Source organism: Clostridium sp. BL-8, from assembly GCF_002006495.1.
Taxonomy (GTDB): Bacteria; Bacillota; Clostridia; order Clostridiales; family Clostridiaceae; genus Clostridium.
The window spans coordinates 1-57,671 of sequence record NZ_LZZL01000031.1 but is presented as its reverse complement, the minus strand read 5'-3'; the positions used below and the strand labels follow the sequence as shown (position 1 = coordinate 57,671).

The following is a 57,671-nucleotide window of genomic DNA, read 5'->3' as shown; positions in this document are numbered from 1 at the left end:
ATATATGGCACCAGAGCAAAAAAATAATATAGCTGAGATTTGGATTGATTCACCTAATATAATGTCTCTAGAAATTATATCACCTTCAGGAGAAAATACAGGAAGAATAAGGCCAGAAATTAAAGGCATAAGTACTTATTCCTTTGTTTTTGAAAATACACCAATAGTAATCAATTCATACTTTCCAGAAGAGCTTACAGGAGAACAATCATATACGATCAGATTCAGTAATATAAAGGAAGGGATTTGGAAATTTAGATTGACAGGGGAGTTGATTTTAGATGGAAGATATAATGCTTGGATACCTGGTGTAGGATTAAGTATTGGGGGAACAGGATTTATCCCTTCAGATCCGTATGGAACAATTGTAAATCCGAGTACATCAACCTATTCAATTACAGCTGCAGCATATAATCAAAATAACAATAATATTTTAGAGTATTCTGGAATGGCATTTTTAGAGGAATATGTTGATAGAATAGATGTTGCTACAGGAGGAGTAAATGCATTAACTACAGCTCCTAATAACACAACGGCTATCGTTAATGGAACAAGTGTGTCAGCAGCTATATTGGCAGGAACATGCGCGATGCTATTTCAATGGGGAATTGTTGAAGGAAATGATCCTAACATATATTCACAAACTATAAAAACATATATACAAAGAGGTGCAATTCAAAGAGGCGGTGACACATATCCAAATCCTCAATGGGGATATGGAATATTAAGCATAGTAAAGGTATTCCAAAATATGATATAAATATTCATGAAGTTATTCATAATGTAAGGAAAATTATAAATGATATAAAACAAATAATTTAAAATCTTAAAATATGTATTACTAAGTTAAATACATTATTTAAGATTTTAAGTTATTTTTTATTTATCATATTGTTTAACGAAGCATTTATAAAAGCTTTAAATAGTTTAAGCATATTTTCATCATTGTAGACAGTCATAATTTCTGGATGAAATTGCACGCCAACGACAAATTCCTTATCTATGCTTTCGATAGCTTCAATTACATTATCTTTAGAATAAGCAGTAACCTTGAAGCCAGGAGCTAAATCTTTAATTGCCTGATGATGAAAAGTATTGCTGATAATAGAGCTTCCTAAAATATCATGTAGAATTGAATTTTCAAGGATGTCTAAAGTATGAGTTACGGCACCATTTTTTGTTTGCTGCTGATGTTTAATATAGCATCCATCCATATCTGATAAATCTTGATATAAAGTTCCTCCAAAAGCTACATTCAAAATTTGATGTCCTCGGCATATAGCAAGAATTGGTTTATTAAGTTCATAAGCAATTTTTGCTATTAAAAGGTCGAAGTTATCTTTTTCAGGAAATATAAATCCAAGTTTTGGAGAAGGTTCTTCATTATAAAGTAATGGATTTACATCTATTCCGCCAGAAAGTACGACGCCATCGAGAGTTTCAATTTGTTGTCTAATAGATTCTTCATTAGAAAGAATTGGAAGTATAATGGGAATTCCTCCGCCTCTAATTACTGATTCGACATAATCATTACTGATGGATTCCATAACAGAATGAGAATAAAGAGTATCTTGTTTTATAAGTCGACTAGAGTTTATACCTATGATAGGTTTTTTCATAATTTATGCCACCTCCAATGAAAATGTATATAAATTATACTATATAGACAGGAATAAATAAAGAAAGTGCTATTTGAGGTTTTATATTATTTCACAAAAAAAAGAATGCAGTTTTGTAAATTTTCAATATGGAATTTAAAGGATTTCATATAGTAAAATGGACTTATAGCAAATGTTATAGAAATAGAATTGAAATTATATAAATGAAAGGGAGAACGTAGATATGGCAGATCTATCATTAAGACATATTTATAAGATTTATGAAGGAGATGTAGCTGCAGTTAAAGATTTCAATCTGGAAATTGAAGACAAAGAGTTTATAGTATTTGTTGGACCATCAGGTTGTGGTAAATCAACAACTTTACGTATGATTGCGGGACTTGAAGAAATATCAAAGGGTGAATTATATATAGGTGGAAAACTTGTTAACGATGTAGAGCCTAAGGAAAGAGATATAGCAATGGTATTCCAGAACTATGCTTTATATCCACATATGACAGTATATGATAATATGGCTTTTGCATTAAAATTAAGAAGAGCTCCAAAAGATGAAATCGATAAAAAAGTAAGATTAGCAGCCAAGAGATTAGATATTGAACATTTATTAGATAGAAAGCCAAAGGCTTTATCTGGGGGGCAAAGACAAAGAGTTGCATTAGGACGCGCTATTGTCAGAGAACCAAAGGTATTCTTAATGGATGAGCCATTATCAAACCTTGATGCAAAATTAAGAGTTCAAATGAGAACTGAAATATCAAAGCTTTATCAAAGCTTAGGTACAACCTTCATATATGTTACACATGATCAGGTTGAAGCGTTAACAATGGGAACTAGAATCGTTGTAATGAGAGATGGTGTTATTCAACAAGTTGACACTCCACTTAATATTTATAACACTCCAGTTAATTTATTTGTTGCAGGATTTATTGGAAGTCCTCAGATGAACTTAGTTAATGGTACTGTAGCTGAAAAGGAAGGAAAGGTATATTGTAATTTTGAAGAAAATAGTATATTATTTCCGGAAGAAAAAGGAAATGTATTAAAAGAAAAGAATTATATAAATAAGGAAGTTGTATTTGGTATTAGACCAGAGCACTTAGATGATAATAGTAAATTAATTGAAATGAATCCTAGTGCAACAATTGCTGGAGATGTAGAGGTTGTTGAAAGAATGGGTGCTGAAAGTTATATTTATTTTAAATCAGGAAAGAACAATATGACAGCAAGAGTTGATGGAAGTACTAAATCAGAACCTAAGGATAAAATTAAATTATATGTGGAACATGAAAATATTCATGTATTTGATAAAGAAACAGAATTGAGAATATGTTAGTTTATGTAGCAGCTAAGCTTAAATAAGCTATGAGGATGCAGCTTTTAACTCCCATCTAAAAAGATGGGAGTATTATAATAATTGAACATGGGATAAATAATAATTGGAGTGAGAGGATTATGGAGGAATTAGTAAAGTATTTAGAAGGAATATATGAAAATTGTGAAATACCTTTTGAGATTTATGAAGACGGAAAAATTATATTTAAGGCAAATTCAAGCAACATCAAAGAAGAACATTTTCACAATATATTTTTTATTGGAACAAAGAAATTTGAAATAAAAATTGAAAAAGAATATAAAGAATCTTTGAAAATATTGGAGTTTTGTATTAAGGATAAATACAAAAGCAACTGTGATAAAAAGGAAAAGCTTACAATTAAGTTATTGCAAAATTTAAATGTATCAAAAGAAAAAATAAAGGAAACCATGCCTAAAATAAAAGAGGAGACATTTTTAATAACTATTGACTTGAGGGAAAAACTAGCGGAAGTCTTAGAAATTTTGAAAAAAATTTATAACGATACTGATATCATAGTAATTAATTATGAAGATACAATAAATCTAATTGGAGTATTTGAGGATATAAATGAACATGTATCAAGCATAAGTGAAACGGTTTATGTTTCTCTTTATGAGAAATGTTACATAAGTTATTGCCATATTGAAGAGTATGAATTTTTAAGCAGATTGTATAACGAAAATGTTTATAAAATAAGACTGGCAAAAAAATATAAGTTATCTTCAAGGATATTTGAACAGAATAGCCTTCTGTTTGAGAAAATAATGGACAATTTAAAAGAGGAAACTAAAGCAAAGATATTACAAGAATTTGATGATGGATTTTCAAAGCTAGATGAAGATATGATAAAAACAGTGGAGATTTTCTTTAAGCTCAACCTAAACTTAAGTGAAGCGGCAAAAAGTTTATATGTCCATAGAAATACATTGATCTATAGATTAGATAAAATTGAAAAATATACAGGGTATGATATAAGAAAATTTAATGATGCTTCATTGTTTAAAATAGCATTTTTTATTTGGAAACAAAAAAGTAAACTATAATCTTGAATAAAAGTGACTTTAAATGAATTAGATAACCTAAAATTAATAATATAACTGTAAATGGTAACGATATCGTAATTGATCTATGTTTAAAGTGGTGTGGGAGAAATATATGAATATAAAGGATATAGCAGAATTGGCGCAGGTAGGAGTTAGTACGGTTTCACGAGTAATAAATAATCATCCTGATGTTAAGGAAAGTACAAGAAAAAAAATTTTAAAGATCATAAAAGATAGCAATTATATTCCGAATAATAGTGCAAGAATATTAAAACAAAATAATACAAAGAATATAGGTATTTTAGTAAAAGGCGTATTTAATCCATTTTTTGCTCAAATGACTAATATTATAGGAAAAATTATAAATGAAAATGGGTATACAGCTATAGTGCATCAAAATGATTATAATTTAGATCAAGATGTGGATATTTTAATAGCTTTTATAAAGGAAAAAAGATTACAAGGTATAATATGTTTAGGTGGGAATTTTATTGAGATTACTGATGAGAGTTTTAAAGAAGTAAATGTACCTATAGTGTTAACATCTGTAAATACTATTTCAAAGCAAGGAAAGTCATATTATTCATCAATAGGAATAGATAATATTAAAGGTGCTTATGATGCAACAAGATATTTAATAAATAAAGGACATAAAAAAATAGCATTAGTTTTAGGGGATGCCAATGATACAGGAATAAGTTTAAGAAGATTAGAAGGATATGAAAGAGCTTTGAAGAAGGAAAGGCTAGAGATAGAAAAAGATCTAATTATAATAGGTGGATATTCAAGTAAAAAAGCATATGTGGAAACAATGAAATTATTAGAGAAAAGAAAGGACATTACAGCAATTTTTGCATTATCGGATATTATGGCAATTGGTGTAGCCAAAGCAATAATTGACAGTGGCTTTAGGATTCCAGAAGATATTTCATTAGTTGGTTTTGATGGAATGGATGAAAGCAAGTATTACAATCCAAGTATAACAACAGTAAAGCAGCCTCAAAAATTGATGGCAGCAATGAGCATAAAATTATTATTTTCATTGATTAATGGACAAGAAGAGAATAAACATATATTATTGGATACTAAGTTAATAGAGAGAAATTCATGTGCCAGTCTATGATATATGTAATTATATAAAGGCCTTAGGAAATAAAATCGGCAAAAGAATTATGCAATAATAAAATAAATAGAAAACGCATAAATAAGAGTTTTAATAACTGTGAACTGCTAGTTTTAAATTGTAAACTATTTAAGCTGGTTTTATTTTTTATTTAGTGTTAATATATATATTGCTAAAAGATAGAGAAAAGAACTTGGTTAATATTTCTCATGAGAATCCGATATTTAGCATTTTATTATGAGAATAGTAACTAAAGGAGGATACAAAATATCATGGCAAAGGTTATTATTGCGGAAAAGCCATCTGTTGCTAAAAATATTGCTGATGCATATAAAATAAAGACCAGAAAAGATGGTTATTTTGAGGGCAATGGGTATTACATAACATGGGCATTTGGACATCTCTTGCAGTTATATGATGCAAAAGATTATGATGAAAACATGAAAGGCTGGAGATTTGAAAAGTTTCCATTCATTCCTGAACATTTTCTGTATAAAGTAAAATGCGACGGCGTCGATAGATCAACAGAGGATAAGGGTGCTAAAAAGCAACTTGGCATAATAAAGAGCCTTATTGATAAGGATGATGTTGAAAGTATTATTTCGGCTACGGACTACGATCGAGAAGGTCAGGTTATAGCTGATGAATTATTTGGTTATTTTGAGGTCAAGAAGCCAATATATAGATTGCTTTTAAATGAGTGGACACCGGATGAAGTTAAAGGTGGTATGGAAGCTTTAAAAGATAATAAAGAAATGCAGTCACTGCAAGATGCTGGAATAGGAAGACAATGGAGTGATTGGATTATAGGAATTAACTTAACTTCAGTAAGCACACTGAAGTATAAGTTTGAAGAAAATAAAACTATTAATATAGGAAGAGTGCTTCTTCCTACTTTAAAGATAATTTATGATAGAGATAAGGAAATAGAGAATTTTACTGCTACAACTTATTATAAATTAATATCTAACTTCAAAACTTTAACTAATGAAGAATTTGAGGGACTTTATTATGAAAATGATTCTGAAAAGTTTGATAAGAAAGAAGATTTAGATAAATTTTTACCTTTACTTAAGGGAGCAACTGCTAAGATTATTGATAAACAGACAGAGCTTAAAAAGGAATATCCGCCATATTTATTTAATTTATCAAATCTTCAAGGTCATATTACCAGCAAATACAAAGGATGGACTTCAGATAAAGTTCTTAAGGTTGCTCAATCACTTTATGAAAAGAAACTTACTACTTATCCAAGAACAGCCAGTGTTGTTTTGGAAGAAAGTTTAAAGGATAGGGCTAAAAAGGTTTTAGATACCTTAAAGGCAGGACTGCCTTATGAGAAAGATATTAAATTTTCTACATCTAAAAGAATTTTTGATAGTTCAAAAGTTGAAAGCCATAGTGCTATAACACCTACATATATTAAGCCTTCAGGACTGTCAGCAGATGAAAAAGTAGTATACGAGGCTATTAAAAACAGATTCATAATGCAGTTCATGCCTGTAGCGGAATTTGAGGAAACAAAGGTAACGTTAAAGGCTAATGTTACAGAAGTACCAGGAATTTTTATATCAAAGGGAAAAGTAAAGCTTGTGGAAGGATGGAAAGTAGTAGAAAAGATAGAAAGTAAGGATGTAATACTTCCAAAGGTTGAAATTAATGAAAATGTAGATATTGTTGATTCAAAAGTTAATTCAGTAACGAAGAAACCACCTAAGTACCATACTGAAAAAACATTGCTTAGAGTGATGGAGACCTGTGGAAAAGGTCTTGAAGACAAAGAAGAAGATTCAGAAGAAATGATGCAGGCTATTTTAAGCGGCTTTAGTATAGGTACGCCAGCAACACGAGCTGAAACAATAAAAAAGTTAAAGGATATAGGATACTTAAAAACTAAAGGAAAGAATCTTATGTGCACTGATCTTGGAAGGAATCTAGTTGAAACTTTTCCTGTAAAGGAATTGTTTGATTTGGAGTATACAGGAAGATTAGAAAAAACTCTTTCAGATATTGAAAGAGGTAAATTTGCTAAAAGTGATTTTATGCAGTTAATTATAGATTTTACAATCCAGTCTGTAGAGTTAATTAAGAAAGATGATGGAGCACTATCAAGATTTAAAGTGGAAATACCAAAGGACACTGAAAGTATAGGTCCATGTCCGGTATGTGGCAATCCAGTAATTGAAGGTGAAAAAGGCTTTGGGTGTAGTAACTGGAAGAATGGCTGTAAATTCACCATCTGGAAGGATGATAAATATATAAAATCTTTTGGGAAGAATGTATCTAAAGAAATGGTTGAACTTCTACTTAAGAATGGAAAAGTTGGATTTAGAAATTTAAAGAGCAAGAAAGGTAATACTTTTTCAGCTTATTTTAAATATATAAAAAATGAGGAAACTGGATATTTTAATTGGAATATGGAATTTATAGATAATAAATAATTAGGGCTTGCTTTGCAAGTCCTAATTATTTATTATATTAATATTATATAAGGATAAGCGATTAGTGTAATATTTTAAAGGTTCGTTAATAGAGAAATTAACTGTCAACCATAATTCCACCGTTTATATGAAGAACTTGACCCGAAACAAAAGATGAATCATCAGATGCTAAATAAACATATCCAGGAGCTAATTCAAAAGGCTGGCCGGCTCTTTTCATAGGAGTATCAGAACCAAATATAGCAACTCGCTCGGCAGAATAACTTGATACTATAAGTGGAGTCCAAATTGGACCTGGTGCTATTGCATTAACTCTGATTCCCTTAGGTACTAATGAATTAGAAAGAGAACGAGTGAATGTCACAATTGCACCCTTTGTTGATGCATAATCGATTAAATCTCTAGGGCCTTGGTAGGCTGTAACCGATGCAGTATTAACTATTGTACTGCCTCTTTTCATATATGGAAGTGCGGCTTGAGTAAGATGAAACATAGGAAATATATTAATTGAATATGTTGCTTTTAATTGAGAGGGAGATATGCATTCTATGCTCTCTTGAGGAAACTGAACACCAGCATTATTTATTAAAATATCTAGCTTCCCAAATTTGTCTATTGTGCATTCTACTAACTTTTCACAAAAACATTCATGAGAAATATCTCCAGGCATAAGTAAGCATGTGCCGCCATATTTTTCAACATACTTTTTAGTCTTAAGTGCATCCTGATGCTCATATAAATATGAAATTGCAACATCTGCACCTTCTTTAGCAAAAGCAATTGCAACTGCCCTTCCAATTCCACTGTCACCGCCTGTAATTAATGCTACTTTATTCTCTAATTTACCACTTCCTTTATAATCGGGATTATCGAATATTGGAAGAGGGTTCATTAATTCTTCGATACCAGGCTGGAAATTTTGATGTTGAGGTGGAAAGCGTCTGGGAAGAGCATCAAAATTAATTTTCATTCTATAATCTGAATCCATTAGTTTCTCCTAATATATTTTTATATCATTATAATTTATGAGTTCATTAAGTTATTAGTGAGGAAATTTTATAAATGAGAAGCTGATAGTGTATAAATTTCGTGTATATTTGAAAAAAGAAGAGATACTAAATATGAGGTGATGTATACGTGGAAAGTGTATGGAATTCTGAAATTGATTTTAGAAAAAGAGAAGCTTTAGATAAAAATATTAAATGTGAAGTTTTAATCATAGGAGCTGGTATGGCTGGAATGCTGACAGCTTATATGCTTAATAAAAGTGGGAAAGAGGTAGTTGTTATTGATGCTAGACGCATTGCTAGTGGAGTTACAAAAAATACAACCGCTAAAATAACGTGTCAGCATGATTTAATTTATGATAAATTGATTAAAGAATTCGGTGAAGAAGGTGCAAGACAATATGCTAAGGCTAATATTTTGGCGATAGAGAGATACAAAGAAATAATTGATAAGGAAAATATTGATTGTGATTTTGAGCGTAAGGATGCTTATTTGTACTCTTTAGATAATATAAAGAGCCTTGAAGATGAATATAATGCAGCGAAAAAGCTGGAAATTGATGCTGAAATAGTTGATAAAGTCGAGCTGCCATTTGAAATCAAAGGAGCATTGAAATTTAAGAATCAAGCTCAGTTTAATCCCCTTAAGTTTTTGAAATCAATCTCAGAAAAGTTAACTATTTATGAAAATACGACGGCACTTGATATTACAGAGAAAAATACTGTAGTGACAAAGGAAGGAGTAGAAATTACAGCGGAGGAAATAGTAGTAGCAACACATTATCCATTTCTAAATACTCCAGGGTATTATTTTATGAGAATGCATCAAGAAAGATCTTATGTATTAGCTCTAGAAAATGCTCAAGTTTTAAATGGTATATATAAAGGTATTGATAAAAATGACTATTCATTTAGAAATTATAAAAATTTATTATTATTTGGTGGCGCGGTACATAGAGTTGGCGAAAATGAGAAAGGTGGGGCTTATGAGGAATTAAGAAAAGCTGCAAAACAGTTTTATCCTGATTCAATAGAAAGGTTTCATTGGTCAGCACAAGACTGTATGACTTTAGATGATATACCTTATATAGGACATTATTCATCAAAAACACCAAATATTTATGTTGAAACAGGTTTTAAAAAATGGGGAATGACAAATTCAATGGTAGCTGCGATGATAATAAGTGATATGATTCTTGAGAAGGAAAATGACTTTTCGGAAATATTTTCACCAAAAAGATTTGATATGTCAGCTTCAATGAAAAATGCTGCTAATGATATAATTATAACTGCAAAAAACTTTATTGCACAAAGGATAGATATTCCGGAAGAAAATACAAGTAGTATTCAGAATGGTCAGGGAGGTATAATAGAATATAAGGGACAAAAGGCTGGAGTATATAAGGATAATTACGGAAAGATATTTGCTATATCAACAAAATGTGCGCATTTAGGTTGTGAACTTCATTGGAATGCTGATGAATTAACATGGGAGTGTCCATGTCATGGTTCAAGATATGATTACAAAGGAAATTGGATAGAAGGTCCTACTAATAAATCTTTACCTAATATATAATTTCAAGAAATTATATATAAAATAATAGATTATTATGATATAATAAACTAACACATTGATGGGCAAAGCTGTCTCAAAATTGATTAAATTTTGAGGTGGCTTTTTTATATAAAATAAAATAATTTATATTAGAAAAATTACGAGAAGAGAAAGAAGGTTTGCAGCATGAAGAAATACAGAGAAAAGAATAAAGAGGAAAATGTGCCAGATGTTTTTGCGGAAACATATAGTGTAGAACTTTATATGAAGGAAGAGCCTGTAATTTTGGAAAATAACTTATTAGAAAACATTAAGAAATATTGTGGGAATGTTGAAATTTCATCTAGGCAGGAGAATAATATTATATTCGCATTTATGGATCATGTACTAGAATATAAAAATATGAGTGCCCCAGTTTCAATAGTTATTAGTAAGATTTATGATAAACCAGATATTTTAAAGTTAAATAAATCTTTGGGGCAATCAGGAGATTTAAAAAATAAAGAGGAAATTGAGAAGTGTTCATATAGAATTATAGTAACAGATATAATGGCTATAGGATTAGAATACAATAAGAGAATAGAGCTTTTTCAAAAGGCGCTTTATGCTATAGTTGAACTTATTCCGTGTGAAGGAATTCACTTTCAACTTGCAGAGCAGGTAATAAGCAGGGATGAATACTTAGAGAATAATCCTTTTAGTGAAGATTATGACCTTCTATTTGGTATATTAAATGTAAGGTTATTTAATATTGAAGGAGGAGAAGATGAATACTTAATGGATACCTTAGGACTTTCGGCGGTAGGATTATGTGATTTACAATGTCATTTCAAGAATTTAGATCCTAATAAAGTGCTCGATATTTTATATTCTTATGGATATTATATTTTTGATAATAGTGAAGCAGCTGATAATTTAAAAGAAGTAGATGGAATTTATGAAGAGGAAAAGTGGAAATGTGAACATGAAGTTTCATTGGCAGAACCTAAACGTGTTGTCATGGATATTAATCCAGGAAGAGAATTTGCGGGGGGGAATAGAGCTTAACTATAGGAGCATCAGGAAATACTAAGTTATTTAAGACAATAAGATAAAAAATAAACAAAAATCTCTTGTTTTTGATGTGTAAAAGCAAGAGATTTTTGTTATTATCACTTATATCTTTTACTTGTGAAAAAATATATTCATATTTTATCATAAAATAAAATAATTTTACATTTTATATTGACACCTAAATTTTAAGATAGTAAACTTATAAAAGTATAATACATGATTAAATAAAATATTCGGGAAACAATGGCGTTTTCATTTCTAGATAAAGATATATCTGACGATAGATATACCTTTTTGAAGTGAGATCGCCTTTTTATTTTTATGAAACTATAATAAAGCAATATATTAGCAATAAACTCAAAATGTAATTAATAGTGGAAAGCTTAAAAATTATTCAAGGGGGAATAAAAAATATGGAATTGTTAAATGGCGCGGATATGGGATTTGTATTTATTTGTGCAGCACTAGTAATGCTTATGGTACCAGGTTTAGCTTTATTCTATGGTGGTATGGTAAGGAGCAAGAATGTACTTAGTATTACAATACAAAGTTACGTAGCGTTAGTTATTATATCTATTCAGTGGATTTTAGTTGGTTATACTTTGGCCTTTGGTCCAGATGTTAAAGGTATAATTGGGGGATTAGATTGGGGATTTTTGAATAATATAGGAATCACACCAAATGCAGATTATGCAGCTACAATACCTCATTTAGAATTTGTGATATTTCAATTAATGTTTGCAGCAATCACAGCCGCTGTTATTTCAGGTTCCGTTGCTGAACGTATGACTTTTCCGGCTTTTTTGGTATTAATAATCTTATGGAGTACATTAGTTTATGATCCTATTGCTCACTGGGTATGGGGAACTAATGGATGGTTAAAAAATTTAGGTGTTCTAGATTTTGCAGGAGGGCATCCAGTTGAAATAAATTCTGGAGTTTCTGGTCTTATTGCAGCGCTAGTTATTGGAAAAAGAAAGAAGCCAAGTCCAGGACCTCATCACATACCTATGGCAATACTTGGGGGCGGACTTTTGTGGTTTGGATGGTTTGGTTTTAATGCAGGAAGTGCTCTTTCCATGAACTATGTTGCCATTAACGCCTTCTTTACTACCAATACTTCTGCAGCAGCTGGAGCTATTGGATGGACAGTGTCCGAATGGATTCTTTATAAAAAGCCCACTGCACTTGGAATGGTTAGTGGAGCAGTTGCTGGACTAGTTGCTATAACTCAGGGAGCAGGTTTTGTAAGTCCTATATCAGCTATATTTATTGGACTAATTGGGGGAGCGTTGAGTTTTTTTGCTATAGCTGTTCTTAAGAAGAAATTAGGATACGATGATGCACTAGATGCTTTTGGATGCCATGGTGTAGGGGGAATATGGGGATCTATAGCTACTGGGATATTTGCCTCTAAAGCAATTAACCCAGCAGGTGCTGATGGATTAATATATGGTAATTTCACGCTTATAAAAGCTCATTTAATATCAATTTGTGCTACTGCATTATATGCAGCAGTTGCAACATTTGTAATACTTAAGGTTATTGGTTTTGTAATGAAGTTAAGAGCAACTTCAAGTGAGGAGTCAGAGGGATTGGATATTTCTCTGCATGGAGAAGAAGGTTACTCAGGTTTAAATATGTAGAGATTAATTATTATAAAAAACAAGAACTAAGTTCTCATCCTAGAACTTAGTTCTTGTTTTTTAATTTTAGTATGTAATGTGAATTATTTAAATGGTGATTTTATTATTAACTTCTAAAGAGAGATATGTTTTTAATATAGATACTATTATACTAATTCTTATCATAAAAATTAGTATAGTATATTAAATGAAAGCGGGTCTTATTATGAAAATACCACTTAAATTTGATAATAATAGAAATTTCAAAATAGTTCAATTTACAGATATACACGAAGGTCCAGAAAAGGATAAATCCATAAGTCTTATGAATAGGATATTAGATTGCGAGAAACCTAATATGGTAGTTTTAACTGGAGATAATATTGATGGTAAATGTAAAACCGTAGATGACGTTAAAAAAGCTATTAACAATATAGCCGGACCAATGGAAAATAGGAGGATACCTTGGGCTGTTGTTTTTGGTAACCATGACGATGAGCATGGTATGATGACAAAGGAAGAAATGATGAAGTTATATATGAGTTATAAATGTAATTTGAGTGAAATTGGATACAAAACTTTTGATAGGATTGGTAATTATAATATTCTCATAGAAAGTTCAAAAAGAAAAGTACCTAAGTTTAATATTTACATGATAGACTCTGGAAAATATGCACCTTCATTTATTGGAGGATACGATTGGATAAGACTTACTCAGATATATTGGTATAGGAAGACAGCGTTAAATCTAAAACGAAACTACAATAGAACAATACCATCACTTATGTTTTTCCACATACCATTACGAAATTTTAAGAAGGCATGGGAAACTGGATTTATTGATGGTGAAAGGTTTGAAGAGGAAAGCGTTGCAAAAATAAATTTGTGCCTTTTTAGTAAAGTAATTAAAACTGGAGATGTAAAAGGGATTTTTACAGGCCATGATCATTTAAATAATTATTGTGCTGAATTAAACGATATTAGACTTGGATATGCCGGATATATGGGATACGGAACTTATGGTAATGATGATATTCCACGAGGTGCAAGAGTGTTTCTTATAAATGAAGAGTCACCAGAAGATTTTAAAACTTGGGTGAGACGATAGCTTTATAAGAAATTAAAATTATAGCTATATTAAGAATAGAGTTTTTTATAAGAAAATTATAGCTAAGTAATTAATTAGATGAGGATAGCGCATATACTTAGCTACAATGATAATTATATTATTATAATTTAGAGAATACAAAAGTGTTGATGACTTACATAATATGGAATATAATTAAGTTAAGTAATGGAAAGAAATAACTCGATTATAATGTCCTAATGCTTTACTCAATAGATCAGTAAAATACTAGGAGGGAATTTATGAAGTATGTTAACAAAACCTTAAGAGGCTATGAAAGGGCTCTAGTATCTTTATTACTTGTTTTTACACTATTTTTATCATTTGGTTTTAAGGTAAACGCATCAACAATAAACTCTGATTACAAATCCTTTGTAATGGCACCGTTAGAAAAAATAACAGATTGGAATGCTTTTAAAAATAAATTGATAACGCTGAAGAATAATGGGGTCTATGCAATTACAACGGATGTTTGGTGGGGAGATGTTGAAAGTAAAGGAGATAACCAATTTGACTGGAGCTATTATAAAACATATGCTGATGTCGTACGCTCATCAGGATTAAAGTGGGTGCCTATAATATCAACTCATCAATGTGGTGGTAATGTAGGAGATACAGTAAATATATCTTTACCTTCATGGTTATGGAATAAGGATACACAAGAAAATATGGAGTATAAAGATGAAAAGGGGAATTTTGATAAAGAGGCTCTTAGTCCATGGTGGTCTGGAGCAAATAAGCAATATGATGAACTTTATGATTCATTTGCATTAAATTTTAGCGGATATAAAGACATTATAGCTAAAATATATATTTCTGGTGGACCAGCAGGTGAATTAAGATATCCTTCATATAATGCAGCTATTGGGTGGTCATACCCTAATAGGGGGTATTTACAATGTTATAGTGCAGCAGCGGAAGCAGATTTTCAAAATGCTATGAAAATAAAATATGGTACAGTAAAGGAATTAAATAGTGCATGGGGAACAAATCTTGCAAGTTTTTCACAAATCAGTCCACCAACAGATGGAGATGATTTTTTTGAAAGTGGGTATAACTCAGTATATGGATGCGACTTTTTAAGCTGGTATCAAGGCGTACTTACAAAGCATTTAGCAGATATGGCATCAGAAGCTCATTCACATTTTGATCAAGTTTTTAATGTAAGAATAGGAGCAAAAATATCAGGGGTACATTGGCTTATGAATAGTCCAGAAATGCCTCATGCAGCAGAATATTGTGCAGGTTATTATAATTATAGCACTTTACTTGATCAATTTAAGGAATCAGATGTAGATTTGACATTTACATGCTTAGAAATGGATGACTCAAATGCAAATACAAGTCCATATTATTCAGCTCCAAAAACTCTTGTTAAGAATATTGCCAGCCTTGCAAGTTCTAAAGGAATAAACCATTTTGGAGAAAATGCGCTACCTATCTCAAATAATAATCAAGCATATCAGAATATTGCTGAAGTATTATTTAATTATAATTTTTCAGGTTTCACATTATTGAGATTAGGGAGTATTATTGATGATAATGGAAAGCCTACATCAGAATTAGCTTCATTTGTAGATACCCTAGCCATGAAACCTGCTCCAGTTAAATTTACTATAAATAATGCTAATACGATATACGGTCAAAATGTATATGTGACAGGAAGTAGATTGGAATTAGCTAATTGGAATACAGGCTCATATGCTACAGCGCTTAATTACAACAATGGCAGTTGGACAGGAATCACGTATCTTGGAGAAGGACGCCCTTATGAATTTAAAGCAATTAAAAGAGATAGTGGTGGAAATGTAATTTGGGAAGGTGGAAATAATAAATCATACACTGTTCCAACTGGAGGCGGGAATTATACTTGGAATTGGATGAATTAGTTAAGAGAAAAAATGTAATAGTATTAAGATTTTAGGTAAATATAAAGCACATATGATTTTATAGTGAAATCATATGTGCTTTAAGTTTATGCTTCAATTGTAAAATAATCAAATATAACTTTAGTTCATATCTAACAATGTCTTTTCCATTGTAGCAAATTCTTTATCAATAATGCTATTAGGCTTATAAGTTAGAAGGCTGACAATAACAATAGATATAAGTGATAGGAAGAAACCTGGAATCATTTCATATAGATAGCTTGATAAACCTGAAGCTATCCATATTATAACTGTTAATCCACCAACAATCATACCTGATAATGCTCCCCATTTGGTCATTTTTTTCCAATGAAGGCTTAATAGGAGAAGTGGTCCAAAAGATGAACCAAAACCAGCCCATGCTTGACCAACAATATCAAGGATTGTCTTATTAGGTAAATATGCAAGGATGGTTGCTAAGGCTGCAACTATTAGTACAGATAACCTTCCTATTATCATTTGTTTGTGCTCAGAAACTTCTTTTTTTAATAATGTTAGATAAAAGTCCTTTGTAATTGAACTAGAGCAAACTAAAAGCTGAGAAGAGATAGTGCTCATGATAGCAGCAAGTACAGCTGCCAGTATAATTCCTGTGATAAACGGATGGAATAAAATATCTCCAAGGCGAAGAAAGACTGTTTCCGGATCACTTAATGGTGTTTTATGTTCTGTAAAATATACTAGTCCTACAAGACCACTTGCAACAGCACCTAAGAGACCAATTGCCATCCATCCAATACCAATTCTTCGTGCTGACTTTAGTTCCTTTGGAGATTTTATAGCCATGAACCGAACAATAATGTGTGGCTGACCAAAATAACCAAGTCCCCAAGCCAGAAGACTAATGATAGAAGCTATACTGGTTCCTCTAAACATGTCGAACAATGCAGGGTCAATATTCGTTATCTTATTTGTAAAGGTACCAGGATCTACTCCTATATTGATAAATGCTACAACTGGCACCATGATTAAGCAGATAAACATTAGTGTTCCTTGAAAGAAATCTGTAAGGCTTACTGCTAAAAAACCACCAAAGTAAGTATAAAGAACGACAACAGATAAAGTAACTACTACTCCCATCGTATAGGTTAATCCAAAAGTATCTAAAAACAATTTCCCTCCTGCTACAATTCCTGATGAAACATATAGAATAAAAAATACAAGTATTACGATTCCAGATACTAAACGCAAAACATTTGATTTATCCTTAAAGCGATTTTCAAGGTAATCTGGAATTGTTAAAGAATCGTTTGCGACCTCAGTATAAACTCTAAAACGTGGAGCTAGTAAAAGATAATTTAAATAGGCGCCTATTGTTAATCCTATTCCAATCCAAAGACTAGATATACCGGTTAAATAGACTGCACCTGGGAGTCCCATAAGCATCCAGCCGCTCATATCACTTGCTCCGGCTGATAAAGCAGTTACCATAGGACCAAGACCTCGGCCTCCAAGCATATAGTCTGAAATATTAGAGGTCTTTTTGTATGAATTGTATCCAATTATGAGTAAGATGAGAATGTAGATTGCAATAGCAGCAATGGACCATAATTTCATATTGAATCCTCCTTTCTGTAAGTATAAAAAATAAAATTCCATATTTGAAAATATTTATGAAATATAATCGGAAATTTTTAAAAATAACAATGATATATTAACATATTATTTAAAAAATAACAATTAAATAAAAAGAATAATAAATATGAGATGATTGCATTAGGACTAAATAGAAATAAATAATAAGATATTAATCTAAATGGTTTACAAACAAATAATAAAATTCAATATAAAAAAAAATAAAAGTTATTTAATGGAAAAAACAGATTAAAGATTATATAAAATGAACTTTTTTTCATTTTACTTAATATAGATTTAATATAAAATGTTGAAATTTAATATAATTAGTGTAATAATGGAATATAATAGTATATATTATGATGTTAATAGCATACTTATCGAAAGGTAAGGACGCAAAGCTATGAGTCTAAGGGAAAGTTTTTTCTATGATCGTCAGGTTGCCAAAGTTATTTTTTATAAAACATGATTATAATATTTTTTGGTGCCTAAATACTTATAGGCACCTTTTTTATCGAAAATTTTCCTTAGTAAAAAGTGAACCATATAAGCAGTGACTGATAAATTGCATAAAGGTTAGGAAAGGAGTGGACTATATTTGGGTTAAAAGTTAACTTGAATTGATAATGATAATTAAGTTAAATGTTTATTATTTTAAATTCAGGAATCAGCTGTTTTGTAGTTTATGTAACTTAGCGACATTTCAATACTTTAAAAATTGCAGTGAACATTAACGGGGAAGGGAGAAGATTACTTTTGCAATTTTGGTAATCAATACATAGAATGGGTAAAATAGAGCAAGTATTAGAAAAAGTAAAAAACATATTAAATGAAGAGGTAAATAAAGAAAGTGTAATAAAAATTTTAGATTTAATAAAATGTCCTTTTCCTTTAGAAATTTTAGATGAAATGAAATTGTATGGAGATTATTTACCTAAGAATAAGGAATTAGGATTCACAAAGGAAAAAAGATATCTACATTTTTTATGGGAAGTTTTAGATAAGTCACCAATGTGCCTTATATCTAACTTTGCTATTCCGTATAGACAGTTGTTAGCAAAAAAGCTATTTAAATCTTGTGGGAAAAACTTCATAGCAGAAGAAAATGTCCGCTTCAATGTACCTGACAACATAGAAATAGGAGATAATGTATTTTTAAATAGGGGAACATTTTTAGATTCAAAAGGTGGAATAGTTATAGGTAATTCAGTTACATTAACTGAAGGAGTGACGGTTTTCACACATTCTCATGAAGAGCATGATCATGTATCAAGAACATATGCACCAGTAATAATTAAGGATTATGCAAAAGTATATTCAAATACAACAATATTACCTGGTGTGACAATTGAAAAACAAGGAATAGTAGCAGCTTGTTCACTAGTTGCTGGAGATGTAAGTAGAAATACAATGGTTGCTGGAGTGCCAGCAAAGCCAGTAAGAGAAAGAAAAAACTTTGAAAAAAAAGAAACAGAATTAAACCATATATGGTTACATAATGGTGAATTTCAACAATAGAAATTTTACATAAGTTTAGGGGGAGATTGATTATGAAGATGTCATTTAAATCAAAATTTATGGTTGTAATTTTGCCATTGGTAATAGTAGGATTACTGTCTTTAACAGGAGTTGCATATATAAATTTTAGACATATATTAGAGACTGAATTGGTTAACTCAATGTCACAAAGAACAACTGAATCAACAAATCATATAAACACATGGTTAACCGGAAGATTAGGAGAAGTTCAAGAAACGGTTCAGAATCCAATACTTAAAACGTTTTTGGAGAAAAATCCTAATGTAGATTTACAAAGTAATGATGGTTCATTAGAATTGATAGATGAAATAAATTCATCAAGATTTAAGTTTATTAATAATGCGTATCCTAATGAATATGCAGCCTTGCATATAGTAAATAATATAGAACCTAGTGAATGGAGCAGTCCAGATGGTTTAAATAAGCTTCAGGCAAGATATTACAACGTTAGTAATGGACAATTTGCTACAGCTAACTGGGCCAAAGGTGCTGCACAAGAAGCAGGAGAAAGATATTCCAAAACAAATGGTGTACCTTATGACGCAATATTTAAACCTACATACTCTCAAGCTTATGATAAAAATGTTGTTATGATGTTTGCGTGGCAGAAAGATAATCAGGGAAAAGCAATAATTGGAGCAGCTGCCAGCGTAACAATTGAAACTGTAGAAGATCAAGTAAAGAATTTAAAATATGGAAATAAAGGATATGGAATGTTAATAGGCAGTGATGGTACATTTATTGTTCATCCAAATGCTGACTGGGCTATGAAGGAAAAAATAGATTCAGTGAATGATCCTGATTTGACTAAACTTAGTGAACTTATTAAAGATGGTAAGCCAGGAGTTTTCAGCTTTGGAAGCGGGTCTGATAAAAAGATTGCCTTTTATGCTAAGGTACCAGTAGCAGATTGGACAGTTGTTAATGTAGTTTATGAAAATGAACTTTTTGCATCAGCTGATCGTCTTATATTAATGATGCTTGGATTAGCTGTGGCAATCATAGTGATATTATCTATAGTAATATTTGCTGTTACAACTCATTTAATTAAGCCTTTAGTAAAGCTTAATGAGTTTGCTCAGGTTGTATCAACTGGGGACTTAAGTGGATCAGTTGAAGTAAAATCAAAAGATGAAATTGGAAATCTTGCAGAAGCCTTTAATAATACTATTGGAGCATTAAGGGGAATAGTGCAGGATATAACTGATGAGTCAGCCAAAGTTAATGAAGTTTCTGCAAATCTTGCTAATTCATGTGATGACAGCACTAAAGTTACAGAGGAAATTGCTAAGGCAATAGAATCAATAGCAGGAAATACTACTGAACAATCAAGGCAGGTAACAATAGCCAGCGAAAAGACGATTGAAATGGAAGAAGTGAGCAGAGCAGTTGTGACTAAGTGTAACAATATGCTTGAAACAGCTGAGGAATCTCATAATATAAGTGCAGTTGCTTTTGAAGCTATAGATAAATCTGTAGCTAGCATGAAAATAATTGTTGATAATAATCAAACTAATCTGGAAGAAAGCAAGATATTGCTTGAAAAATCAAATGAGATTGGGAAAATAGTTGAAGTAATAACTAACATTGCAAGTCAAACTAACTTACTTGCATTAAATGCAGCAATAGAAGCAGCAAGAGCAGGAGAACAAGGAAAAGGATTTGCAGTTGTTGCAGATGAAGTTAGAACTCTTGCTGAACAATCAGCTACTGCAGCAAGTCAGATATCAAAACTAATAAGCGGTGTACAAGGGCAAATTGAAAATATAACTAACAGTATGAATGAAGGTTCAAAAGAAATAACTGTTGGTATGGAAACAGCAGAGAAAGCTGAAGCTCATTTTGATAATATTGAAAAAGCCATAAGTAATATTTTTGATGTAGTAAGAGATGTATATGATTCTACGGAAACAATGATTAAGACAGCTAAAGATACTGTGGCAGAAATGCAGGAAACATCAGTTATATCAGAACAAACAGCATCTGCAACAGAAGAAGTATCAGCATCAGCAGAAGAACAGGCAGTTACTATGGATGAAATTGGAAATTCAGCCAGCCAATTATCAAAACTTGCAGGCAGACTAAGTGAGTTAGTAGCACAATTTAAAGTTAAATAGTTATATAAAATATGAAATCATATTAGAGGACTATTGCAAAATGATATTAATTATTTTGCAATAGTTTTTTTATGCGCATAACTACTATAAATTAGAACAATCTTCGATAAAATATCATACTATACACCATAAATACTATTAGGAGATGCTTTCTTCGTGAAAAGAGAATTGAGAGTATTAATTGGTTTAATGATTTCATGTGTGATGGTTATATCTATGTTTGGATGCAGTAATAGTAAATCTACTAGTGGTGGTATAGTAACTGTACGTTTAAATGAAGTAACTCGTTCTGTCTTCTATGCACCAATGTATATAGCAATGAGTCAGGGATATTTTAAGGAAAATGGAATTGAAATTGATTTGCAGACAGGACAAGGTGCTGATAAGACTATGCAGGCAGTTATGAGTAAATCAGCAGACATTGGTTTCTGTGGACCAGAACAAACAATTTATATTAATAATCAAGGAAGAGAAGATTACCCAATACTTTTTGCTCAGCTTACACAAAAGGATGGGTCATTTTTAGTTGGAAGAACTAAAGAGGATAATTTCAGTTGGCAAAATATAAAAGGAAAGAAAATTATAGGAGGAAGACCAGGTGGTGTGCCAGAGATGGCCTTTGAATATGCCATGAAGCAAAATAATATTAATCCTAAAACTGATGTTGATATGGTTACTAATATAGATTTTGCTGCAACTGCAGGAGCATTTGAGTGCTACATTAAAAAGCGCCTTTTTAGGCGCATGAAAGTATGGTAGAGATTAACATTCTATTTCTTTGAATGGGACTTATTGGTGCAAAACGGAGTAATGATAATTTCGTTAGTATCTGAATTGTAAGAAATATGGTTAATAAGAGAATTTATAAGAAACCTTCTTGTAAAATGATCAGCATTTTCCCATAAATTTTTAAAGTTAAGAATCATAGAAGCATAAGCATCAATTTCTTTGATAGCTGCTTTAAAATCATTAATGTTTTCTAATTCGGACTTCTTAAGTTTTAATTCATTTATATCTTTGTTTAATTCTTCAATTCTGGAAGAGAGTAATTCATATATATTAGGATTTAAAGAAAGCTTGTCTACTAAATTTTTTATTTTTAGCTTCTTTTGAGAGATTTGTTTCTCATAGGATTTAATATTATTTTTATCTATAGATTCAGCTTCTAAGGATTTTTTATATTCTTCAATGGCTTTAATTAATGAGCCTTTATTTTCAGAAGCTTTAAAAAGCTCTTTTAGAACAGATTCTTCTAACTTATCAATTCTTATATTTTTGGAATCACAGATGGTAGCGGTTGGATTAATTTTATTTATACATACATAATACCTAAGTATATTACCAGTTTTTTTAGAAATATGGCCTTGTTTTTGTATCATTTTTCCACCACATTTCGCACAATGTAACACAGAGTTAAATACACAATATGCACTGCCATTAACTAATCTAGGAGCAAGATCCTTATTTTTATCTAATTGTCTTTGAACTTTAATCCATAAAGTGTCTTCAATTATACCTTCATGTTTTGAGATAGAAAGAATCCATTCACTAATATCCTTATATTTATCTTTAGAGTCTTTTTTATTATAGATTAAAATCCCATTACCATTTGGTTTACCAAATACAATTGTACCTTTATTTGAAAGATAATTTATTACGAGTTCAGAGGATTTAACGTAAACTGGATTTCTAAGTAGGAGTTGTAATGCTTTTATATCCCAGTTAGAATTTCTTTTTGTTTTAATATTGTTTTCTAGAAGATATTTTTGAAGCTTTCCAAGGCTTCCAAGAAATAAATATTGCTCAAAGAAGAATTTTACTAGAGAGAGATCTTTATCAATAGGTGATAATTTCATCATCTTTTTTTGCTTAGAGTTATTATCTAAATAATATTCAGGCTCAGAAGAAAAACCAAAAGGCGGAGTACCACCAAGCCAGCGGCCAGTTTTTGCAAGTTCATACATGTTATCTTTAATACGTTCAGCTATGGTTTCGCGCTCCAATTGAGCAAATACGCTGCTAATAAACATCATGGCAGTACCCATAGGACTAGAAGTATCGAACTGCTCTCGTATTGAAATAAAATCTATGTCGAGTTTTTTTAACTCATCAATAAGAGTAGAGAAATCAGAAACATTTCTACTAATTCTATCAAGTCTATAACAAATAATTGCATCAAACTTTTTTAATTTAGCATCTTTCATCATAGATTTAAATTCAGGTCTGTTTATGTTACCACCTGAAAAACCTTCATCTTCATATATGTAAATATCATCATAACCGTTATTTTTAGCATAAAATTTGCATAATTCTATTTGATTTTCTACGCTTTCACCTTTACCAGTAAATTTTGATTTTCTTGAGTAAATGGCTGCTTTCATAGTTATACCTCCAAAATATTTATGTTAGTGCTTGTGGCTTTATACATAGGTTAGATTGATTAAGTACAGCTAAATATATTTATTAAAAATTAGTGAAAAAAATACTATACTTCACAGCAATTATATGCATTATGAAAATATTTACTACCTGGCAAATGGAAAAAGATCTTTTTACTTTACTTGATAGTCAAGTTGATAAAAGTGCGAAAGATGATTATTAGATAATAAAAAAATACCTGTAAATGATATTTGCATTTATAATAATAAAGCTTTCAAGGTAACGCATTGAGATGATAAAACATACAATGGAATGATTTAGATTATACTTGGAGGAATAGAGATGAAAGACGGCATATTGAAGGTAACTATAATAGGATTAAGATCGGGTGACAAAAAAGGTTTTGATGAATTAGTGGCAGAATTGCAAGTTGCTGCTGTTATGAAAATGTGTCCTCCAGAATTAAGGCTGCAAGTGTTAAATAACGCTTTAAAAATATTAAAAACAAATTAATTCGTAGAAATGAAAAACATATGTGGTTTCTGATTCAATATGAAAAGTTTCATGTATTAAGAAAAGACTATATCTCCTTTACCAACTATTAAAATATTATAATTAGATTTAAGAGGAATTAAAGTATGCTTTAATGATTGAGGCTCCAAACGAACAGATTCTTGCATTCGTTCCTGATCGTCAAAAATAATTAAGTAGGCATTATAATTAGTAGAAGTATTTCGAACTGCATAATTAGTATTTTCCATTAGGTCTAAATCTTTTAATGTATAAAATCCTTGAGAAAAAGGCTTAGTATCAGCCATAGTATTTACTATGCTCATAGTGAATGATAAAAATAAAAAAATAAAGAATACAGTAATATATTTTTTCATTACATGACCACCTTTCATAATTCTTAGTTAGTAAAATACAAATAAGTATATTTTTTATTATGTGAAGATAGAAAAAATATATTCAAAATAAAAAAAGAAACTAGAGGGTAAACTAGTTTCTTTTATATATAGGGATTTAGGGTATATAAAGTATTGAAATTTATAAGGGGTAAATATTCAATACCTACTTTATGACAATTCCATTGTACGATATTTTATGATTTATTTCAACAATAACCATAAAAAAAATAATATGGGATACAGAACAAAAATTGGATTGGTAAAAAATACGATTTAAATTACGCATATTCTTAAAAAAAAAATTAAGAGGGGATCCTTAAAATCGCTTTTTCATGTAGTGAGCATTTAAGGGAGGTACTGGAGATTATGTGGCACTTTTTGAACCAACAGCATCTGCTCTTGTAAAGGATGGTACAGGAACTATACTTGCGTCAGTTGGTGAACAATCAGGACTTATGCCTTATACTTGTTTCTTTTCTACAAAATCTTATATGGATAAAAATCCTAAGGTAATTGAAGGTTTTACAAAGGCAATTTACGAAGGGCAACAATGGTTCTTTAGTCATAGTACAGAAGAAGCAGCAGACAGCATAATTAAATATTTTCCAGGAACAGATAAAGATACGATTATGACTGTTATAGACAACTATAAAAACATCGATGCAATAGCTCATACACCAGAGATTAAAGAAGAAAATTTAAATAGACTTATGGATATAATCTCAGATTATGATAAGAGCTTGCTTCCACAAAGACCAGAGTTTTCTAAGATAGTTGATAATTCTTATGCTGAAAAAGCAGTTAAGTAAATGTCACATAAAGATGAGAAGGTGGTGATTTTATTTGAGCTTGTTAAAAATATCAAATATATCTATGAATTATCATTCTGTTAAAGGAGAAACACCGGCTTTAAAAAATATAAACTTTGAAGTTGATAGTGGAGAATTCATTTCAATATTGGGACCATCTGGTTGTGGAAAATCTACCTTATTAAATATAATGAGTGGATTATTAGAACCATCTCAAGGTCAGGTTCTATACAAAGGTGAGGAGATAAAGAAAAACTTAGATAAAATAGGTTATATGTTTCAAAAAGATCATCTTTTTGAATGGAATACGGTTTGGGAAAATGTAATTCTTGGATTAAAAATAAAGAAAAAATTAACTGATGAAGCAAAATCCAGAGTTAATGAATTGTTAGATGCTTATGGTTTATTAAGATTTAAAAATCATTATCCAAGCGAATTATCAGGGGGAATGAGGCAAAGAGTCGCACTTATAAGGACGTTGGCGTTAAATCCAGAAATACTATTTTTAGATGAACCATTTTCTGCCTTAGATTATCAGTCTAGACTAATAGTTTGCGATGATGTTTATAAGATAATAAAGACTGAAAAGAAGACGGCGGTAATGGTAACTCATGACATAGCAGAAGCTACTTCCATGTCGGAAAAGGTAATAGTATTATCTAAAAGACCATCTAATGTAAAGGTAGAGGTGCCTATTTATTTTAATCAAGATGATTTAACTCCATTCCAAAAGAGAAAAGATGTAAAATTTAGCGATTACTTTAACATGCTATGGAAGGAGCTTGATCAAGGAAATGTTTAAGAAAAAAGTAGCACAAGAAGGAAAATTAACGAAGGAACATGAGCTATTTCTAAAAAAAGTTGAGAAAGATAGAAGATGGATAGCTATAAGCAGGGTCCTAATACTTGTTATTTTTATTGCCTTATGGCAGATAGCTGCTACTTTTAAGTGGATTGATCCATTTTTGACTTCCAGTCCGGTTAGAGTAGTTGAATCCTTCATATCTTTATATGAAGATGGCAGTTTATTTAAGCATATAGGTGTTACCTGTTATGAGACTATTTTAGGGTTCTCCTTGGGTGAAATATTCGGGGTATTAATAGCTGTGATTTTGTGGTGGTGTCCTCGAGCATCAAAGATATTAGATCCATATTTAGTAGTGTTAAATGCACTTCCTAAGGTTGCTTTGGCTCCAATTATAATATTTTGGATTGGAAATGGTATGCCGGCTATAATTGTTATTGCGCTTTTAATATCAATTATAACAACAATAATAAGTGTACTAACAGGTTTCAATGAGATAGATAAAGAAAAAATTATGCTAATGAATACATTTAGAGCTACTAAGTTGCAAATATTAAGATATCTAATATTTCCATATTCAATTCCTATTTTCATTTCGGCATTAAAAATAAATGTAGGGTTATCCTGGGTTGGCGTAATAATGGGAGAGTTTCTTGTAGCTAGAAATGGGCTTGGATTTTTAATAGTATATGGAGGGCAGGTTGCCCAATTAGATATGGTAATGATGAGTATAGTAATTCTTTCTATTATCGCTTTCATAATGTATGAAATTGTTGCAATAATGGAAAAGAAGTTGGTTAGAAATAGAAATTAGATTATTGTTTTCACTTGTGTCATGGGCTTTCTCTTAAGAAAAACATTCTTAGGAGAAAGCTTATAATATATTCAAAGCTTATAAAAAATCGCATATTTGATAATTATTTTAATTAAACGGTAGGAATAGCTTTATTTTTTTCATATAGTTGGGTAATATATGTATAGAAATATGAAAAATCTTATAATATAACTATATTTTTCAGGTATATATAACAACTTTATGACAAAATGGAGGAGAATATGAAAAAATTAAAAGAATATGGAATCATAACAATAGGAGTAATATTAGTAGTAATAGCACTTGAATTTTTTTTCTTTCCTAACAGAATAGCTTCAGGAGGAGTTTCAGGATTGGCGCTTGTAATTAATAATATTTTAGGAATTGAAACAGGAACTATTATGGTAGTGAGTAATGTAATATTATTTATATTGGCGTTTGCTCTTATTGGGGGAAGCTTTGGAATTAAGAGCATGTATGCAGCTTTTGGATTATCATTTATATTAGCGATTATGGATAAGATTTATACTCCAGTAGCTTTTACGGATAATTTAATGCTTGCATCAATATTTGGAAGTGTACTTTTGGCATTTGGGACAGCAATTATGCTTACTCAAGATGCAACAACCGGTGGAACAAGTATCATAGCAAAAATTTTAAATAAATATTTAAATATTGATTTTGGGAAAAGTCTTTTAATTTCTGATTCTGTAGTGGTACTCCTTGCAATGTATACTTTTGGTAGGGAATTAGCGTTGTTTGGATTAGTCAGCATATATTTAACAGGGACTTTAATTGATAAGTTCATAGATGGATTCAATGTGTCAAAGCAGATTATGGTGTTTACTGAAAATGAAAGACTTATTTCAGATTACATAATTAATGAGATAGATAAGGGATGTACAGTGTTTTATGGCAAGGGTGGATATACTGGGAAAAGTAATTGTGTGGTTTTAACTATATTAAAAAGAAGCCAATTTATAAAATTAAAGCAATTTATTAAAAATAATGATCCAGAAGCATTTATTACAGTAAATGAAACAAGTGAGGTTTTAGGAAAAGGCTTTAAAAGTTTAGAAAATTAGGCATACTTAATAAAAAAATACATTTATATAGCTTATTATTAGGAATGGCACTATAGCATAGGTTTACTAATATTTACTTGTTGATTATAAGATTAGCGGCAAATTATAATTAAGCATATAAGCTAAATTATTTATAAAACTATTGAAAATGTAAATAATAAGATATGTGGGAGACAAGCAAATATGGCAGAAGAGGAATTACTTATAACTTATGGAGTAGGATATGCTTTTGAAAAAAGCAAATTATTAATTGTTTCAGAAATTGAAGAAAAAGTTATATTAAAAAGAGAGCTGGATATTCTTAAAGAAATTAATGTGATTAATAAGTTTCAAGAAAGTCTACATGAAAAATGCGATTCTAAATTTCCTAAAAATTATATTGTAAATGTTGAAGAAGCTTTAGAAGAAAAATTATCAAAGACTATACCAATAATTACTTCAATAAAAACTAAAAATGCTAAAAAACAAGACTATCTTATGGATGAATATATTAAAAGAGATCTAAGTCAGATTCGTTTAAGAAGAGAAGGATATATACAGAAAGATTCAAATTTAATAAAAGAATACTTAGATACCTGCAGTATGAATTTTGGAAAAAGTATAGAGGAAAAAAAAGAAAATATTCTAAAATATAATAAGATAATCTTGAAATTTATTTTAACCTCTAGTGTTGGAAATGATTTTAGTGATTTTTTAAAAAAACAAGGACAAGCTGTGAAAGAAAAAATAGATCAGTCAATAGGAAAAAAGTTAGAGGATGTACTTGAAAGTGAGCATTTAATAAAAAAGAAATATAAAGATTTGGATTTCTTAAATTTGTTGTTGTTTCTTGAAGAATGGCAAAAGAAATATTTTACTTGGGATGGAAAATATACAAGTTTGATGTCATCTATAAGTAAGGATGGAAAGAAATATAGCAATTCAAATTATGAAATAAAGGAATCTGTGATTTCGTTTATTAAAAAGAATAAGTATTTATATTTCACATTTGGCAGGTATAATAAAGAAAATATATTTATAACCTTGAATCATGAAAAGTACTGTAAAAAAAATCAAGAAAAAGGACTTAATTCAAGTGAAGGTAATGAGCAAAGATATATGTCTTTAGAGAAAAAAGAAGGAAATCTATATGAAATTACTTCAAATGATTTTCAAGAAATTGATTTAGATTATAATAAGGAATTAGGATACTTACTTTCTTATGATGACGATGAGAATGTACATATTTCGCTTGTTATATATGATAAAAAAAATGAAGAAGTAACTTATGTAAATAAGTATGATTCTTTTAAAAATGAGATGATTAAAGCATTAGAGGAACATTTTATATTATAGGACTTATCTACCTATAAAAAGGACTGCTTCAAAATAATTATTAGTATAGAATAATTATCTTGAAACAGCCTTTTTCAATGTTTAGAAGAAACTATTTCTCAGATTGATTTTGAAGATTTCTACGCTTTTTAGTTTTCTTTTTCATAACAGAAAATCCAAAAGAGCCAGTAGGCCTCTTTGCAAGAGGATAATATTCTCCATGGCAATAAGACATCATATTTGCATCTTCAAAATGAATTTTGCCTTTATCATCAAATAGATCTTTATTAACATGAGATCCAATTACTTCAGCTATAAACATATCATGAGTTCCAAGCGGAATTATGTTTTTTACTTTACATTCAATATTTATATGACATTCATTTATGTAAGGGACTGAAATGTTACTGCTTTCAATTAAGGTAAATCCCATCTCAGTGATTTTATCATTTTTTTTGCCAGATCTAACTCCACAGTAATCTACTTTTTTTACTAAATCTGAACCAGGTAAATTTACTACAAATTCCATAGTCTCTTTTATATATTCATAGGACAATCTTTCAGGTCTTACAGAAATATAAAGCATAGGAGGCTTTGTATTTATAGTACCAGTCCATCCAACAGTAAAAACGTTAATTTTTCCAGCTTTATTTTTGGAAGTTACCAAAACTACGGGTACTGGGTTTAAAATTACACTTCCTTTAAGATCAATTTTATCCATTTTCAATTTAACTCCTTTAAAGAAAAGCATCTCCAAATAATTAGAACGTATACCGCCTATTTATTTAAAGATGCTTTATATAGATTGCATTAAAACAAATTAAAATATTAATTTGTTAAGTTATTAATATCTTCGTCTTTTATTTGAACGGCCATAATAACTTTTCTTTTTACGTCTAGAGTTAGCAGCCATATTTTTAATAAGAACCACTAAAGTAATTATTATAGCTATTACTACGATAGTTGCAATATATGTAAGTAAATTATCTTTAATTAGGCTTCCAAGAGAAACATCTACTGTACCTGCAACTTCTTCAGAATGATTTCTTGTAGTATAAGTTAATTTAGCATTTTTATTAAAAAGTAAACTCCATGCACTAGAATCTGTTCCATCATAAGTAATTTGAGATTCAGCATCATTAATGTCATTTTTGTAGTAATTTACATCTTGAGTTAGTTTAAGTGGTACTGAAATAGTTTTAGTAGGTCCAAATACAATAAAGGGCTTATATTTTACTTCAGCAGTTCCTACATTTTCACCACTTGTTTTGTAAACTTGTTTTGTAGCAGCGTAACTATAATTCATGATAGCATCCATATCATTAAATTTAGTCATATCAGCATTATCAAGCTGTCTGCTTTTAAGAACAACACCAATTATTTGGCGTCCATCTCTCTCATATACAGTAACTAAGCATCCACCTGCTTCATTAGTAGTTCCAGTTTTACCTGCAAGATTACCGTTTTTGCCAAGAGTTACATTTCTATTTTCTAGAATCAATCTAGAATTTTTAATTGTTACAGGAGCTGTTGGAAGTTCCATAGTTGATCTTTCCCAGTCATTTGCAAAAGCTGCCTTCATGATTAAAGAAAGATCATATGCTGTAGTATAATGGTTTGGATCATGCAAGCCATTAGGAGTAACAAAGTTACTGTGAGTAGCTCCAAGTTCCTTTGCTCTTTTATTCATTAAATCAGCAAAGGCTTTGGCATCACCAGATATATTGTCAGCAATTACATATGCAGTATCGTTACCAGAGAATAAAAGTAGTCCTTTCATTATGTCATCAGCACCTACTTTATCACCAGGCTGCATAGTGTTGTGCATATAATTTAGGTTTATCGAATATTCAGGCTGCTCTTTTGCAGATTTAGTATATTCAAGTTCGTCAGTTGGTTTCTTATTTTCAGATAACAAAAGACCAGTTAATAGCTTAGTTGTACTTGCAGGATATCTTTTGCTATCGGCATCCTTACAATAAATAACTTCCCCTGTTTCTAAATCCATTGTTAATGCTGCTTCAGCTTTAATATCTGGTAAGTTTTGTGCTGAAGTCTCAGTTTTAGGTGTTGTATTTGAATTTGCTGCGTAACTTGCTATAGCCAATGGACTAAATAATGAAAGAGAAAGGGTTAATGCAAGTGCTTTTAAAATTGATTTTTTTTTCAAGTCAAATCTCTCCAATTCTATTTAAACGTATGAGGCATATTAAAAAATAGACATGCCATAAGTATATTGAAACATTTCTAGTATATCATTTATGTAAATCTATAACAATAAATGATATGTAAAATTTTAATGCAATATATTACATTTTGCTGTTATTTTAAGCGCTCTATTATAGAATTTTTAGCTTTTAGTTCAAATTCGTCATCTAAAGTATCTAGCTGAACATCGTTGCCGTATTTATTTTTTAACGCTATGCTTAAGAGCCTATCAGCGAATTCGGGATTCTTAGAAAGAAAAGAACCATGAAAATATGAGCCAAAGGTATTTTTGTAAATACAGCCTTCAAAACCATCTTCTCCATTATTACCATACCCATGAATACACTTTCCAAGTGGGGTATGATTATTTATATAAGTTCTTCCAGAATGATTTTCAAAACCTACATAAGTTTCATTAAATTCCTCATTGAATATTTCTGTATTTCCGATAAATCTTGTGTCTCCACCTTCACTATAAACATCCAAAATTCCAATACCATCTATCTTTTCGCCGTTTGGAGCAGTATAATATTTACCTAACAGTTGGTATCCTCCACAGATAGCAAGCATAACTTTTCCATTTTCAATGAAACTAGTCAAAGCTTCTTTTTTTATTTCGTTTAAATCCTTTGAAACTATAGACTGTTCATAATCCTGACCGCCGCCAAAGAAGATGATGTCCACATTTTCTTCATCGATATTTTCACCTAAAGAAGAATTAATTATATTTACATCAATTCCTCTAAGAGCTGCTCTATGCTTTAGAATAAGTACATTGCCTAAATCACCATATACATTTAATAAATCTGGGTATAAATGACAAATAGTTAATTCCATAATTTCTTATCTCCTTACCATAATTTATTGATGTAACCTTTTGAATGAAGATATTTTCTATAATTTATCATTGCAGTATAAGTTGCAAGGATGTATATTTTCTTTGTGGTTGAATCTTTAATTTTATTTGTTAATTCTTCATAATCTTCTTTTAAAACAAATTTATCAACGCTCAGCCCTGCAACCTTTAATCTTACAGCCATATCATACATTCTAAGCCCTGATACAAAAATATCTTTAATATTTAGAGCAGATATCTTTTCAAAATCTACATCCCATATCCAGGAAACATCACGACCGTCAGCATAATTATCATTTAACATGAATACCGCTGAAAATTCATCCTTGTTTAAAGCAAGAATATCTAAAGCTTGGTTATATCCAGCAGGATTTTTAACTAAGATAATCTGTACATCCTTATTTCCTAATGTTATCTGCTCCTGTCTGCCGAAGCTTGAACTTTGGTTTTGAAGTGATGTTTTGATAACTGAATCAGATACACCAAGTTCTTTGGTAATTGCAAAAGCACACAAAGCATTATATATATTATAAGCCCCTGATTGACTTATAAAGACTTCACAATCATTAATCAAAACGGAAGAATTCTCAGGAGTTAAATCAAAGATTTTATTTACAGCATATTGAAGCTCTGCACGTTTATACCCACACTCCGGACAATAAAAGTCGCCTAAATGATTATAAGTAACTAAATTATAGGAATAAGGAGCTTTACAAAATTTACAGAACTTTGCATCAGCATTTAAATCTAAAGAAGTATTTTCCTTAACAGGAGTATTGAAACCATAATATACTATTGGATTTTTAATCTCTAATCTGCCAAGCAAAGATTCATCTCCATTTAAAACAAGTTTTGATGTTGGTACTTTTTCTATTCCCTCCATTATTTTAACCAAGGTAGTATAAACTTCGCCATATCTATCTAATTGATCTCTAAATAAGTTGGTTACAGTTATTATTTCAGGAGCTAGATGTTCTGTAATAAACTTAACATTGGCTTCATCTACTTCTATTACTGCGTACGGATTTTCTTTCTTTCTAAAAAAAGAGTAATTTGAAACAAAACAAGCCACGATTCCAGGATACATATTAGCACCAGTATTATTAGTAATAACATTGAATTTGTTTTCTTTTAAGATATTATAAATCATACTGGTCGTGGTTGTCTTTCCGTTAGTTCCAGTTACTAAGATAACTCTATATCCTTTACTGACCTTTTTTAATATTGACTTATCAATTTTTAATGCTATTCTACCAGGAAAATTACTTCCGCCTTTTACAACATGTTTCGCAAGAAATGCAGTAATTTTCGATAATAATATGCTTAAAATGGATTTAATATTAATTTTACTCACCGTCCAATTCTAGTTTTATAATAAGAATGATTAACACAATAAAGTAATGTTAATCATTTAGGCACATGAACTTTTTATTTTTTTGATTGTGCCTTAAATAACACTAAACAATAAAATAATCAAAATAAGTATAGCACAAAAACTAATAACTACGAAAATATTTTTGGTAAGAAAATATACTTAAATTAATTAGCGATAAAATAGAGAATTATATCTTAATAATTAAAAAAAATGTGAATTGAATTTTTGATGATAAATAATCTTAAGAAAAAGTGAAGAATTCGTACTTTGTTGGGCATATATAATTGTTTTATTAAGGAATATACAATATAATTAAGTGAGACAAAGAATTTTACGAGGTGTTATTATGATCAAGGTAACAGTTAACATAAATGGTATCAATTACAACCTAAAAGGGGAAAAAGATGAAAAATATTTGCTAGGGGTGGCAAATTTTGTAGATACAAGAATTAAAGAAATAATATCAAATAGAGCAGGCTTAAGTTCGACTGCAGCTGCAGTTTTGACTGCAGTAAATATAGCAGATGAACTTTATGAATGTGATTTGCAATTGGACAAGTATATAAAAGATAAAGAAGATATTATAGCAGAAAATGACGATCTAAAGAAAAAGTTGAGTGAGCTAAGCTTGAAATTAGAAAGTTCTGTTAAAGATACTGCAAGTATTAAAGCTGATTTTGAGGAGAAGGAAAAGGCGCTGCAGATAAAATATAAAGATGCAGATTCAGCTTTCAATTCATTGAATAATACCATAAACGATCTTAAAGCTCAAAATCAAAAGTTAATTGCAGAATATAAATCAATAGCAGATGAACTTAATAAAAAGAAAAACATTAATGAGGCATTAAGTAAAGAAGTAAGTGAAATTAAAGAAAAAAATAAAAGCCTTTATAAAAAAATTGATGAAGTTAAAAGTAATGAACAAAAATTGAATAGGGAATTACAGGTATCTGCTGAAAGAGCAAAAACTTTAATAAGTGAAATGGGAGAAATCAATAAGGAAAAAGAGATAATAAATAATGAATTAAGCGAAATTAATACTAAGAATTTAGAATTGCATAAAAAATATGAATTATGTAAGGAAAATGAACAAAAACTAAATGAAGAGTGCATTAGCTACAATAAACAGATTGAAGAGTATAAAATAAAATTAGAAGAACAAGTAAGTTTTAGGAATGAAATCACTTTAAAGTTTGAGGAAGAGAAAGAGGAGCTCAATAGGCAGTTAACTGATTTAAATGAAGCATCAAACAATAAAATTGCAGAATGCGATGAACAATTAAATAAGTTGACTAGAGAGAATGAAACTTTGTCAAATCAAATTAATACAATGAATGAGGAAAAAGTTGATTTAGAAACTGAAATTTCTAAATTAAAAGGTGATCAAGAAATATTAAATAATGAGATTAATAATTTAAGAGATGCTAATGATGCGTTATCACAAGAAATAGAAAAAGGCGATAGAACAAAGGAAGTTTTACAGGAAGAATTAGAACTTACAAGAAGTAGTAATGAAAAATTAAAATTCCAAGTTAATGAAGCTAAGGTAGAATATGAAAAGAAAATTAATTCTAAGGTTGAAGAAATAGAAGAATTGAGCAAAGAATTGGAAAATATGGACCGTGAATTAAGAAGAGTCAAAGAAGAACTTGGCAGTAAAGAAAGGGCAGTGGAAAGATTAGAAAAAGAACTAGAAGATAAAGAAAGTATCTTTCTAAAACTAAAAAAAGAAATAGAGGCTAAAGAAAATGACTTGGATTCAAGTCAAGGATCTATAGAGGATTTAAAAGAAGAAATTTCAGAATTAGTAAAAGAAAGAGATGAACTAACTAATATAAACAACACACTTAATCAAGAAGCTAAAAATTTTCAACATAGGGTTTTTGAATTGCAGGCTAAAGTTATAGATGCAGAAATAGAAGTAGCAAAAGTTAAAAAAGAGCAGGTAGGACCTATTGTTAAAAAGAGAAGGTAAGGCATTACGAAAGAAATAGGTGGCGGATTTACTTGTTATTTTTTGATTATGCCTAAGTAAAAGGAGAGACATGAATAAAATTGAGTTATTATCTCCAGCGGGAAGCATGGAGAGTTTAATTGCAGCAATAAACAATGGAGCGGATGCAATATATCTTGGAGGCAGTAAGTTTTCAGCAAGAGCTTACGCCTCAAATTTTGATAATGAAACTATGATGAAGGCATTAGATTATGCTCATAGTTATAATGTAAAGGTGTATGTTACAATCAATACACTTTTAAAACAAAATGAACTAAAAGAAGCGCTAAAATATGTAGGATATCTCTATGAAATTGGAGTAGATGCATTAATAATTCAAGATGTAGGCTTAATAAGTCTGATTAAGGATGTGTACCCAGATTTTGAATTACATGCATCAACTCAAATGACAATTCATAATGCAGAAGGAGCTTTATATTTTAAAGAAAAGGGCTTAGAAAGAATAGTTTTATCAAGAGAGCTTTCATTAGAGGAAATAAAGTATATTTCAAAAGACTTGGGAATAGAAACTGAAATATTTGTACATGGAGCTTTATGCGTATGTTATTCAGGACAATGTTTGATGAGTTCTATGATTGGTGGGAGAAGCGGAAATAGAGGAAGATGTGCACAGCCTTGCAGGATGCAATATACTTTAAAAGGCGAAACTTTAGGTGAGAGAAAAGGATATCTTTTAAGTCCTAAGGATACATGCTTAATTGAAGATATAGATGCAATAATAAAGAGTGGAACAGCATCATTAAAGGTTGAAGGAAGAATGAAAAAACCCGAGTATGTTGCAGGTGTTACACGAAATTATAGAAAATCAATTGATAAAGTATCAAAAAATACAAAGTTTGATCTTCAAAAAGGAAGAAGAGAACTGGCAAAATTATTTAATAGGGAAGGCTTTGCTAAAGCATATTTATATAAAAATACAGGAAAAGATATGATGAGTTATAATTATCCTAAAAATACAGGAGTATTTATAGGGCAAATTATGAATGATGGAGAAATCATATTAGAAGAAGATGTGTTTTTAGGAGATGGAATAAGATTTGCAGCTGATGATGGATTTACTTTAAGTAAAATCTTAAAGAATAATAACGAAGTTAAAGAAGCACACAGGGGAGAGAAGGTTAAATTATTTCCAACTGGGGGCTATAAAAAAGGCTACAAGCTTTATAAGATGTCAGATAAAAAGTTATATGATGAATTAAAAGAAGATTTAAAGCAGTATAAGAGAAAAATAAATTTAGTAGGGGAAGTTGAGTTTAAGGTTAATTCACCACTTTGCATTAAAACTAAGTTGAATGGAAAAGAACATAAGGTTTATGGTGAACTAGTTGAAGCTGCTCAAAATAAGCCATTAACAAGAGATAGAGTTGAAGAAGCCTTAAGTAAGTCAGGAGAAATTCCTTACAAATTTGATGAAATAATTTTTGATGAGTTCGACGAAGGATTTATAAGGATAGCAGCTATAAATAATTTAAGAAGAGAGCTATTTGAAAAGATATTAAAGGAAGAGGTAAGCTCATATAGAAGAAAAAGAGTTCTAGAGACTCCAAAAGCAAAAAATAAAAAATGTGATGAAGATTTAGGATATATTTACAGCTGCATTACAAAGGGTCAATTGAAGGCATTGGTAGAAAATCCTGAAATTCAGAATATTGCATTGAATATATTTTTCAGTAAGTTGAAAGATTCTTTGAATAAAGGAGATTTGAAGAATTTATATGAACAAGGCTTAAAGGATAAAAATATATATCTAAAGGTGCCTAATATAATTAAAGGTGAATTTAATTATGTGGTCAATGTCATAGAAGAATTAATGCCTTATATAAAAGGAATAATAACATCAAATGCTGGCATAATAAAAATTTATAAAGATAAATTGTTTATAATAGGTGATTATAAACTAAATATCTTTAATAAAGAAGCTGCGGAATTCTATGCAGAAGATGTTGATATTCCATGCTTAAGTTTAGAGTTAAATAGAAAAGAAATAAAGGAAATAACTAAAAGTGTTAATTGTAAAGTCGGAATTAACATTTATGGTAAAACTGAACTAATGATTAGCGAATATTGCCCTATTGGAAGTACTTTTGGCAATAAATCATCAAAGAAGGAATGCAATAAAGTATGTATGAAGGATACCTTTAAATTAAAAGACAGGATGAATGAAAGTTTCAGTGTATTATGTGATAATAGCTGCAGAAGTTATATTTTAAATTCGTTAGCTACAAACCTAATTGATGAAATAGAAGAACTTAAGTCCTTTAATATTAAAAATTTTAGGGTAGATTTTAAGGATGAGACTTACGAAGAAGTTGTCAATGTATTAGAACAAATTTCTAATAAAAAGAAGAATGAAGATAATAAATATACAAAAGGCCACTATAAACGAGGCGTTGAATAACAGTTCACAGTTTATAGTGCACAGTTAACAGTTGAGAATGAAATTTTTTAGAATTTCCTAAATATGTATTAGTCAAATTCTGAAAAAATTTGTTCTGTAACTGTAAACTGTTAACTGAGCTAAGGGGTGTGATTAAATGAATGAAAGATCTCTAAGAATATTAGAGTTTAATAAAATAAAAGAGAAAATAAAAAAGTACGCAAGAACAAATGCGGGAAAAGAGCTTATTAATAAGCTTGAGCCATATAATAATTTATATGAAATAAATAATAAATTAGAGGAAACTAATGAAGCGCTTGAGATTTTAATTACAAAGGGGAATTTACCACTTGAAGGACTTAGCGATACTCATGAGGGTATTGAAAGAGCTAAAAAAGGTGGTACGTTAAGTCCGGAGCAATTGTTAAGAGTTGGTGGAATGCTTAGAGCTTCTAGAACTACGAAGGAATTTTTTAAAAGAGAAGAAGTAGAAAAAGCATACCCAAGGCTTGAAGATTTAGCATTTATATTAGTTCCAATAAAAACATTAGAAGCCGAAATAGAAAGAGCCATAGTTTCAGAAGATGAAATTAGTGATAAAGCTAGTCAAACTCTATATAATATAAGAAGGACTCTTAAGGAAAAAAATTCTTCAGTTAGAGAAAAAATAAGTTCTATAGTGAAGAGTAATTCAAAGTACCTGCAGGATGATTTGTATACCATGAGGGGAGACCGATATGTGCTTCCAGTAAAATCAGAATATAAGAGCCAGGTACCAGGACTTGTACATGATCAAAGCTCAACTGGTGCAACTTTTTTTATTGAGCCTATGAGCTTGGTTAATTTAAATAATGAAATAAGAGAATTAGTTCTTAAGGAGAAGGCTGAAATAGAAAGAATTCTTTCAGAGCTTTCCCAAAAGGTTAAGATGAATGCAGAACAATGCTTAAGCAATTTAAAGGTATTAGTTGAATTTGATTTTATATTTGCAAAAGCAAAATATGCTTCAGCCTTAAATGCAATAAAGCCAATAGTTAATGAAGATGGAACCTTCAGCATTTTGTCAGGAAGGCATCCTTTGATTGAAGGTGATAAGGTTGTGCCTTCTGATATTTATTTAGGAAAAGAATTTCAAACCTTAATGATAACAGGACCAAATACCGGAGGTAAAACCGTTACTATAAAAACTGTTGGATTGCTTCATATTATGGGTCTAAGTGGTCTTTTAATACCAGCTAGAGATAACTCTTCTATTGCCTTATTTAATGAAATTTTTGCTGATATAGGTGATGAACAAAGCATAGAGCAAAGTTTGTCTACATTTTCATCTCATATGACTAATATAGTAAATATTATGAAGCATGTGGATGATAAGTCTTTGGCATTATTTGATGAACTTGGAGCAGGTACAGATCCAGCAGAGGGTGCAGCGCTTGCGGTTTCAATATTGGAAACTCTAAGAAGCAGAGGAGCAAAGCTAATTGCAACTACTCATTATAGTGAACTTAAAGCTTATGCATTAAAGACTGACGGAGTTGAGAATGCTTCAGTTGAATTTGATATAGAAACTTTAAGGCCAACTTATAGATTATTAATTGGAGTTCCAGGAAAATCTAATGCTTTTGAAATATCTAAGAGATTAGGGCTTGTAGAAGGTGTAATAAAAAGAGCAAAAGAATATATGTCAGAAGAAAATCTTCAATTTGAGAATTTAATTAGAGATCTTCAAGAAAAGAGTATAATAGCTAAACAGGAAGCAAGGGAAGCTAGAATGCTTAAGGAACAGGCAGAAGAACTTAAGAAAAAATATGAGGAAAAGCTTGAAAAATTAGATAATACTAGAGAAAAGGCATATATGGATGCTAGACGTGAAGCAAAAGAGATAATATCAAATGCGAAAGATGAAGCAGATGAAATTCTAAAAGCTATGAGAGAACTTGAAAAACTAGGAATATCAAGTGGAGGAAGGCAAAGGCTTGAAGAAGAACGTAAAAAACTTAAAGATAGTTTAGAAGCAAAAGAAAAAGGCATTCACAATATGAAGGAAAATGAAGGTGAAGCTATAACCAAGGTTAACCTTGGAATGGAGGCTTTTCTTCCGTCATTAAATCAACAAGTAATAGTTACATCTCTTCCAGATAATAAAGGTGAAGTTCAAGTTGAAGCTGGAATCATGAAAATTAATGTTAAATTAAGTGATTTAAGAAAAACAAAAGTTACTAAAGAAGAAAAAGTAAGAAAGAAACGAGAAGTGAAGCTTAATTTAAGCAGTGTAGAATCAAGAGTGGATTTAAGAGGTATGGATGCTGAAGAAGCATGCTATAAAGCAGATAAATATTTAGATGATGCTTATAGAGCAAATTTGGGAGAAGTAACAATAGTTCATGGTAAAGGTACAGGAGTACTTAGAAAAGCTATAAATGATATGCTGAAGAGACACCCACATGTAAAATCATATAGACTAGGTGTTTATGGTGAAGGTGGAGATGGTGTTACTATGGTAGAATTAAAAGCCTAAGTATAAGCTTTAGAAGTTTAGTATTTAAGGTGTTATGAATATGGGATAAAATAACAGGTCAAAAATGCTATATATAACTGACTTGTTATTTTTTTTAATATACCGTAATATGTATTTAATAAGGTTATAAAATTTCGTTTAATGAAAAGATATAAAATGAAGTCGTAAATGTTAATCATTTACTAATTGTTGACTGAAATTGAGGTGATGCAATGTACATAATAAGTGCATGTTTATGTGGAGTTAATTGTAAATATAACGGAAAAAATAACTTGAATGAGAGATGCATGAAGTTATTTAGAGAAGGAAAAGCAGTTTTGGTGTGTCCAGAGCAGCTAGGAGGATTATCAACTCCAAGAAATCCAGTTGAACTAAATAATGAGGCAAATGAAGTGATAAATGGAAATGGAAAAGCACTGAGTAATAAAGGTGAAGATGTTACTAAACAATTTATAAATGGGGCAGATGAGACCTTAAGAATAGCCAAGGAACTTGGAGCTACTAAAGCAGTGTTAAAGGAGGGAAGTCCTTCATGCGGCTCTAATTATATATATGATGGCACATTTACAGGAAATAAAATTAAAGGTAAAGGGATAACGACGCAACTTCTGGAGAATGAGGGGATAACTGTATTTTCGGATGAAGATTTAGAGATAAACAATAGCAAATTAGTTTATCTTAATGAATTTGATAGAGAAAAGGCCAAAAAGAGAAGAATTTTTGAAATGGGAGAGGAAGAAGAGGAAGAAGAGTATTTTGATCTGACGGAGAATTTAGCAGATATGTCAGAATTACCTCCAAGCGTTGAAGAGAATGTGAAAAAACTTATGATTTCTTTAGCACGAGACTTGATGGGATTTGAAGAGATAGATGAAATTGCTGAAGCAACAGGCTTAAGTATCGAGGAAGTAGAAGAAATATTAAATAAGGAATAATTTAACATTTATAGCTATATTAAATTAGATACATAGTTACTAAATAATAGTAACATGTATCTAATTTTTTGTGGCGATAGTTATTCATTTGAAACTATATTATGAAACTCCAGTGTATATACAATACCTCCCATGATATCATAGTACTGTCCCAGTTTTACTACATACAGGGTGTTATTCATTTTTATTTTAGAAGGAATTCCGTATTCAAGGATCTCTAAAGAAAGATTATTTCTCTTGCAATAATTTTCAATTTCACCTATAAATCTACCTTCTGATTGAGGTTTTTCAGGCAAATCTTCAATTAGTACTCGTAAATGGTATTTTATACCAGAATTTAATTCGGTTGCGATTCTCTTTAAATATAGATAATTTAGAAACCATACTAAGAGTAAGATGCCTATATTGACCGTAATGATATCACGAATGAACTTAGGAATTAAAGCGGCACAAAACATAATAATTGCAGTAAAAATAAATATCCAATAAATAGCTGCAGCTCCTGAAAAAATATGATATCCATCTTTTATGAGAGTATTTCGATATACAAGCCATCGGATGAATATACCTATTAAGCAATAACCCAAAATTATTGGAATAAGAAAAGTGCCAATTGCTTTCAAATTCTGAATATCTCGTTGGATTAGCAAATTAATAACAGTGCTTAGAAATAGTATTACAGCAAGGAAAAGACCTTTTGATATAATTTCAACTCTATCTTCTTTTATCATTAATTTTTACCTCCAATCTTTGCTCTAAGGAGTCTTAGATATTTTCGGGAAATATATGTCTCCTCGCCATTATAAAATACTGCTTTCATTAACCCGTTTGCCAGGGGACTGTAATGTTCTACTTGTTTAAGATTCATTATGGCTGATTTTGAAATACGAACAAATTCTTCAGGAAGTATTTCTTCAAGTTCATAAAGTCTTTTTTTCACGTCATATATTTTCTTACCAGTGTGCACAAAGGATTTCTCTTGAATGGTTTCAATAAATAAAATATGCTCACAAGAAATAGAGTATTTTTCTTCTCCTAAAAAGCAAGGAAGTATTATAGATTTATAGGTTTCATTTTCAATAATCTCTTGCAATTTTATGATTTCAGGATGGCCTTTATAAATTCGAAGCACTGCACATTCTTCTTCTGGAGAATTTACATATTGTATTTTTACCTTCATGAATTATCATCCTCCTTTTCTATATAATACCTATTTTTTAATAGAATATCTATATTTGATAGGTTAGTGGTTGCAAATATTGGGTAAGTGGCAAATATATAAAAGTGTAATCGATAGTTGATGAAGAGAAAAAAATGTAGATGATTTTGTACGTACGCAAATTCATCTACAAGCCTGAAAGAATATTTTTAATATATATGTTGCAATTAACATCTAGATATCTACTTAGCCTATAGCCATTCTAAATGTAGTTTTATTATTGTAACATATTTATAAAGTTTGATGATAACTTTATAGATTACAATATTATAACTTACATTATGCAAGACAATTTACAGAAGTAGTAAATTTTAAGCTGCTAGGGCTGTTCATTGAATCAATAACAGCATTCCATTTATCACTAAGAAATTTAACTTCATCTATAAATGAAGAATCTGATGATGAATTCAAAAATTTATCGTATACTGATGATAAACTTTTTTTAATAGTATCATCATTTGTTAGATCAATACTATTATAAAGAGTATCGTAGTAGGCCCCAGTTTTATGAAAGATATCTGTTCCATTTTTTATCGAATCTAAGTCTTCTTTTGCTCTTTCATTCCAGCCAGTAGCTATAGTAGTTGGATCTGTTCTGTTCATAATATCTGTATCCATATCTTCCATGAATTTAGTATATTTATCACTTAAGCTCTGTGTATATTGGTCTGCAATTGTGTTAAACTGATCCTGAAATTTATCAGGTACAAGTTTGCTGGATACATATTTTAGCTCCATATTAGTTTGGGCTATAGTCATACCAACAGTATCACCATTGTCTATCCCGTCATAAACAGATTCTGTTGATGTAATTACAGAATTTATTAGTGTGGTTTTTTGATCATCATCAAGTCCCATGCTATTTATACAATTTTTAAAATCATAATAAGCAAGTGGGTTACCTTCCTTATTCGTAACAATAATCGGACCACCTTTTGTTAAATCTGGTGTCTCTATTCCTTTGATTTTAACATCAGATGGAGTTGGGTTTTTATTTAATTCACTAATACTTAATGTATCTGCTAAAGATTTTCTTTCGGGAATTTCTGGATTGAAATTTTTTAGAAAATTAACATCGATAGTTGTACGCTTGTAAATATCTGTATAATAATATGATGGAATATCTATTGCCATATTAATTCTCTCCTTTTTAAGTTATTTATCTTCATAATTGTATATTCGTACATTTTTTGGGAAAGTTTATAATTAATTAGAATAAATTAACTTTTAAGAATTATAATTCATGTAAGATTACAGATTTCCTTTTTGGTAATTTTGTTTAAGAATATGCTTTAAGATAGGAGATTAATAGAGCAGGATAAAATAGTATCCTGCTCCGTTTGGTATTTAGATGAGTTATTCATTTAATAAATCAGAAAATTGCTTTTTTGACCACTTTTCAATCATTTTTAAAGCAGGGACCAATTCTTTTCCTTTTTCAGTTAATAAATATTCAACCTTTGGAGGTACTTCTGCATATACATGTTTAGTTATTATATCATCCATTTCAAGTTGTTTTAATGATTCACTTAACACTTTTTGACTTACACCACAGGTAATTCGCTGCAGCTCTAAAAATCTTTTTGGTCCATCAGATAAGTGGCATAATATTACTGCCTTCCACTTACCTCTTATAATTTCAAAGCCTAAATCCAAGGCACAAATATACGACTTACCATTATGTTCTATCAAAATATCATCACCTACATTACATATATTTTACTGATAATTATATTATAAAAAAGAAAAATTTGAAATAGAGTTGTAGAAGCAATACAGGAAAGCAAGTTTAGGATTTAACTAAAAGTAGTCTGTAATCGTAATTCCTACTTAAAAGTAAGTTATCTAACTTTAAAGTGCCTACTTGTTGCAAGTTTAGGAGTTAAATATACTATACTTAGTGCTATATATTAAAAGCATGCGATATATAATTAAACTATAAGATATAAGGATAGGTGATATAAATGAAGGTAGTTGCATTTAATGGAAGTCCTAAAAAAGAAGGAAATACATTTCATGGAATACAAATAGTTGCAGAGGAATTAAAAAAGGAAGGTATAGAAGTTGAAGTTATCCATGTGGGTAATAAAGTTATAAGAGGATGTCTTGCTTGTAATGGCTGTGTGAGAAATCAAAATGAAAGATGTGTCATTGATGATGAAGTAAATGAATGGATTCAGAAAATGAAGGAAGCAGACGGAATAATACTAGGTTCTCCAGTTCACTATTCAGCAATAGGAGGAACAATGAAGTCATTTTTAGACAGAGCCTTTTACGTTACAAGTGTAAATAAGGGTATGTTAAGACATAAAGTTGGTGCTGCAGTAGTTGCTGTAAGACGTGCTGGTGGCGTGCCAACCTTTGAGCAATTGAATAATTATATTAATTATTCAGAAATGCTTATGCCAACTTCAAATTACTGGAATGTAATAAATGGAGCAGCACCAGGAGAAGTAAAAGATGACACAGAAGGAAATCAAATCATGAGAGTGCTTGGAAAAAATATGGCCTGGCTTATGAAACTTGTTGAGTTTGGTAAAGGAAAAGTTAAAGAACCTGAAATGGAAGAAAAAGTGTTCATGAATTTTATCCGTTAAGTATATGAACAATCATTAAACATAAATAAGAAGGCATTGTATCTTAATATTGAAGATATAATGTCTTTTTTTATTCTAGGATATTTTTTATAAGTTAAGGCAACAAACAAAGCAGTGACAAATTACAAGTAATAAATTAAGTTCTTGATTTGTTTATCTATATACCTAAGTAGGCTATAATATTGTTATAAGTTAAGGCACAATTAAATTTAATGTGCTTAAGAAAACAGCTTACTGGGAGGATGTTTAATTTTGAGAATATTACATACAGGAGACTGGCACTTAGGAAAAAATTTAGAAGGACAAAGCCGCATGGATGAGCAGGAAGAATTTCTAAAAGATTTCGTAAGTATTGTTGAAGAAAATAATATAGATCTAGTTATGATAGCTGGTGATGTTTATGATAATCCTAATCCACCAGCTAGGGCAGAAAAAATGTTTTATGACACTTTGAAGAGAATATCAAAAAATGGGGAAAGACTTACTTTAGTTATATCAGGAAATCATGACAATCCGGATAGATTAGTTGCAGCAGGTCCCCTTGCAAGGGAACATGGAATCATTATGGTAGGAACTCCAAAAACTATAGTCCCTTGTGGAGAGTACGGAAATCATGAGGTCTTAAATGCTGGAGAAGGTTTTGTTGAAATTGAAATAAATAATGAAAAGGCAGTTATTCTAACAATGCCTTATCCAAGTGAAAAAAGATTAAATGAAGTTATCTACAATGGAATGGATGACGAAGAAGAGAAAGCTAAATCCTATAGTGAGAAAATATTTTCTTTATTTGATTCTCTAAGAATCCATTATAGAGAGGATACCATTAACTTAGTAATATCTCATCTATTTGCTATGGGAAGTGAAGAAGGCGGATCAGAACGAAGTATTCAATTAGGGGGAGCCTATATTGTTGATGGCAGCTGTTTCCCAAAAGAAGCTCAATATATTGCACTCGGACATGTTCATAAGCCTCAAATAGTTCCGGGAACTGAAAAGAAAGCAAGATATTGCGGGTCTCCTATTCATTATAATAAGAAAGAAGTAAGCTTTGACAAAAAATGCTTTATAGTAGATGTTAAGGCAAAAGAAGAATGCAAAATTGAAGAAGTAAACTTAAAAGTATATAAGCCAATTGAAATTTGGAAATGTTCCAGTATTGAAGATGCAATTTTAAAGTGTGAAGAAAATAAGGAGAAAGATTGCTGGGTATACATGGAGATAGCAACAGATAGGTACATAAGAGAAGATGAAATAAAACAAATGAAGGATTTGAAAAAAGATATTTTAGAGATAATGCCAAAGGTTAAAGGGATAGATGAAGATACTACTCTAAATATAAGTGAAAAATCTTTTGAAGAAATATTTGTTGATTTTTACACAAAAGAAAGAGGAGTGCCGCCAGAAGATGAAGTGCTGGAATTACTTCTATCTATTATAAATGAAGAAGGGGAAGAAAATGAGGCCAATTAAATTAAGAATTAAAGGATTAAACAGTTTTATTGATGAGCAGACAATAGATTTTGATAGATTAACAGATAGAGGATTTTTTGGGATTTTTGGACCGACTGGAAGTGGAAAATCAACTATATTGGATGGTATAACTTTGGCTTTATATGGAAATGTAGCTAGGAAGAGCTCTAATTATATAAATACTAATTGTGATAGGCTAAATGTAAATTTTGAATTTCAGATATCTGGAGCAGAAATTAAAAGATATGTTATAGATAGAGAATTTAAAAGAAAAAAAGATGGAGGCATAAACTCTGGAAAATGTAAAATAGTAGATATAACCAATATAGAAGAGGAAGAAGTTTTAGCAGATGGAGTTAAGACAATAAATAAAAAGGTTGAGGAGATTATAGGCCTTAACTTAGAGGATTTTTCTAGAACTGTTGTGCTGCCACAAGGAAAGTTCAGTGAATTTTTAAAGCTGGAAGGTAAAGATAGGCGTGACATGCTTGAAAGATTATTTAATCTAGAGCAATTCGGGGATAATTTATCTAGAAAGCTTAGTTTAAAAATAAATAAAGAGAGAACTGAAAACAGTGTTTTACTTGGTCAATTAAGTGGATATGATGATATAAGCGAAGATATATTAAAAGAAAAAGAAAGTACGTTAGAAAAATTAAAAAAAGATCTAGAAACTCTAAGAGAACAATTAAAAGTAATTGAGAAAAATTATAAAGAAAATGAAGAAATATGGAAGCTACAATTAGATTTAGAGGAGTATAAAAATAAAGAAAAAGTATTAAAAGAGCAGGAAGAAAAAATAAATAAGTATATAGAAATGATAAAACTTGGAGAAGCAGGTGCAAAGGTTATACCGTATATTAATGCTTTTGAAAATACTATAAATGAGCTTAAAATAAATGAAATTGAATTAGATAAATTAAAAGTAGCAATTGAGAAGATTAAAGAAGAAAAAGAGATTATAGAAAAGTTATGGAATGAAGCAAAAGTTAGTAAAGATAAAAAGCTGCCAGAGCTAATGATACAAGAACAAAAGGTAAAGGATGCAATTGAAGAAAAAAAATTAGTAGACGAAATACAAAAAAAGATAGATATATTGAAATTACAGATAAGTGAAGCTGAGGTTGTAAGCAAAAGAGATAAAGAGGAGCTCATTAAGGTTAATGAGGAAATTAAGGATAAAGATAAAATTGTAAAAGAGCATGACAAAAAGTATGAGGAATTAAAAATAGATGAGCAGCTTAAAGAAAAAGTTCAAGAAGGAATTCTTTTAGAAGAAAAGTTAAATAGCTTGAAGTTATCTATAACTAAAGATAATGATAAGAAAAAATTTTTGGAAAAAGAAAATGGTAAGACTATATCTGATGGTAAAAGTTTAAGAAATATCATAGAAAAAAGCATTAAAGCTTTAGAGGAGAAAGAGAAACATTACGAAGAACTGCTTAAAAGCTCTCCGGGAGAATCAAAAGACTTAGTCAATTTAAAGCAACTGATAGTTGAAAATGAGCAGAAGTGGAAAAGTCATAATAAATTAATAAAAGAAATAGAATTTGCTGAAGAAGAAATAAAAAAATTAAATACTGAAATAACAGCTAAAAAAGAAGATGAGCATAGACATGAAGAAGAGCTTGAAAAGATTAAACTTAAGCAAAAAGAAATAGAAAGAGAGAATTTAGCGAATATTCTAAGAAGCGGGCTTAAAGAAGGGGAAGTATGCCCGGTTTGTGGTTCGACTCACCACAATAAAGAAGATATAGTTAAAATAGAAGTTGAAAATATAGACGATATAGAAAAAGAGGTTCAACTTAAGGAAGCTGAAATAAAAACTATTAATAATAGTATAATTGAGAAACAAACTAGGATAAATAATTTTAATGAGAAAATAAAGATTAATGAAGAAGAAATAAATAAACTTGGAATTAAATTTAATGAAAAGTCTTTAGAAGAATTGCAAGATGAATTTAAGAATTTAGAAAAAGCTTTAGAAGACTATACTAAGGATAAAGAAACATTAGATAAAGATATTAACAAATTAAAAAATGATATAAATATTAAAAATGGTGAAATAAATGAACTTAGAGCTGTAGTTAGAACTAATAGAAGACAATTAGATGATTTAGATAAAAGTCTTAAAGAAAATACAGAACACTTAAATGATGTAGAAAGCAGAATAAATATATTAAAATCTGAGACTTCAGTCATTGATTTTATTGAAAAGAGTAAAGAAATAAGAGAGGTTGAAAAAGAAAGAGAAAGGATAGCTAAGATAATAAAAAGTAACAGAGAATTATTAGAAGTGCTAGAGAAAAATAAAGAAAAATTAAATAATGAATTAACAATGACAAAAGAAAAATTGACTAAAGATAATGCTGAGCTTAAGAGCCATGAAGAAAACAAAGCAGAAAAGCTTCATATGATAAAAAGTAAAGTCAATAATGAAGAAGATTTACTATCATTGCTTAGTACAGTCAAAAATAATATACAAAATATTAATAAAGAATTTGAGAAGGCTGAAAATAGTAAAACTGCGATTGAAAAAGAGTTTTTAGATAACAATGAAAAATTTATAGCTGCAGTTAGTAAGAACAAAGAACTTAGTAAGAGAAAAAATGAAGAAGAGTCTCGGTTGGAAGTTGCAATTGATAGTGAAGGCTTCAATTCCTTAGATGATGTTAAGAAGAATCTAATTAAAAAAGAAGAGATTAATGAATACAAGCTGAAAGTAGATAATTACAAGGATAGTGCATTAAAAGTAAAAGGCGCAATTGAAAGTTTACTTAATAAAATTTCTGGTAAAGAGTTAAGTGAAGAAGAATATTCAAAAGTAAAATTGTTACAAAATCAAAAAGAAGTAGAAGTTAATGATGCAAATGAACATAAGATTAAACTTGAAGAAGAATTGAAAAGTATAAAAACTAAACTAGATGAACAAAAGGAACTTTTGGAAAAGAAGAGCAAATTGGAGCATAAATTAGCTTTACTTAATGATTTAGATAAGTTGTTTAAAGGAAAGAAATTTGTAGAGTTTGTAGCAATAAATAGATTAAAATATATTTCTATTGAGGCATCTAGAAGGTTAAAGGAAATAACTCATGGAAACTATGGATTAGAAGTTGATGAAAATAGCAGATTTATAATTAGGGATTATAAAAATGGTGGAGCTAGAAGGGATGCAACAACTTTATCTGGAGGGGAAACCTTCTTGGCATCTTTATCGTTAGCCTTGGCCTTATCAGCTCAGATTCAGCTAAAGGGAACAGCACCACTAGAATTATTTTTCCTTGATGAAGGCTTTGGAACATTAGATGATGAGCTTCTTGAAGTTGTAATGAGTTCTTTAGAAAGAATTCATAACGAAAAGCTAAAGGTTGGAATTATAAGTCATGTTGAGGCTATAAAAAATAGAGTTCCTGTAAAACTTATGATTACACCAGCAGAATGTGGAATGGGAGGAAGCAAGGTAAGAATCGAGAGAAGTTAGACTTACAAGAATTATATATAAAGCTTTTAATTAAAAGTAAAAGGTACTCGTTTTATTGAGTACCTTTTATTTAAGTCTTTTTTATAAGCTAAAAAGTTTCTTTATTTCTTCATACTTTTCATGAGTAAGGAGGGCATCTTTTTCTGTATTTTTTAGTTTAACAACATAGGTCCACCGTCCATAAGGATAAATTTTTGTTATTAAGGATAGATTTATAATATAGGATTTATGGCTTCTAAAGAATTGCGAGTTATCTAATTTTTCCTCTATATCTGACAAAGAAATAGATGTGGTAAAGCTATCTGTCTTAGTATAAATAACAGTGGAGTTTTCCTCTCGCTGCACTAGTACAATTTCCTTTGTGTCAACAAAGCTTATGCCATCCTTATTCTTTATCATAAGTTTGTCCAAGCCTTTTTCATGTTTGATTATTTTATCGATACCATCTCCATAAACAGGTTTATTTAGCTTTTTTATTCTGTCTAAGGTCTGTAGTACTCTTTCTATTTTGAAAGGTTTTATTAAATAGTCAAAGGCATATAATTGAAATGCATCAGGCATATATTCCTGGTGGGCAGTTGCAAAGATAATTATTACCTTTGGATCTATATCGGTTAAAATTTTAGCACAATCTATGCCGCTGAACCCAGGCATTTCTATATCAAGAAACACAACCTCTGGGCGCTGTTCTTTAAATAAGCTTATAGCCTCTTCTCCACTATCTGTATCACAGACAACTTCAAAACCACCAGATTTGTCTAATATTTTTTTTATTATAGTTCTCATTCCCTTTTCATCATCAACTATAAGGACTTTTATATTCATAAGAAATTCTCCTAATTTTAAAATCTTCTTTTCCTTCGAGTTTTGCTTCTTGGTTTTCCAACTATTTCTGAAAGTATAATAGCTTGCTTAAGCCTTGCAGATGTAAGTTCTTGTGCAATAGAGTCTATTACTCCTTGTGGGTTTGAAGAAGTAACTTGCTGCTTGTTAGCTAAGACATCATTGTTATAAGTTGCATTAGAATAATTATCTCCTAGAGATACATCTTTATTATATTCATTCCTTTCGCTGGCATTTACATTAGTATTATCTTTATTTTGTATTGCATCATTTGTACCGAGGTTATCAAAATATCCTAAAATTTCATTAAATTTATCTGATATAACTGTAGGATCTTTTAGGATATTCATAGTAGATTTTAATATAGAAATAGTATCATTATACTTCATATACTTCATTCTCCTAAGAGTTTATTTTTTATCTTTATTTTCCGCGTCGTTTGAGGTCAAAGTTTGATTTTTATTTCCTGCTTTAGAAATAGAACTCCTCATACTTGTATCAGCAATTACGTTTTGCATATCATAATAATCCATTATTCCAAGTTTACCTTCTCTAAGTGCATAAGCCATTGCTTTTGGTACTTCTGCTTCAGACTCTACAACAGCAGCTCTCATTTCTTGTTCTTTAGCGACAGCCATTGCTCTTCTTTCTTCGGCTTTAGCCTGTGCAATGTTCTTATCAGCTTCTGCCTGTAGTGTTTGAAGATGAGCGCCTATATTTCTTCCTACATCCACGTCAGCTATATCTATAGATAGAATTTCAAAAGCTGAACCTGCATCTAATCCTTTATCTAATACGGTTTTTGAAATAGCATCTGGATTTTCGAGTACTGTCTTATGAGTAGTAGAAGAACCAACTGTAGTTACTATACCTTCACCAACTCTGGCTAAGATAGTTGCTTCTCCAGCGCCTCCAACAAGTCTTTCAAGATTAGCTCTAACTGTAACCCTAGCTTTAACTAGAAGTTCTATACCATCCTTTGCAACTGCTGAAACATTTGGAGTTTCAATCACTTTTGGATTAACACTCATTTTAACTGCTTCTAAAACATCCCTTCCAGCTAAATCAATAGCAGCAGCCTTTTCAAAATGCAAGTCTATGTCAGCCCTATGAGCTGCAATTAGTGCATTTACTACATTATCTACATTACCACCAGCTAAATAATGGGCCTCTAATTGATTAACACTGAGTCCCATACCAGCTTTTGTTGATTTGATAAGTGGAATTACTATCTTAGAAGGCACAACTCTCCTAAGTCTCATACCGATTAAATTAAATATACTTACCTGAACATTAGCGGCTAAAGATGATATCCATAATCCTATTGGAACAAAAGTAATAAACACAGCAATTAAACATACTACTGCTATAGCAGTTATAACTAAATTAATAACCATTAATAATCTCTCCTTTAAAAACTAATCATTTATTTTTTTTACTAATAATTTTACTCCGCTCACTTTAAATATTTTAATTTTAGAGCCAGAGGAAATATATTCTCCATCAGAAATTACATCGAATTTAACACCGTCTATATCTACAGAACCTGATGGCCTTAGGTCAGTAACTGCAATTCCTCTTTTATCGAGCAGATAATCTAAATCTGAGGAACTAATATATCCATGTTCTCTTTTTTGTTCTTCTGACAAAACTAATGGTTTAAAGAGTTTCCCCTTTGCGAAGAATGTTAAGACTACGCCTAGCATAACTCCGAGAATTGCTAAGATAGCTAATGACATAATTAGTGCTTGAGCAAAATTTTGAGCTGTTAGTACTACGGCTAGTATTAGAAATATAGCTCCAGCAATTCCAGGGACTCCAATGCCTGGAATATGCATCTCTAAAAATACTAGACCAAAGCCTATAATTAAAAGTACTACTGTAAGGACTGTTATATCTGGTAAAAATACACTCATATTGTTCACCCCCCTTAATTCAGTTAACAGTTAACAATTCACAGTTAAGGAAGAAAAGCCTATAGGCTTTTCAGAAAATATATTCAAGAAATCTCCCCAAAGAGGGGATTTAATCCTTAACTTATCACTTATAACTATATATAGTTTCTTTATTAATTTACTCAATCTAAAAATTACAAGTAATAAATCAAGTTTTTGATTTGTTTATCTATATGTATATATTAATCCAGATAGTTGTGATTAGTAATATAAAACTTATGAATTATACATTTTTGAGATTCAGATGTCATTTAAGGCACATGAAAAATTAGAAATCTTAGGGCATAAATTACTCTGAGAATATGTATAATCATTGTGCTTTAGGTAAAATTATTTCAAAGGAAGTCCGTTCTTCAGTCGATGTGACAGATATTGTACCAGAAAAGTTCGTAACAATTTCGTTTACAATAGCAAGCCCCATACCATCTCCTTTACTGCCTTTGGTAGTAAAACCTTCTTCAAATATTTTATCTATAATTTCTGTAGGTATATTATCTCCATTATTTGATATATTAAGCTTTATACTTTGTAAATTTTCTGATAATTCAATAAGCATATATCTATTATCGGGTTTCAACTTCAACGCAAATATAGCATTATCTATTATATTACCCATGATCCTGCAAAACTCCCATGGTTCCATATTAAGATGTTTTAAATCACTTTTTATTTCTAGTTCCATATCTATTTCGTTTTTTTCTGCCATTTGTAATTTAGCTTGAAGAAGTGCATTTACAGCAGGCTTGGAAGTCTTTAGAGCTTTACTGACCCTTGCTATATCTTTATAGACAGGCTCTATGTATTGTCTAGCTTCATCAAATTCTTCAAGTTCCATCAATGAGTAAATAACTTGAATGTGATTTAGATAATCATGTCTTTGAGTTCTCAAAGTCTTATTGAATGCTTCAAGATAATTTATGGTATCGATTAAATTACTGCTCCCCTTTTTAAAGAGAAGATTATAGAATATAATACCTGTAATAATGCTATTAATACCTATACTGATAGCTATGACATTGATAATAAAGTTTCCTTCTATCATATAAGGATTTCTATATTTATAATAGATAAATAATGTTATAAATATTACTTGTATCAAGTTTAGAAATATAGATAATAATACTATTTTAGATATATTTTTTACTTGCTTTTTAACTGTCATGTATTCCCTCCATATAAACAATATCAAGTATATTTTACCATATTTTACTTAAATTAATATCAAATAAACTATTTCTTATATAATAATTTAAAATTTTACTTCTAAAATATAACGTTTACAGATAAATGTGGTATAATAAATATATAATCAATTATATATTTAAAGGGGGAATAAATATGCTTTGGGTTAGTATTTTTATTTGTGCTATATTAATTGGTTGTAATGCTTTTTACAATACTGATGAAACTCCAAAAAGGTATAAAGAAGGCGAGCAAAAGACAGAAAGAAAATAAATATGAAGTAGTTTTTAGAATATAGAGAAATGACTTATAATAAATTAAGATTAATTTTAGGCTATCTAATTATGTAGATAGCCATTTTTTATTTAAAAAATCTAGTGCTAATTATATTAGATTTATAATTATGTGCGTGAAGTGGAAATTAAGTGTTATAATATAATAGAAATTCCATAAAAGGAAAAATTCAATATATTAGAGGCGATAAAAATTGTTTAATTGTAAATCTAGCTTGATTTTATCTTTTTACAATTCTCTAGATAAAATCAATATTAGAAGAACTGTTAGACCTAGTAAATGTAATAGGCCTGTTTACTTTATTCCAACGTGAATACCATTCTAAACTATATAAAAAATAATTATTAGAATTAAAGAAATAATTTTTAGGAGGATATTCACAATGGCAGAATTAAAGTTAATTAAAAGAATAAAGAAAACTAACGGAGCTAAAAAGGAAAGAAGAGAAGGCAAGATTCCAGGAGTAATTTATGGGAAAGAAATAGGAAACGAAATTTTTGAAGTAGATGAATCAGCATTGTTAAAAGAAATTTCCACTCATGGAGAACACGGAGTAATAAAGTTTAACCTTGAAGGAAATAAGGGGACAGCTGTAATTAAAGAAGTTCAAAAGAACTCATTTGGAAATAAAGCCATTCATGTAGATTTTGAAGAAATAGCAGCTAATACTAAAATGCAGACTGAAGTATTGATAAAAATTGTTGGTAAAGGGCTTTTGGAAAGCAGAGGCTTGATTTTGCAAACTCAAAGAGATTTAGTTAAGGTATCTTGCAAAGCAAAGGATTTACCAAAGGACGTTGAACTAGATGTTTCTAATGGGCAAGCAGGAACAGTTTATACATTTAAAAATCTACAATTTGCAAAGAGTATTGAAATTGTAGATGATTTATCAACTGTTATAGGTTCGATAAGTCAAGAAGAAAAAAGAGAACCAGAAGTAGAAGAATAGAATAATATTATATTTTAAAATGTTATAAAAATCATTTCTTAAATATTTGGAAAATATTTAAGAAATGATTTTTCTCATTTATAGGGATAAATTATTCCATAATGATAAATAATTTATTTAGTAACAGTAATACATAGGCTGTAAATCTAATTATCAGCGAAGAGTGATACTATAGCTGTGTACTGAAAAATTAAGAGAAAATTACTAAAATATATAAAATAGTTTTTATATATGGATAAATAATGTATAATGGATAAGAGAAAAAACCATGGAGAGGGGATTGTAAAATGAACTACAAAGAAAAATATAATGCATGGATTAATTCTGATCTTATTAATGAAGAAACAAAAAATGAATTGAGAAGTATATCTGATGAAAAAGATATTGAAGATAGATTTTACCAGGATTTAGATTTTGGTACTGGTGGACTCCGAGGGATAATAGGAGCTGGAAGCAATAGAATGAATATATACACTGTTGCTAAAGCTACTCAAGGATTTGCCAATTATTTAAATGATAGTTTTAAGAATCCTTCCGTTGCAATTGCATATGATTCAAGAAACATGTCAAAAGAATTTGCAAAAGCTGCTGCACTTACATTATGTGCAAATGATGTTAAAGTATATTTATATGAAAATTTAAGACCAACGCCAGTATTATCTTTTACGGTTAGAGAATTGAAATGCAAGGGTGGTATTGTAATAACTGCATCTCATAATCCTAAAATATATAATGGTTACAAAGTGTACGACGAATTCGGGGGACAAGTAACGGATGAAAAAGCAAAGAAAATAATCAACTGTGTTAATGCGGTGGATGACTTCTCAAAAACAAAGAATATTGATGAGAATATTGCTTTAGAAAAAGGATTACTAAATTATATTGGAGAAGAAGTAGATAAAGTATATTATGAAAAAGTTAAGGGCTTGACAATAAGAACCGATTTAGTCAAAGATAAAGCAAGTAATTTAAAGGTTATATATACTTCGATTCATGGTTCGGGAAATGTTCCAGTAAGAAGCGTATTAAATCAGTTAGGTTATAGCAATGTTAAGGTTGTTAAAGAACAAGAAGCTCCAGATGGAAACTTCCCAACTGCATCATATCCTAATCCAGAAAATCCAGATGTATTTGAATTAGCTTTAAAAATGGCTGAGGCAGAAAATCCAGATATAATATTTGGAACTGATCCAGATTGTGATAGAATTGGTCTTGTCGTTAAGAACAGTATCGGGGAATACAAAGTGTTAACAGGTAATCAAACAGGGTTACTTTTAACTCATTATATATTAAGTTCATTAAAGGAAACTAATAAGTTACCACAAAATGGAGTTGTAATAAAAACAATTGTAACAACAGAAGGTGCTAGAAAGATAGCAGAAGATTTTGATGTTGAACTTATGGATGTATTAACAGGGTTTAAATATATTGGAGAGAAAATAAGAGAATTTGAAGATGCAGGAAATAAAACTTATTTGTTTGGATTTGAAGAAAGTTATGGATATCTTGCAGGAGATTTCGTACGTGATAAAGATGCAGTAATAGCAGCTATGCTAGTATGTGAAATGTGCCTTTATTATAAAGAACAAGGAAAGAGCCTTTATGATGCATTAATAGACTTATATGAGAAATATGGATATTTCAAAGAAACTCTTATATCTCTAGAATTAAAAGGAAAAGAAGGACAGGAGAAAATAGCCAGCTGTATAGAAGCCTTAAGAAATGAACCAATAAGTAATGTTGACGATGTTAAAATCGTTAAGAGGTTAGATTACAAATTGAGTATTGAGGAAGATATTATAAATAAGGCTAAAGTATCTATTGACTTACCTAAGTCTAATGTATTAAAGTACATTTTAGAGGATAGTTCATATTTTGTAGTAAGACCATCAGGAACAGAGCCAAAGATGAAAATTTATTTAGCAGTAAAGAGCAGCAGTTTAGAAAATGCTGAAAAAGATATTGCGAAATTTAAAGAAAAAGTAATGGAAATAATTAATGGAAAGTTAAACTAAATTTCCATAGAAAGCATATGAGAGAAAATAGATTAGATTAAGGTGCTAGTTAATTATTTTTGAATATGCCTAAATTGCTATCATCCTTATCGATGATAGCAATTTCTTTAGGCACAATCAAATAAATAACAAGTCCATTTGCCAGCCTATTTTCCATCATAGCA

General features: G+C 30.1%; 44 protein-coding genes, 2 pseudogenes and 1 riboswitch (1 of these 47 running past the window's edge). Of the genes and pseudogenes, 28 read left to right on the top strand and 18 right to left on the bottom strand.

The window, feature by feature from the left end; translation table 11 throughout:
• Window positions 1–760: the end of a S8 family peptidase gene (locus tag CLOBL_RS12320; RefSeq protein WP_077859311.1), read on the top strand. 959 nt of this gene lie to the left of the window's left edge; 760 of the gene's 1,719 nt are visible here — the last part of the coding sequence; the start codon falls outside the window, past its left edge; its stop codon occupies window positions 758–760.
• 112 nt (window positions 761–872) lie between these two features.
• Here CLOBL_RS12320 and CLOBL_RS12315 read toward each other — a convergent pair whose 3' ends face one another.
• Window positions 873–1,619, bottom strand: coding sequence for a gamma-glutamyl-gamma-aminobutyrate hydrolase family protein (locus CLOBL_RS12315; protein ID WP_077859310.1), 747 nt, complete (start codon window positions 1,617–1,619; stop codon window positions 873–875).
• A gap of 223 nt (window positions 1,620–1,842) precedes the next feature.
• On the opposite strand from CLOBL_RS12315, the gene ugpC reads away from it, so the two are divergent.
• The 4 genes from ugpC to CLOBL_RS12295 all read left to right on the top strand — a co-directional run bounded on the left by ugpC (window position 1,843) and on the right by CLOBL_RS12295 (window position 7,580).
• Complete coding sequence (gene ugpC, locus CLOBL_RS12310) at window positions 1,843–2,952, top strand: sn-glycerol-3-phosphate ABC transporter ATP-binding protein UgpC (protein WP_077859309.1); 1,110 nt, start codon at window positions 1,843–1,845, stop codon at window positions 2,950–2,952.
• A gap of 119 nt (window positions 2,953–3,071) precedes the next feature.
• Window positions 3,072–4,016: a helix-turn-helix domain-containing protein gene (locus CLOBL_RS12305; protein WP_077859308.1), complete on the top strand. Its 945-nt coding sequence runs from the start codon at window positions 3,072–3,074 to the stop codon at window positions 4,014–4,016.
• A gap of 112 nt (window positions 4,017–4,128) precedes the next feature.
• On the top strand, window positions 4,129–5,139 hold the full coding sequence (locus tag CLOBL_RS12300) for a LacI family DNA-binding transcriptional regulator (protein WP_077859307.1): 1,011 nt from the start codon (window positions 4,129–4,131) through the stop codon (window positions 5,137–5,139).
• Window positions 5,140–5,411: 272 nt separating this feature from the next.
• Window positions 5,412–7,580 (top strand): type IA DNA topoisomerase, encoded by a 2,169-nt coding sequence (locus CLOBL_RS12295; protein WP_077859306.1) that lies wholly within the window; start codon window positions 5,412–5,414, stop codon window positions 7,578–7,580.
• A 97-nt stretch (window positions 7,581–7,677) separates the two neighbouring features.
• Here CLOBL_RS12295 and CLOBL_RS12290 read toward each other — a convergent pair whose 3' ends face one another.
• Window positions 7,678–8,568 carry an SDR family oxidoreductase gene (locus tag CLOBL_RS12290; RefSeq protein WP_077859305.1) on the bottom strand — a complete coding sequence of 297 codons (891 nt, stop codon included), beginning with the start codon at window positions 8,566–8,568 and terminating at the stop codon, window positions 7,678–7,680.
• 149 nt (window positions 8,569–8,717) lie between these two features.
• On the opposite strand from CLOBL_RS12290, the gene CLOBL_RS12285 reads away from it, so the two are divergent.
• From CLOBL_RS12285 to CLOBL_RS12265, 5 genes are all read left to right on the top strand, one after another.
• A complete protein-coding gene (locus tag CLOBL_RS12285; RefSeq protein WP_077859304.1) occupies window positions 8,718–10,163 on the top strand; it encodes an FAD-dependent oxidoreductase in 1,446 nt (481 codons plus the stop codon).
• Window positions 10,164–10,328: 165 nt separating this feature from the next.
• Window positions 10,329–11,189 carry a DUF4261 domain-containing protein gene (locus tag CLOBL_RS12280; RefSeq protein WP_077859303.1) on the top strand — a complete coding sequence of 287 codons (861 nt, stop codon included), beginning with the start codon at window positions 10,329–10,331 and terminating at the stop codon, window positions 11,187–11,189.
• A 419-nt stretch (window positions 11,190–11,608) separates the two neighbouring features.
• The gene (locus CLOBL_RS12275) at window positions 11,609–12,841 is read left to right on the top strand and encodes an ammonium transporter (protein ID WP_077859302.1); all 1,233 of its coding nucleotides are present in this window, start codon (window positions 11,609–11,611) and stop codon (window positions 12,839–12,841) included.
• A 205-nt stretch (window positions 12,842–13,046) separates the two neighbouring features.
• The gene (locus CLOBL_RS12270) at window positions 13,047–13,928 is read left to right on the top strand and encodes a metallophosphoesterase family protein (protein WP_077859301.1); all 882 of its coding nucleotides are present in this window, start codon (window positions 13,047–13,049) and stop codon (window positions 13,926–13,928) included.
• Between the two features lie 260 nt (window positions 13,929–14,188).
• The gene (locus CLOBL_RS12265) at window positions 14,189–15,835 is read left to right on the top strand and encodes a family 14 glycosylhydrolase (protein WP_077859300.1); all 1,647 of its coding nucleotides are present in this window, start codon (window positions 14,189–14,191) and stop codon (window positions 15,833–15,835) included.
• Between the two features lie 120 nt (window positions 15,836–15,955).
• On the opposite strand, the gene putP is transcribed toward CLOBL_RS12265, so the two are convergent.
• Window positions 15,956–17,431, bottom strand: coding sequence for a sodium/proline symporter PutP (gene putP / locus CLOBL_RS12260; protein WP_077859299.1), 1,476 nt, complete (start codon window positions 17,429–17,431; stop codon window positions 15,956–15,958).
• A gap of 378 nt (window positions 17,432–17,809) precedes the next feature.
• Window positions 17,810–17,897, top strand: a riboswitch (cyclic di-GMP riboswitch).
• Window positions 17,898–18,232: 335 nt separating this feature from the next.
• Here putP and CLOBL_RS12255 point away from each other — a divergent pair.
• The 3 genes and pseudogenes from CLOBL_RS12255 to CLOBL_RS12245 form a co-directional block, all read left to right on the top strand.
• Complete coding sequence (locus CLOBL_RS12255; protein WP_077859298.1) at window positions 18,233–18,967, top strand: acyltransferase; 735 nt, start codon at window positions 18,233–18,235, stop codon at window positions 18,965–18,967.
• Between the two features lie 32 nt (window positions 18,968–18,999).
• On the top strand, window positions 19,000–21,105 hold the full coding sequence (locus CLOBL_RS12250; RefSeq protein WP_077859297.1) for a methyl-accepting chemotaxis protein: 2,106 nt from the start codon (window positions 19,000–19,002) through the stop codon (window positions 21,103–21,105).
• A gap of 156 nt (window positions 21,106–21,261) precedes the next feature.
• A pseudogene (locus CLOBL_RS12245) lies at window positions 21,262–21,819 on the top strand (ABC transporter substrate-binding protein); the annotation flags it as partial.
• A 56-nt stretch (window positions 21,820–21,875) separates the two neighbouring features.
• Here CLOBL_RS12245 and CLOBL_RS12240 read toward each other — a convergent pair.
• Window positions 21,876–23,486, bottom strand: coding sequence for a recombinase family protein (locus tag CLOBL_RS12240; RefSeq protein WP_077859295.1), 1,611 nt, complete (start codon window positions 23,484–23,486; stop codon window positions 21,876–21,878).
• Between the two features lie 340 nt (window positions 23,487–23,826).
• Between CLOBL_RS12240 and CLOBL_RS27990 the strand changes: the two genes are divergently transcribed.
• The gene (locus CLOBL_RS27990; RefSeq protein WP_179117740.1) at window positions 23,827–23,997 is read left to right on the top strand and encodes a hypothetical protein; all 171 of its coding nucleotides are present in this window, start codon (window positions 23,827–23,829) and stop codon (window positions 23,995–23,997) included.
• 56 nt (window positions 23,998–24,053) lie between these two features.
• Here CLOBL_RS27990 and CLOBL_RS12235 read toward each other — a convergent pair whose 3' ends face one another.
• Window positions 24,054–24,371 carry a hypothetical protein gene (locus CLOBL_RS12235; RefSeq protein ID WP_077859294.1) on the bottom strand — a complete coding sequence of 106 codons (318 nt, stop codon included), beginning with the start codon at window positions 24,369–24,371 and terminating at the stop codon, window positions 24,054–24,056.
• A 342-nt stretch (window positions 24,372–24,713) separates the two neighbouring features.
• Here CLOBL_RS12235 and CLOBL_RS12230 point away from each other — a divergent pair.
• From CLOBL_RS12230 to CLOBL_RS12210, 5 genes and pseudogenes are all read left to right on the top strand, one after another.
• Window positions 24,714–25,201: pseudogene (locus CLOBL_RS12230) on the top strand (ABC transporter substrate-binding protein); the annotation flags it as partial.
• A 34-nt stretch (window positions 25,202–25,235) separates the two neighbouring features.
• Entirely contained in the window at window positions 25,236–26,003 is a 768-nt protein-coding gene (locus tag CLOBL_RS12225) for an ABC transporter ATP-binding protein (protein WP_077859293.1), read from the top strand.
• Window positions 25,996–26,820: an ABC transporter permease gene (locus CLOBL_RS12220; protein WP_077859292.1), complete on the top strand. Its 825-nt coding sequence runs from the start codon at window positions 25,996–25,998 to the stop codon at window positions 26,818–26,820. Before CLOBL_RS12225 ends, CLOBL_RS12220 begins: the two co-directional genes overlap by 8 nt.
• Window positions 26,821–27,062: 242 nt before the next feature.
• A complete protein-coding gene (locus CLOBL_RS12215) occupies window positions 27,063–27,905 on the top strand; it encodes a YitT family protein (RefSeq protein WP_077859291.1) in 843 nt (280 codons plus the stop codon).
• A gap of 183 nt (window positions 27,906–28,088) precedes the next feature.
• Window positions 28,089–29,240 (top strand): hypothetical protein, encoded by a 1,152-nt coding sequence (locus CLOBL_RS12210; RefSeq protein ID WP_077859290.1) that lies wholly within the window; start codon window positions 28,089–28,091, stop codon window positions 29,238–29,240.
• Between the two features lie 91 nt (window positions 29,241–29,331).
• Here the strand turns inward: CLOBL_RS12210 and CLOBL_RS12205 are convergent, their stop codons facing one another.
• From CLOBL_RS12205 to CLOBL_RS12190, 4 genes are all read right to left on the bottom strand, one after another.
• Window positions 29,332–29,940, bottom strand: coding sequence for a flavin reductase family protein (locus CLOBL_RS12205; protein ID WP_077859289.1), 609 nt, complete (start codon window positions 29,938–29,940; stop codon window positions 29,332–29,334).
• Window positions 29,941–30,063: 123 nt separating this feature from the next.
• Window positions 30,064–31,389 (bottom strand): D-alanyl-D-alanine carboxypeptidase, encoded by a 1,326-nt coding sequence (locus tag CLOBL_RS12200; RefSeq protein WP_077859288.1) that lies wholly within the window; start codon window positions 31,387–31,389, stop codon window positions 30,064–30,066.
• A 152-nt stretch (window positions 31,390–31,541) separates the two neighbouring features.
• Entirely contained in the window at window positions 31,542–32,264 is a 723-nt protein-coding gene (locus tag CLOBL_RS12195; protein ID WP_077859287.1) for a type 1 glutamine amidotransferase, read from the bottom strand.
• A 14-nt stretch (window positions 32,265–32,278) separates the two neighbouring features.
• The gene (locus CLOBL_RS12190) at window positions 32,279–33,637 is read right to left on the bottom strand and encodes a Mur ligase family protein (protein ID WP_077859286.1); all 1,359 of its coding nucleotides are present in this window, start codon (window positions 33,635–33,637) and stop codon (window positions 32,279–32,281) included.
• A 367-nt stretch (window positions 33,638–34,004) separates the two neighbouring features.
• Here CLOBL_RS12190 and zapA point away from each other — a divergent pair, with 367 nt between their 5' ends.
• From zapA to CLOBL_RS12170, 4 genes are all read left to right on the top strand, one after another.
• Window positions 34,005–35,633, top strand: a complete 1,629-nt coding sequence (gene zapA / locus CLOBL_RS12185) for a cell division protein ZapA (protein ID WP_077859285.1) — start codon at window positions 34,005–34,007, stop codon at window positions 35,631–35,633.
• 70 nt (window positions 35,634–35,703) lie between these two features.
• A complete protein-coding gene (locus CLOBL_RS12180) occupies window positions 35,704–38,070 on the top strand; it encodes a U32 family peptidase (protein ID WP_077859284.1) in 2,367 nt (788 codons plus the stop codon).
• Window positions 38,071–38,206: 136 nt separating this feature from the next.
• Entirely contained in the window at window positions 38,207–40,567 is a 2,361-nt protein-coding gene (locus tag CLOBL_RS12175) for an endonuclease MutS2 (protein WP_077859283.1), read from the top strand.
• 212 nt (window positions 40,568–40,779) lie between these two features.
• Window positions 40,780–41,502: a DUF523 domain-containing protein gene (locus CLOBL_RS12170; RefSeq protein WP_077859282.1), complete on the top strand. Its 723-nt coding sequence runs from the start codon at window positions 40,780–40,782 to the stop codon at window positions 41,500–41,502.
• 80 nt (window positions 41,503–41,582) lie between these two features.
• On the opposite strand, the gene CLOBL_RS12165 is transcribed toward CLOBL_RS12170, so the two are convergent.
• From CLOBL_RS12165 to CLOBL_RS12150, 4 genes are all read right to left on the bottom strand, one after another.
• Window positions 41,583–42,233: a DUF4318 domain-containing protein gene (locus tag CLOBL_RS12165; protein WP_077859281.1), complete on the bottom strand. Its 651-nt coding sequence runs from the start codon at window positions 42,231–42,233 to the stop codon at window positions 41,583–41,585.
• Window positions 42,233–42,682, bottom strand: coding sequence for a LytTR family DNA-binding domain-containing protein (locus CLOBL_RS12160; RefSeq protein ID WP_077859280.1), 450 nt, complete (start codon window positions 42,680–42,682; stop codon window positions 42,233–42,235). Before CLOBL_RS12160 ends, CLOBL_RS12165 begins: the two co-directional genes overlap by 1 nt.
• A 318-nt stretch (window positions 42,683–43,000) precedes the next feature.
• Entirely contained in the window at window positions 43,001–43,855 is an 855-nt protein-coding gene (locus tag CLOBL_RS12155; RefSeq protein WP_077859279.1) for a hypothetical protein, read from the bottom strand.
• Window positions 43,856–44,077: 222 nt separating this feature from the next.
• Window positions 44,078–44,413: a helix-turn-helix domain-containing protein gene (locus tag CLOBL_RS12150; RefSeq protein WP_077859278.1), complete on the bottom strand. Its 336-nt coding sequence runs from the start codon at window positions 44,411–44,413 to the stop codon at window positions 44,078–44,080.
• 272 nt (window positions 44,414–44,685) lie between these two features.
• Between CLOBL_RS12150 and CLOBL_RS12145 the strand changes: the two genes are divergently transcribed.
• The 3 genes from CLOBL_RS12145 to CLOBL_RS12135 all read left to right on the top strand — a co-directional run bounded on the left by CLOBL_RS12145 (window position 44,686) and on the right by CLOBL_RS12135 (window position 50,269).
• The gene (locus CLOBL_RS12145) at window positions 44,686–45,318 is read left to right on the top strand and encodes a flavodoxin family protein (protein WP_077859277.1); all 633 of its coding nucleotides are present in this window, start codon (window positions 44,686–44,688) and stop codon (window positions 45,316–45,318) included.
• A gap of 252 nt (window positions 45,319–45,570) precedes the next feature.
• A complete protein-coding gene (locus CLOBL_RS12140; RefSeq protein WP_077859276.1) occupies window positions 45,571–46,788 on the top strand; it encodes an exonuclease SbcCD subunit D in 1,218 nt (405 codons plus the stop codon).
• The gene (locus CLOBL_RS12135) at window positions 46,775–50,269 is read left to right on the top strand and encodes an AAA family ATPase (RefSeq protein ID WP_077859275.1); all 3,495 of its coding nucleotides are present in this window, start codon (window positions 46,775–46,777) and stop codon (window positions 50,267–50,269) included. The genes CLOBL_RS12140 and CLOBL_RS12135 overlap by 14 nt, the downstream gene beginning before the upstream one ends.
• Window positions 50,270–50,350: 81 nt before the next feature.
• On the opposite strand, the gene CLOBL_RS12130 is transcribed toward CLOBL_RS12135, so the two are convergent.
• The 5 genes from CLOBL_RS12130 to CLOBL_RS12110 all read right to left on the bottom strand — a co-directional run bounded on the left by CLOBL_RS12130 (window position 50,351) and on the right by CLOBL_RS12110 (window position 54,229).
• Entirely contained in the window at window positions 50,351–51,094 is a 744-nt protein-coding gene (locus CLOBL_RS12130) for a LytTR family DNA-binding domain-containing protein (protein WP_077859274.1), read from the bottom strand.
• A 17-nt stretch (window positions 51,095–51,111) separates the two neighbouring features.
• Window positions 51,112–51,501: a hypothetical protein gene (locus CLOBL_RS12125; protein ID WP_077859273.1), complete on the bottom strand. Its 390-nt coding sequence runs from the start codon at window positions 51,499–51,501 to the stop codon at window positions 51,112–51,114.
• A 21-nt stretch (window positions 51,502–51,522) separates the two neighbouring features.
• On the bottom strand, window positions 51,523–52,509 hold the full coding sequence (gene floA, locus CLOBL_RS12120) for a flotillin-like protein FloA (RefSeq protein WP_077859272.1): 987 nt from the start codon (window positions 52,507–52,509) through the stop codon (window positions 51,523–51,525).
• A 21-nt stretch (window positions 52,510–52,530) separates the two neighbouring features.
• Window positions 52,531–53,028: an NfeD family protein gene (locus tag CLOBL_RS12115; protein WP_077859271.1), complete on the bottom strand. Its 498-nt coding sequence runs from the start codon at window positions 53,026–53,028 to the stop codon at window positions 52,531–52,533.
• Window positions 53,029–53,377: 349 nt separating this feature from the next.
• Entirely contained in the window at window positions 53,378–54,229 is an 852-nt protein-coding gene (locus CLOBL_RS12110; protein ID WP_077859270.1) for a Spo0B domain-containing protein, read from the bottom strand.
• 696 nt (window positions 54,230–54,925) lie between these two features.
• On the opposite strand from CLOBL_RS12110, the gene CLOBL_RS12105 reads away from it, so the two are divergent.
• Entirely contained in the window at window positions 54,926–55,492 is a 567-nt protein-coding gene (locus CLOBL_RS12105; RefSeq protein WP_077859269.1) for a 50S ribosomal protein L25, read from the top strand.
• A gap of 287 nt (window positions 55,493–55,779) precedes the next feature.
• The gene (locus tag CLOBL_RS12100; protein WP_077859268.1) at window positions 55,780–57,507 is read left to right on the top strand and encodes a phospho-sugar mutase; all 1,728 of its coding nucleotides are present in this window, start codon (window positions 55,780–55,782) and stop codon (window positions 57,505–57,507) included.
• Window positions 57,508–57,671 lie beyond the last annotated feature (164 nt).

What these genes read in the sequence shown, in the direction of transcription:
- CLOBL_RS12165 (WP_077859281.1), bottom strand. Translation starts at nt 42,233, where the DNA reads ATGATAAAAGAAGATAGAGTTGAAATTATATCAAAAGGTCTTTTCCTT.
- CLOBL_RS12265 (WP_077859300.1), top strand. Translation starts at nt 14,189, where the DNA reads ATGAAGTATGTTAACAAAACCTTAAGAGGCTATGAAAGGGCTCTAGTA.
- CLOBL_RS12145 (WP_077859277.1), top strand. Translation starts at nt 44,686, where the DNA reads ATGAAGGTAGTTGCATTTAATGGAAGTCCTAAAAAAGAAGGAAATACA.
- CLOBL_RS12205 (WP_077859289.1), bottom strand. Translation starts at nt 29,940, where the DNA reads ATGGATAAAATTGATCTTAAAGGAAGTGTAATTTTAAACCCAGTACCC.
- CLOBL_RS12300 (WP_077859307.1), top strand. Translation starts at nt 4,129, where the DNA reads ATGAATATAAAGGATATAGCAGAATTGGCGCAGGTAGGAGTTAGTACG.
- CLOBL_RS12170 (WP_077859282.1), top strand. Translation starts at nt 40,780, where the DNA reads ATGTACATAATAAGTGCATGTTTATGTGGAGTTAATTGTAAATATAAC.
- CLOBL_RS12220 (WP_077859292.1), top strand. Translation starts at nt 25,996, where the DNA reads ATGTTTAAGAAAAAAGTAGCACAAGAAGGAAAATTAACGAAGGAACAT.
- CLOBL_RS12295 (WP_077859306.1), top strand. Translation starts at nt 5,412, where the DNA reads ATGGCAAAGGTTATTATTGCGGAAAAGCCATCTGTTGCTAAAAATATT.
- CLOBL_RS12105 (WP_077859269.1), top strand. Translation starts at nt 54,926, where the DNA reads ATGGCAGAATTAAAGTTAATTAAAAGAATAAAGAAAACTAACGGAGCT.
- CLOBL_RS12275 (WP_077859302.1), top strand. Translation starts at nt 11,609, where the DNA reads ATGGAATTGTTAAATGGCGCGGATATGGGATTTGTATTTATTTGTGCA.
- ugpC (WP_077859309.1), top strand. Translation starts at nt 1,843, where the DNA reads ATGGCAGATCTATCATTAAGACATATTTATAAGATTTATGAAGGAGAT.
- floA (WP_077859272.1), bottom strand. Translation starts at nt 52,509, where the DNA reads ATGGTTATTAATTTAGTTATAACTGCTATAGCAGTAGTATGTTTAATT.
- CLOBL_RS12215 (WP_077859291.1), top strand. Translation starts at nt 27,063, where the DNA reads ATGAAAAAATTAAAAGAATATGGAATCATAACAATAGGAGTAATATTA.
- CLOBL_RS12235 (WP_077859294.1), bottom strand. Translation starts at nt 24,371, where the DNA reads ATGAAAAAATATATTACTGTATTCTTTATTTTTTTATTTTTATCATTC.
- CLOBL_RS12305 (WP_077859308.1), top strand. Translation starts at nt 3,072, where the DNA reads ATGGAGGAATTAGTAAAGTATTTAGAAGGAATATATGAAAATTGTGAA.
- CLOBL_RS12315 (WP_077859310.1), bottom strand. Translation starts at nt 1,619, where the DNA reads ATGAAAAAACCTATCATAGGTATAAACTCTAGTCGACTTATAAAACAA.
- CLOBL_RS12210 (WP_077859290.1), top strand. Translation starts at nt 28,089, where the DNA reads ATGGCAGAAGAGGAATTACTTATAACTTATGGAGTAGGATATGCTTTT.
- CLOBL_RS12195 (WP_077859287.1), bottom strand. Translation starts at nt 32,264, where the DNA reads ATGGAATTAACTATTTGTCATTTATACCCAGATTTATTAAATGTATAT.
- CLOBL_RS12250 (WP_077859297.1), top strand. Translation starts at nt 19,000, where the DNA reads ATGAAGATGTCATTTAAATCAAAATTTATGGTTGTAATTTTGCCATTG.
- zapA (WP_077859285.1), top strand. Translation starts at nt 34,005, where the DNA reads ATGATCAAGGTAACAGTTAACATAAATGGTATCAATTACAACCTAAAA.
- putP (WP_077859299.1), bottom strand. Translation starts at nt 17,431, where the DNA reads ATGAAATTATGGTCCATTGCTGCTATTGCAATCTACATTCTCATCTTA.
- CLOBL_RS12180 (WP_077859284.1), top strand. Translation starts at nt 35,704, where the DNA reads ATGAATAAAATTGAGTTATTATCTCCAGCGGGAAGCATGGAGAGTTTA.
- CLOBL_RS12160 (WP_077859280.1), bottom strand. Translation starts at nt 42,682, where the DNA reads ATGAAGGTAAAAATACAATATGTAAATTCTCCAGAAGAAGAATGTGCA.
- CLOBL_RS27990 (WP_179117740.1), top strand. Translation starts at nt 23,827, where the DNA reads ATGAAAGACGGCATATTGAAGGTAACTATAATAGGATTAAGATCGGGT.
- CLOBL_RS12270 (WP_077859301.1), top strand. Translation starts at nt 13,047, where the DNA reads ATGAAAATACCACTTAAATTTGATAATAATAGAAATTTCAAAATAGTT.
- CLOBL_RS12100 (WP_077859268.1), top strand. Translation starts at nt 55,780, where the DNA reads ATGAACTACAAAGAAAAATATAATGCATGGATTAATTCTGATCTTATT.
- CLOBL_RS12240 (WP_077859295.1), bottom strand. Translation starts at nt 23,486, where the DNA reads ATGAAAGCAGCCATTTACTCAAGAAAATCAAAATTTACTGGTAAAGGT.
- CLOBL_RS12115 (WP_077859271.1), bottom strand. Translation starts at nt 53,028, where the DNA reads ATGAGTGTATTTTTACCAGATATAACAGTCCTTACAGTAGTACTTTTA.
- CLOBL_RS12135 (WP_077859275.1), top strand. Translation starts at nt 46,775, where the DNA reads ATGAGGCCAATTAAATTAAGAATTAAAGGATTAAACAGTTTTATTGAT.
- CLOBL_RS12130 (WP_077859274.1), bottom strand. Translation starts at nt 51,094, where the DNA reads ATGAATATAAAAGTCCTTATAGTTGATGATGAAAAGGGAATGAGAACT.
- CLOBL_RS12110 (WP_077859270.1), bottom strand. Translation starts at nt 54,229, where the DNA reads ATGACAGTTAAAAAGCAAGTAAAAAATATATCTAAAATAGTATTATTA.
- CLOBL_RS12125 (WP_077859273.1), bottom strand. Translation starts at nt 51,501, where the DNA reads ATGAAGTATAATGATACTATTTCTATATTAAAATCTACTATGAATATC.
- CLOBL_RS12290 (WP_077859305.1), bottom strand. Translation starts at nt 8,568, where the DNA reads ATGGATTCAGATTATAGAATGAAAATTAATTTTGATGCTCTTCCCAGA.
- CLOBL_RS12175 (WP_077859283.1), top strand. Translation starts at nt 38,207, where the DNA reads ATGAATGAAAGATCTCTAAGAATATTAGAGTTTAATAAAATAAAAGAG.
- CLOBL_RS12280 (WP_077859303.1), top strand. Translation starts at nt 10,329, where the DNA reads ATGAAGAAATACAGAGAAAAGAATAAAGAGGAAAATGTGCCAGATGTT.
- CLOBL_RS12155 (WP_077859279.1), bottom strand. Translation starts at nt 43,855, where the DNA reads ATGGCAATAGATATTCCATCATATTATTATACAGATATTTACAAGCGT.
- CLOBL_RS12255 (WP_077859298.1), top strand. Translation starts at nt 18,233, where the DNA reads ATGGGTAAAATAGAGCAAGTATTAGAAAAAGTAAAAAACATATTAAAT.